This window comes from Flindersiella endophytica, assembly GCF_054779015.1.
In genome coordinates this window covers 159706-216175 of record NZ_BAAGYY010000015.1, presented here as the reverse complement: position 1 = coordinate 216175, position 56470 = coordinate 159706, and the positions used below count along the sequence as shown (strand labels likewise).

At 69.6% G+C, this 56470-nt stretch carries 55 protein-coding genes and 1 pseudogene (2 of these 56 running past the window's edge); 38 read left to right on the top strand and 18 right to left on the bottom strand.

Annotated features, from left to right (window positions below):
* Positions 1 to 960: the 3' portion of a serine hydrolase domain-containing protein gene (locus ACYVF6_RS16620; RefSeq protein ID WP_460522116.1), read on the top strand. 414 nt of this gene lie to the left of the window's left edge; only the last 960 of its 1374 coding nucleotides appear in the window; its start codon lies off the left edge, out of view; its stop codon occupies positions 958 to 960.
* A 95-nt stretch (positions 961 to 1055) separates the two neighbouring features.
* Here the strand turns inward: ACYVF6_RS16620 and ACYVF6_RS16615 are convergent, their stop codons facing one another.
* A complete protein-coding gene (locus ACYVF6_RS16615; protein ID WP_460522114.1) occupies positions 1056 to 1598 on the bottom strand; it encodes an MOSC domain-containing protein in 543 nt (180 codons plus the stop codon).
* Between the two features lie 93 nt (positions 1599 to 1691).
* Complete coding sequence (locus ACYVF6_RS16610) at positions 1692 to 1910, bottom strand: hypothetical protein (RefSeq protein WP_460522112.1); 219 nt, start codon at positions 1908 to 1910, stop codon at positions 1692 to 1694.
* Positions 1911 to 2170: 260 nt separating this feature from the next.
* Between ACYVF6_RS16610 and ACYVF6_RS16605 the strand changes: the two genes are divergently transcribed.
* Entirely contained in the window at positions 2171 to 3184 is a 1014-nt protein-coding gene (locus tag ACYVF6_RS16605; protein ID WP_460522110.1) for a zinc-dependent alcohol dehydrogenase, read from the top strand.
* 7 nt (positions 3185 to 3191) lie between these two features.
* Here the strand turns inward: ACYVF6_RS16605 and ACYVF6_RS16600 are convergent, their stop codons facing one another.
* Complete coding sequence (locus ACYVF6_RS16600) at positions 3192 to 4436, bottom strand: hypothetical protein (protein ID WP_460522108.1); 1245 nt, start codon at positions 4434 to 4436, stop codon at positions 3192 to 3194.
* Complete coding sequence (locus ACYVF6_RS16595) at positions 4433 to 4954, bottom strand: SigE family RNA polymerase sigma factor (RefSeq protein WP_460522106.1); 522 nt, start codon at positions 4952 to 4954, stop codon at positions 4433 to 4435. Before ACYVF6_RS16595 ends, ACYVF6_RS16600 begins: the two co-directional genes overlap by 4 nt.
* Before the next feature lie 181 nt (positions 4955 to 5135).
* Between ACYVF6_RS16595 and ACYVF6_RS16590 the strand changes: the two genes are divergently transcribed.
* From ACYVF6_RS16590 to ACYVF6_RS16565, 6 genes are all read left to right on the top strand, one after another.
* Positions 5136 to 7208, top strand: a complete 2073-nt coding sequence (locus ACYVF6_RS16590; RefSeq protein WP_460522104.1) for a cellulose binding domain-containing protein — start codon at positions 5136 to 5138, stop codon at positions 7206 to 7208.
* Between the two features lie 19 nt (positions 7209 to 7227).
* Positions 7228 to 7557: a hypothetical protein gene (locus ACYVF6_RS16585; RefSeq protein ID WP_460522102.1), complete on the top strand. Its 330-nt coding sequence runs from the start codon at positions 7228 to 7230 to the stop codon at positions 7555 to 7557.
* Positions 7558 to 7579: 22 nt separating this feature from the next.
* Positions 7580 to 8257, top strand: coding sequence for a hypothetical protein (locus tag ACYVF6_RS16580; protein WP_460522100.1), 678 nt, complete (start codon positions 7580 to 7582; stop codon positions 8255 to 8257).
* A gap of 119 nt (positions 8258 to 8376) precedes the next feature.
* Positions 8377 to 9912 carry a molybdopterin-binding protein gene (locus ACYVF6_RS16575; RefSeq protein WP_460522098.1) on the top strand — a complete coding sequence of 512 codons (1536 nt, stop codon included), beginning with the start codon at positions 8377 to 8379 and terminating at the stop codon, positions 9910 to 9912.
* Between the two features lie 56 nt (positions 9913 to 9968).
* A complete protein-coding gene (locus ACYVF6_RS16570) occupies positions 9969 to 10634 on the top strand; it encodes a fasciclin domain-containing protein (protein WP_460522096.1) in 666 nt (221 codons plus the stop codon).
* Positions 10635 to 11070: 436 nt separating this feature from the next.
* Complete coding sequence (locus ACYVF6_RS16565) at positions 11071 to 12030, top strand: hypothetical protein (protein WP_460522094.1); 960 nt, start codon at positions 11071 to 11073, stop codon at positions 12028 to 12030.
* Here ACYVF6_RS16565 and ACYVF6_RS16560 read toward each other — a convergent pair.
* The 3 genes from ACYVF6_RS16560 to ACYVF6_RS16550 all read right to left on the bottom strand — a co-directional run bounded on the left by ACYVF6_RS16560 (position 12000) and on the right by ACYVF6_RS16550 (position 13651).
* Positions 12000 to 12410 (bottom strand): hypothetical protein, encoded by a 411-nt coding sequence (locus tag ACYVF6_RS16560; RefSeq protein WP_460522092.1) that lies wholly within the window; start codon positions 12408 to 12410, stop codon positions 12000 to 12002. The two genes, ACYVF6_RS16565 and ACYVF6_RS16560, sit on opposite strands and share 31 nt — an antisense overlap.
* Positions 12411 to 12655: 245 nt before the next feature.
* Complete coding sequence (locus ACYVF6_RS16555; protein WP_460522090.1) at positions 12656 to 13105, bottom strand: tetratricopeptide repeat protein; 450 nt, start codon at positions 13103 to 13105, stop codon at positions 12656 to 12658.
* A gap of 30 nt (positions 13106 to 13135) precedes the next feature.
* Positions 13136 to 13651 (bottom strand): DinB family protein, encoded by a 516-nt coding sequence (locus tag ACYVF6_RS16550; protein ID WP_460522088.1) that lies wholly within the window; start codon positions 13649 to 13651, stop codon positions 13136 to 13138.
* 239 nt (positions 13652 to 13890) lie between these two features.
* On the opposite strand from ACYVF6_RS16550, the gene ACYVF6_RS16545 reads away from it, so the two are divergent.
* The 3 genes from ACYVF6_RS16545 to ACYVF6_RS16535 are packed head-to-tail and all read left to right on the top strand — an operon-like array spanning position 13891 to position 16886.
* Positions 13891 to 14871: a DrrA family ABC transporter ATP-binding protein gene (locus ACYVF6_RS16545; protein ID WP_460522086.1), complete on the top strand. Its 981-nt coding sequence runs from the start codon at positions 13891 to 13893 to the stop codon at positions 14869 to 14871.
* Positions 14868 to 15659: an ABC transporter permease gene (locus tag ACYVF6_RS16540; protein ID WP_460522084.1), complete on the top strand. Its 792-nt coding sequence runs from the start codon at positions 14868 to 14870 to the stop codon at positions 15657 to 15659. The genes ACYVF6_RS16545 and ACYVF6_RS16540 overlap by 4 nt, the downstream gene beginning before the upstream one ends.
* 30 nt (positions 15660 to 15689) lie before the next feature.
* A complete protein-coding gene (locus ACYVF6_RS16535; RefSeq protein ID WP_460522082.1) occupies positions 15690 to 16886 on the top strand; it encodes a cytochrome P450 family protein in 1197 nt (398 codons plus the stop codon).
* On the opposite strand, the gene ACYVF6_RS16530 is transcribed toward ACYVF6_RS16535, so the two are convergent.
* The 3 genes from ACYVF6_RS16530 to ACYVF6_RS16520 are packed head-to-tail and all read right to left on the bottom strand — an operon-like array spanning position 16870 to position 22519.
* Entirely contained in the window at positions 16870 to 20052 is a 3183-nt protein-coding gene (locus ACYVF6_RS16530) for an ATP-binding protein (RefSeq protein ID WP_460522080.1), read from the bottom strand. The genes ACYVF6_RS16535 and ACYVF6_RS16530 overlap by 17 nt on opposite strands.
* A 23-nt stretch (positions 20053 to 20075) precedes the next feature.
* Positions 20076 to 21326: an ATP-dependent Clp protease ATP-binding subunit ClpX gene (gene clpX / locus ACYVF6_RS16525; protein WP_460522077.1), complete on the bottom strand. Its 1251-nt coding sequence runs from the start codon at positions 21324 to 21326 to the stop codon at positions 20076 to 20078.
* Entirely contained in the window at positions 21323 to 22519 is a 1197-nt protein-coding gene (locus ACYVF6_RS16520) for a cytochrome P450 family protein (protein ID WP_460522075.1), read from the bottom strand. Before ACYVF6_RS16520 ends, clpX begins: the two co-directional genes overlap by 4 nt.
* Positions 22520 to 22587: 68 nt before the next feature.
* Here ACYVF6_RS16520 and ACYVF6_RS16515 point away from each other — a divergent pair, with 68 nt between their 5' ends.
* Positions 22588 to 23649, top strand: coding sequence for a TetR/AcrR family transcriptional regulator (locus ACYVF6_RS16515; RefSeq protein WP_460522072.1), 1062 nt, complete (start codon positions 22588 to 22590; stop codon positions 23647 to 23649).
* Positions 23650 to 23764: 115 nt separating this feature from the next.
* On the opposite strand, the gene ACYVF6_RS16510 is transcribed toward ACYVF6_RS16515, so the two are convergent.
* Positions 23765 to 24883, bottom strand: coding sequence for a GTP-binding protein (locus tag ACYVF6_RS16510; protein WP_460522070.1), 1119 nt, complete (start codon positions 24881 to 24883; stop codon positions 23765 to 23767).
* A 33-nt stretch (positions 24884 to 24916) separates the two neighbouring features.
* On the opposite strand from ACYVF6_RS16510, the pseudogene ACYVF6_RS16505 reads away from it, so the two are divergent.
* From ACYVF6_RS16505 to lysA, 4 genes and pseudogenes are all read left to right on the top strand, one after another.
* Positions 24917 to 25117: pseudogene (locus ACYVF6_RS16505) on the top strand (arginine--tRNA ligase); the annotation flags it as partial.
* Positions 25118 to 25138: 21 nt separating this feature from the next.
* On the top strand, positions 25139 to 25582 hold the full coding sequence (locus ACYVF6_RS16500) for a hypothetical protein (RefSeq protein ID WP_460522383.1): 444 nt from the start codon (positions 25139 to 25141) through the stop codon (positions 25580 to 25582).
* Positions 25583 to 25624: 42 nt separating this feature from the next.
* Positions 25625 to 26644, top strand: a complete 1020-nt coding sequence (locus tag ACYVF6_RS16495) for an O-methyltransferase (RefSeq protein ID WP_460522068.1) — start codon at positions 25625 to 25627, stop codon at positions 26642 to 26644.
* A 28-nt stretch (positions 26645 to 26672) separates the two neighbouring features.
* Complete coding sequence (gene lysA / locus ACYVF6_RS16490; protein ID WP_460522066.1) at positions 26673 to 28076, top strand: diaminopimelate decarboxylase family protein; 1404 nt, start codon at positions 26673 to 26675, stop codon at positions 28074 to 28076.
* Here lysA and ACYVF6_RS16485 read toward each other — a convergent pair.
* The 3 genes from ACYVF6_RS16485 to ACYVF6_RS16475 all read right to left on the bottom strand — a co-directional run bounded on the left by ACYVF6_RS16485 (position 28000) and on the right by ACYVF6_RS16475 (position 32754).
* Complete coding sequence (locus ACYVF6_RS16485; protein ID WP_460522064.1) at positions 28000 to 30330, bottom strand: protein kinase family protein; 2331 nt, start codon at positions 30328 to 30330, stop codon at positions 28000 to 28002. The genes lysA and ACYVF6_RS16485 overlap by 77 nt on opposite strands.
* A complete protein-coding gene (locus tag ACYVF6_RS16480; RefSeq protein WP_460522062.1) occupies positions 30327 to 31340 on the bottom strand; it encodes a patatin-like phospholipase family protein in 1014 nt (337 codons plus the stop codon). The genes ACYVF6_RS16485 and ACYVF6_RS16480 overlap by 4 nt, the downstream gene beginning before the upstream one ends.
* A gap of 73 nt (positions 31341 to 31413) precedes the next feature.
* Entirely contained in the window at positions 31414 to 32754 is a 1341-nt protein-coding gene (locus tag ACYVF6_RS16475; protein ID WP_460522060.1) for a pectate lyase family protein, read from the bottom strand.
* Positions 32755 to 32957: 203 nt separating this feature from the next.
* On the opposite strand from ACYVF6_RS16475, the gene ACYVF6_RS16470 reads away from it, so the two are divergent.
* The 21 genes from ACYVF6_RS16470 to ACYVF6_RS16370 all read left to right on the top strand — a co-directional run bounded on the left by ACYVF6_RS16470 (position 32958) and on the right by ACYVF6_RS16370 (position 52337).
* Positions 32958 to 34271: a homoserine dehydrogenase gene (locus tag ACYVF6_RS16470; RefSeq protein ID WP_460522058.1), complete on the top strand. Its 1314-nt coding sequence runs from the start codon at positions 32958 to 32960 to the stop codon at positions 34269 to 34271.
* Positions 34272 to 34301: 30 nt separating this feature from the next.
* On the top strand, positions 34302 to 35372 hold the full coding sequence (gene thrC / locus ACYVF6_RS16465) for a threonine synthase (RefSeq protein WP_460522056.1): 1071 nt from the start codon (positions 34302 to 34304) through the stop codon (positions 35370 to 35372).
* 12 nt (positions 35373 to 35384) lie between these two features.
* A complete protein-coding gene (gene thrB / locus ACYVF6_RS16460; RefSeq protein ID WP_460522054.1) occupies positions 35385 to 36308 on the top strand; it encodes a homoserine kinase in 924 nt (307 codons plus the stop codon).
* A gap of 368 nt (positions 36309 to 36676) precedes the next feature.
* Positions 36677 to 38824: a transcription termination factor Rho gene (rho, locus tag ACYVF6_RS16455; protein ID WP_460522052.1), complete on the top strand. Its 2148-nt coding sequence runs from the start codon at positions 36677 to 36679 to the stop codon at positions 38822 to 38824.
* A 136-nt stretch (positions 38825 to 38960) separates the two neighbouring features.
* Positions 38961 to 39182, top strand: coding sequence for a 50S ribosomal protein L31 (rpmE, locus tag ACYVF6_RS16450; protein WP_460522050.1), 222 nt, complete (start codon positions 38961 to 38963; stop codon positions 39180 to 39182).
* Positions 39183 to 39286: 104 nt separating this feature from the next.
* On the top strand, positions 39287 to 40369 hold the full coding sequence (gene prfA, locus ACYVF6_RS16445) for a peptide chain release factor 1 (RefSeq protein ID WP_460522048.1): 1083 nt from the start codon (positions 39287 to 39289) through the stop codon (positions 40367 to 40369).
* A complete protein-coding gene (gene prmC / locus ACYVF6_RS16440) occupies positions 40366 to 41232 on the top strand; it encodes a N5-glutamine methyltransferase family protein (RefSeq protein WP_460522046.1) in 867 nt (288 codons plus the stop codon). Before prfA ends, prmC begins: the two co-directional genes overlap by 4 nt.
* Before the next feature lie 6 nt (positions 41233 to 41238).
* Positions 41239 to 41889 carry an L-threonylcarbamoyladenylate synthase gene (locus ACYVF6_RS16435; RefSeq protein WP_460522044.1) on the top strand — a complete coding sequence of 217 codons (651 nt, stop codon included), beginning with the start codon at positions 41239 to 41241 and terminating at the stop codon, positions 41887 to 41889.
* A complete protein-coding gene (locus ACYVF6_RS16430) occupies positions 41882 to 42478 on the top strand; it encodes a low molecular weight phosphatase family protein (RefSeq protein ID WP_460522042.1) in 597 nt (198 codons plus the stop codon). Before ACYVF6_RS16435 ends, ACYVF6_RS16430 begins: the two co-directional genes overlap by 8 nt.
* Positions 42479 to 42538: 60 nt before the next feature.
* Positions 42539 to 43651, top strand: coding sequence for an MraY family glycosyltransferase (locus ACYVF6_RS16425; protein ID WP_460522040.1), 1113 nt, complete (start codon positions 42539 to 42541; stop codon positions 43649 to 43651).
* 163 nt (positions 43652 to 43814) lie between these two features.
* Positions 43815 to 44291 carry a hypothetical protein gene (locus tag ACYVF6_RS16420; protein ID WP_460522038.1) on the top strand — a complete coding sequence of 159 codons (477 nt, stop codon included), beginning with the start codon at positions 43815 to 43817 and terminating at the stop codon, positions 44289 to 44291.
* A 42-nt stretch (positions 44292 to 44333) separates the two neighbouring features.
* Positions 44334 to 44609 carry an AtpZ/AtpI family protein gene (locus tag ACYVF6_RS16415; RefSeq protein ID WP_460522036.1) on the top strand — a complete coding sequence of 92 codons (276 nt, stop codon included), beginning with the start codon at positions 44334 to 44336 and terminating at the stop codon, positions 44607 to 44609.
* Between the two features lie 49 nt (positions 44610 to 44658).
* Positions 44659 to 45474 carry a F0F1 ATP synthase subunit A gene (gene atpB / locus ACYVF6_RS16410; RefSeq protein ID WP_460522034.1) on the top strand — a complete coding sequence of 272 codons (816 nt, stop codon included), beginning with the start codon at positions 44659 to 44661 and terminating at the stop codon, positions 45472 to 45474.
* A gap of 11 nt (positions 45475 to 45485) precedes the next feature.
* A complete protein-coding gene (locus ACYVF6_RS16405) occupies positions 45486 to 45713 on the top strand; it encodes a F0F1 ATP synthase subunit C (RefSeq protein WP_460522032.1) in 228 nt (75 codons plus the stop codon).
* 48 nt (positions 45714 to 45761) lie between these two features.
* A complete protein-coding gene (locus ACYVF6_RS16400; protein WP_460522030.1) occupies positions 45762 to 46331 on the top strand; it encodes a F0F1 ATP synthase subunit B in 570 nt (189 codons plus the stop codon).
* Positions 46328 to 47182 (top strand): F0F1 ATP synthase subunit delta, encoded by an 855-nt coding sequence (locus ACYVF6_RS16395; RefSeq protein WP_460522028.1) that lies wholly within the window; start codon positions 46328 to 46330, stop codon positions 47180 to 47182. The genes ACYVF6_RS16400 and ACYVF6_RS16395 overlap by 4 nt, the downstream gene beginning before the upstream one ends.
* Positions 47183 to 47263: 81 nt before the next feature.
* On the top strand, positions 47264 to 48904 hold the full coding sequence (gene atpA / locus ACYVF6_RS16390) for a F0F1 ATP synthase subunit alpha (RefSeq protein WP_460522026.1): 1641 nt from the start codon (positions 47264 to 47266) through the stop codon (positions 48902 to 48904).
* 5 nt (positions 48905 to 48909) lie between these two features.
* Complete coding sequence (locus tag ACYVF6_RS16385; protein ID WP_460522024.1) at positions 48910 to 49821, top strand: F0F1 ATP synthase subunit gamma; 912 nt, start codon at positions 48910 to 48912, stop codon at positions 49819 to 49821.
* 5 nt (positions 49822 to 49826) lie between these two features.
* Complete coding sequence (gene atpD / locus ACYVF6_RS16380) at positions 49827 to 51281, top strand: F0F1 ATP synthase subunit beta (RefSeq protein ID WP_460522022.1); 1455 nt, start codon at positions 49827 to 49829, stop codon at positions 51279 to 51281.
* A 174-nt stretch (positions 51282 to 51455) separates the two neighbouring features.
* The gene (locus ACYVF6_RS16375; protein ID WP_460522020.1) at positions 51456 to 51860 is read left to right on the top strand and encodes a F0F1 ATP synthase subunit epsilon; all 405 of its coding nucleotides are present in this window, start codon (positions 51456 to 51458) and stop codon (positions 51858 to 51860) included.
* A gap of 33 nt (positions 51861 to 51893) precedes the next feature.
* On the top strand, positions 51894 to 52337 hold the full coding sequence (locus tag ACYVF6_RS16370) for a DUF2550 domain-containing protein (RefSeq protein ID WP_460522018.1): 444 nt from the start codon (positions 51894 to 51896) through the stop codon (positions 52335 to 52337).
* Between the two features lie 276 nt (positions 52338 to 52613).
* Here the strand turns inward: ACYVF6_RS16370 and ACYVF6_RS16365 are convergent, their stop codons facing one another.
* Positions 52614 to 53408: a hypothetical protein gene (locus ACYVF6_RS16365; protein ID WP_460522016.1), complete on the bottom strand. Its 795-nt coding sequence runs from the start codon at positions 53406 to 53408 to the stop codon at positions 52614 to 52616.
* A 215-nt stretch (positions 53409 to 53623) separates the two neighbouring features.
* Complete coding sequence (locus ACYVF6_RS16360) at positions 53624 to 54202, bottom strand: cob(I)yrinic acid a,c-diamide adenosyltransferase (protein ID WP_460522014.1); 579 nt, start codon at positions 54200 to 54202, stop codon at positions 53624 to 53626.
* 18 nt (positions 54203 to 54220) lie between these two features.
* On the opposite strand from ACYVF6_RS16360, the gene murA (ACYVF6_RS16355) reads away from it, so the two are divergent.
* Positions 54221 to 55501, top strand: coding sequence for a UDP-N-acetylglucosamine 1-carboxyvinyltransferase (gene murA, locus ACYVF6_RS16355; protein ID WP_460522012.1), 1281 nt, complete (start codon positions 54221 to 54223; stop codon positions 55499 to 55501).
* Positions 55502 to 55513: 12 nt separating this feature from the next.
* Here the strand turns inward: murA (ACYVF6_RS16355) and ACYVF6_RS16350 are convergent, their stop codons facing one another.
* Together ACYVF6_RS16350 and murA (ACYVF6_RS16345) are read right to left on the bottom strand one after the other, a co-directional pair.
* Positions 55514 to 56161: a class I SAM-dependent methyltransferase gene (locus tag ACYVF6_RS16350; protein WP_460522010.1), complete on the bottom strand. Its 648-nt coding sequence runs from the start codon at positions 56159 to 56161 to the stop codon at positions 55514 to 55516.
* Positions 56162 to 56193: 32 nt separating this feature from the next.
* Positions 56194 to 56470, bottom strand: partial view of a UDP-N-acetylglucosamine 1-carboxyvinyltransferase gene (gene murA, locus ACYVF6_RS16345; protein ID WP_460522008.1) — the final stretch only. The gene runs 1043 nt beyond the window's last position; only the last 277 of its 1320 coding nucleotides appear in the window; its start codon lies beyond the right edge, outside the window; the stop codon is at positions 56194 to 56196.

Below are 56470 nucleotides of genomic sequence, written 5' to 3'. Positions count from 1 at the left end.
ATCGCGCCGCCAGGAACCCGCGCCTCGTACAGCCAGTCCGGCTACAACCTGCTCGGCCGGCTGATCGAGAAGGTCACCGGCCAGACCTACGAGCAGGCGATCGCCGAGCTCGTCACGAAGCCGGTCGGCCTCGCCAGCACGTTCTTCAACCGCGACGACGTGATGACCCGGAGGTTCTCCGTTGGCCACAACGCCGACCAGGACGGCAACCTCGAGGTCGCCCGCCCGTGGCGACACTGGCGCGCCCACAATCCGGGCGGCGGCATCGCGGCGAGCGCGGCCGACGCACTGCGCTGGGCGCGGTTCCACCTCGGCGACGGTCGTAACCCAGAAGGTGTTACAGACGGTACGCGGGTCGTGCCCGCCGAGATCCTGCACCGGATGCGCGTGCCGACCGTCGAGCTGAAAGGCAGCAGTCTCGGCGACGCGATCGGCATCTGCTGGTTCCTGCGCGAGGTCGACGGCGTGCGCGCGATCGGCCACGGCGGCTCGTCCAACGGCCAGTTCGCCGAGCTGCTGATCGTGCCGGAGCGCGACTTCGCGGTGATCTCACTGTCGAACACCAGCCCCACCGGCACGACGTTCAACCAGGCCGCGGTCCGCTTCGCGCTGCAGCACTTCGCCGGCCTCGACGACCGCGACCCGGAGCCGATGCCGTACGACGATGCCCGCGCTCGCGAGGTCGCCGGCGGGTACGAGAACGACGCGATGACGCTCACGATCGAAGCCGACGGCTCCAAGCTGGTGATGGAATGCCTGCTGCGGCCCGAGCTGCGCGAGAACGCCGAGATGGAGCTGCCGCCGGACTACCCGCCGGCGGAGTTCGGCCTGCTGCCCGGCGACGAGTACATCGTCACCGAGGGCGGCCTGTCGGGGCTGCGCGGCTTCTTCACCCGCGGCGCGGACGGCTCGGTGGCGGGCATCGACCTGGCGGGCCGGCTGTTCACCCGGACGCCGTAGCTATGAGCCGTACGCCAGCCTGGTCGCGGTGACCGATCAGCGGTGCCTGCTGGCGTTCGGGCTCGCTGCCGGCGGCTGATCCGGGCCGACGCCGGCTACACGGGCTGGAGCGGATGGTGCGGCGCGTCCGGGTAATCCGCGACGATCGGGTCGCCGGGACGGACGACGCCACCCGTTCGTACGACGCTCATGATGCCGGCCCTGCGTACCAGCTCGCCGTCGTCGCCCTTGAAGACAACCTGTTTCAGCAAGCCGGGCTGGAAGTTGTCGATCTGCACGCACGGGTTGCGCAGGCCGGTGACCTCGACCACCGCCTCGTCGCCGATCCGCAGCAGCGTGCCGGTGGGCAGCCCCAGCAGGTCGATGCCACTGGTGGTGATGTTTTCGCCGAGGTTGCCGGGCAGCACGGTGAAGCCGGCCCGGCCCACCTCGTCGAACAGCTCCTGGTGCATCAGGTGCACCTGCCGCAGGTTCGGCTGCGACGGATCGCGCGCGACTCGCGAGCGGTGCTTCACGGTCACGCCGGCGTGCACGTCGCCGTCGACACCCAGCCCGGCGAGCAGCATGATGCTGTCGCGGTTGGGTTTGGTGAAGGTGTAGGTGCCGTTGCGGTTGACCGCGATCACGCTCGCGGTCACGGGCTCACCTCGTAGGTCATGCCTTGGAGATTAACGTCCGTCGGCAACGTGGGCCCGTTTCACCGGCTCGACCCGGCTCGGTGCCTCGTGCGCTCAGTGCTTGGCGGAGCCGTTCGCGTCGCCGTGCAGGGTTTGGTCGATGTAGGCGTCGAGGTCGACCAGGCTCTGGTCGAACGCCTCGCTGCGCTGGGTGGGATCGCCGAGTTCCCGGCATAAGGCGTCGTAGATCGGTGTGCCTACGTCGGACGTCTGCGGACCTGCGCTGGCAGGGGCGGTGCCCCTCCCAGCTGCGGGAGGATCAGTTGCGACCATGGCCAGTTCACCTCGCTTAGTGCCGGCGGCGCCCCTACCCGGTTCCGAACCGCTCAAAACCACGCGTATCGAATCCGCGGCCACAAGCAGCGGTGCGGCCTGGACGGAGGGAACGGGCCGCACCGCAGCAAGGGGGTAGCTGGTACCAGGTCTCCAAAGTGCGGGAAGACGCGGCACCAATGTTCATCGCCCTACCCCCGCCGGTGGCGGGCATGCGCAAGGCTTGGCTGGATGTCAGCAGCGCAGGGGAGGGCCGAACGATGAGAGCAGTCGTGATCACCGCGTGTGGGCAGCCCGTGGAGACCAGGGACGTTCCCGTACCTGAACCTGGCCCTGGCCGGCTGCTGGTGCGGATCGAGACCTCCGGGCTCTGCCACACCGACCTGCACGCCGCGTCGGGAGACTGGCCGGTGCTGCCCAAGCTGCCGCTGGTACCCGGCCACGAGGGCATCGGCGTGGTGGAGGCGGTCGGCCCGGACACGCCGAGCCCGCTGCAGGGCAGGCGGGTCGCCGTTCCGTGGCTGGCCACCGCGTGCGGGCGCTGCCGCTACTGCCTCACGGGCTGGGAGACGCTGTGCCGGCGCCAGCTCAACACTGGGTACACCGTCGACGGCACGCACGCGGAGTACGCCCTGGCCTACGCCAACGGCGTCGTCGAGGTGCCGGAAGGCGTCTCGTCGCTCGACGCGGCACCGCTGACCTGCGCCGGCGTGACGACGTACAAGGCGATCAAGGTCGCCCGCGTCACGCCGGCCGAACGGGTGGCGGTGTTCGGCGTCGGCGGGCTCGGCCACCTGGCGGTGCAGTACGCCCGGATCGTCGGCGGCCTGGTCAGCGCCGTCGACATCGATCAGGCCAAGCTGGATTTGGCGGCGGAGCTCGGTGCCGACCAGCTGGTCGACGCACGTACGGCCGACCCGGCCGAGGCCCTGCGCCAGGTCGGAGGCGCCGACGTCGCTGTGGTGCTGGCCGCCTCGGCGCGGGTGTACGAGCAGGCGTTGCGGTCGTTGCGCCGGGGTGGGCGGCTGGTGATGGTGGCGCTTCCCGGTGGTGACGCGACGGTGGAGCTGCCGATCTTCCGTTCGGTGCTGGAGGGGATCTCGGTGCTGGGCTCGGTGGTCGGCACGCGGCAGGACCTCACGGAGGTGTTCGCGCTGCACGCGGCCGGCCGGACGAGGGTGGTCGCCGAGCCGCGGGCGCTGGCCGATGCCGGCGCGTGCTTCGAGGAGCTCCTGGCAGGCCGGGTGCCGGCCCGGTTGGTGTTCCAGCTCTGAGCGCGACCTACTCGGCGAGGCGCGTCACGCGGTCGCCGGTCGCGGTGGGGACGCGTTCGCAGGCGGGACGGTCGGCCGCGCAGCGGAGCAGGTCGGCGATCTCTCCGTCGAGGTCGCCCGGAGTGCCGTAGGTCAGCAGCAGTTCCCCGGACGACTCCCAGGCCAGCTGACTGAACCGCAGCTCCGAAACGGTTCGCTGCAGCTTCCGGTCCTCGGACACGCGTGGGCCGAGGTCGTCCATCCACTGCAGTTGTCCGGTGGCGAGCTCGCGCACCCAGATCCTGCCGCTGTCGGGTTGGAGGCCCGCGAACCACCGTCCGTCGGGGCTGATCCGCACGTCGGTCAGCGGCTCCGGCGAGAGCCCGCACTCCTTCCAGCGTTCGACCGGCCGCGGGTCGGCGGGACGCAGGTTGTGCACGCAGCCCTTGGCGTCCCGCAACAGGACGGTGTCCGGTGCCCGGGCGGCCACGAGTTGACCCTGCTTGCCCGCGTAGGACGTGCCGAGCAGCGGCTCGATCCGGTTGCTCGCCGGATCCCAGGCGTACGGCGACTGCACGCTCTCGTACATCAGCACGACCCGATCGCCGAAGAACGCCGCGACGCGGGGCGTACCTTGCTTCGGCAGGGCGGACACCGCGACCGGCGTCGACCGGATGATCCGTCCGCTGGGCAGCTCGGCAAGCCTGAGATAGCCGAGCCGGTCGCCGTCGTCGCGAGAGTCCATCCAGGCCACCCGCTTGCCGTCGGCCGAGACCGCGACCCCGACCGCGTTCGCCGGTGACTGCAGGACCTTCTCCGAACCGTCCGAACGGTGGTAGACCAGCTTTTCCTCGTCCCACCTCAGCCCCACCACAACGCCGTCGCCGGCCGGGAGCAGTGTGCCGACTCGCTCCCTTGCCGTCCACGTGGTGTCGCCGGCGACGACCGTCGACGGGCCTTCGAACTTCCCCGTCGCGTAGAGCCGCTCGGTCGGCGCGCCCTGCGGCAGCCGGTCCGGGTTGATCCTCGTGCTGCCGGTATCCGACGGCCGGGCCGGATCGAAGCCACGCAACGCCTGCGGCAGGGACGTACCGGAGGCCAGGACCACCAGAGCCACGGCGATCGCGACCCCGCCGATCGCTCCGGCCCGCCGCCGGACCCGGCGTCGCCGGCCCGCCGACACGACTCGTTCCTCCCAGTCGGCCGGCGGCGACACCTCAGCGGTCCGGTCGGCGAGGAGGTCACGTACACGGTCCTCGATCGGCGTGTTCACGATTCCTCCCGGATCAGAGTGGTCGGCTGTTCGTCGAGCGCCTGGCGCATCCGCTTGAGCGCCTGATGCGTGTGCGCCTTGACCGTCCCCGGCGCGCAGCCGAGGACGGCCGCCGTCTGGGCTTCGCTGAGGTCCTCGTAGAAGCGCAGCGCCAGCACAGCCCGCTGGCGCGCTGGCAGCCGGAGCAGTGCGGACCACAGCCGATCGCGTTCGTCCACCTCGTCCGTGCGAGGAGAGACACCGATGTCGGGCACGTCGTCGCCCGCCGGCCGCTCCGGCCGGCGGGCCCGCATCCGCCACCAGGACGTCGCCGTCGTGACCAGCGCCTGCCGGACGTATGCCTCGACCGCCTGCGGCTCGCGGATCCGGCCCCACGACGCGTAGACCTTGGCCAGCACGGTCTGCAGCAGGTCCTCCGCATGGCCGCGATCCCCGGTGAGGAGATACGCGGTACGCAGCAGAGTGGCGGAGCGAGCCCGGACGAACTCACTGAAGTCGGCATCGGAAAGCCTCGGCATCCCGCTCCTCCCGATCGCCTGCCGGAAAACTCACTCTCACTAGCCCAAGACGCCGGCGCTCCCAGATCGGTTTAGTGCCGTTCGACGCTCTCGTTGACGACCACGGCCGGGCGTCCTACGCTCCGCTTGGGAGCGCTCCCATCCCACCGTCGCCGCACCATGCCCCGATCCAGGAGCTCACATGCCCACCGCACGTCTGCGCCGCGCCGCGTTCGCGACCACCGTCGTCGCGACCCTGATCCCGCTGACCGCCGGCCTGTCCACGCTGCCGGCGGCCCAGGCGGAGCCCGCGCCGGACACCACCGTGGCCGTGAACGCGCGTGCGGGCCTGGCCACGATGCCCACCACCGGCCTCGGCATCAACCACGCGGTCTGGGACGCCAACCTCGGCACCACGCAGACGACCGGCCTGCTCGGCGCGGCCGGAGTGAAAATGATGCGCTACCCCGGTGGCTCGTACGGCGACATCTACCACTGGGAGACCCACACCGCACCAGGCGGCTACGTCGCGCCGGACACCGACTTCGACACGTTCATGGCCGGCGTGCGCGGAGCCGGCGCGCAGGCCATGGTGATCGCCAACTACGGCACCGGTTCGCCGGAAGAGGCCGCCGGCTGGGTCCGCCAGGCCAACGTGGTCAAGGGCTACGGCGTGAAGTACTGGGAGATCGGCAACGAGCTCTACGGGAACGGCCACTACGGCGCGGAGTGGGAGGCCGACAACCACGCCGACAAGAGCCCGACCGGGTACGCCAGCGAGGTCGTCAACTTCTCCCGGGCGATGAAGGCCGTCGACCCCACGATCAAGATCGGCGCGGTGCTCACCACGCCCGCCAACTGGCCGGACGGCGTGGTCGCGGGCGGCGATCCCGCGACCTGGAACCAGACGGTGCTCTCGATCGCCGGCCCGTACGTCGACTTCGTGATCCTGCACTGGTACCCCGGCGGCGCCACCGCGGCCGAGACGTTCGCCAAGCCCCAGCAGGTCAAGGACATGATCTACCTGGTGCGCAAGCAGATCGCGCAGTACGCCGGAGCGAACGCCGGCCGGCTCGGCATCGCGCTCACCGAGATGAACACCTCCGTCGGCCGCACCACCCAGCCCGGCGCGCTGTTCGCCGCCGAGTCGTACGCCGGCCTGTTGGAGCAGGGTGTGTTCACCGTGCAGTGGTGGAACACCCACAACGGCATCGGCACGGTGTCGGAGGTCGCCGGCCACACCGACTACGACGACTTCGGCCTGCTGTCCAGCGGCGTCTGCGACGCGGACAACGTGTGCGAGCCGGAGCTGAACACGCCGTTCGCGCCCTACTACGCGCTCGGAATGCTCAACCTGTACGCGCGTCCCGGTGACCAGTTCATCGGCGCCGGCAGCGACCGCGGCACGGTCACCGCCCACGCCGCCCGCCGGCCGAACGGCGACCTGGCCGTCCTGCTGGTGAACCAGGACCCCGACAACGCGCACACCGTGGCCATCGACTACGCCGGCTACACACCGGCCACCTCGGCGCCGACCGTGCACACGTTCGTCAACGGCGACACGGCGGTCACCACGGCCAGTACGGGCACCGCGACCAGCCAGACCCTGCCGCCGTACTCGCTGACCACGCTGGTGATGCACCCCGCCAAGGCCACCACCGGCGCTCCGGGCGCACCCGGCCAGCCGGGCGTCAGCGCGGTCACCGACACCAGCGCGACGCTGACCTGGCCGGCGGCCAAGGCCGGCGCCAAGCCGATCGCGAAGTACGAGATCCACCTGCACAACACCACGACCAGCGAGCAGTGGGGCGAGACGCCCGGGACGTCGTTCACGGTCTACAACCTCAACCCCGGCAGCCGGTACACGGTCAACGTGATCGCCCGCGACACCGGAGGCGCGGTCTCGTGGGCGTCGCCTCCGCTGACCATCACCACGGGCACTCCCGCCGAGAGCGCCTGCGCCGTCCACCTCACCGACACGTCCAACTGGGGCAGCGGGTTCGTCGCCAACCTCGACATCACCAACCACGACACCCAGGCCGTCAACGGCTGGACGCTGACGTTCCGCTGGCCGACGGCGCTGCAGCGGGTCGACTCCGGGTGGAACGGCACGTGGACACAGTCCGGCACCACCGTGACCGTCACCAACGCCGACTTCAACGCCGTGATCGAGCCTGGCGGCAGCGCAGGCGTCGGTTTCGTCGGCGCGTACAGCGGTCCGAACATCCTGCCGCTGTCGTACACGCTGAACGGAAACGTCTGCACCACGAGCTGACCGGTCCTACATTGGGAAGATGCCCGGCCTCGCAAGGAACGTCGCCGGCACGGCAGCACTGGTAAGGCTGGCGCACGGCGTGCGAACCGACGACCTCGCGGGCGCGTTCGAACGCGCCGTCGGCGCCGCTTTCGTCCAGATCCCGGCGACCTGGGTGCTGGTGGGCATCGTCGCCGCGCTGTTCGGGCTCAACCAGGTGGTGCTCGACATCTCGCCGTACGCCCACGTGCCGAAGCTGCCGGGCGGCGCGCTCACGGTGACGCCGCTCGTGTGGTTGACGGTGGTCGCGGCCGCACCGACCGCTGCCGGGCTGGTGGGCTTCCGCCGGCGGGACACCCAGCCGGCCTGATCGCCCGCCAGGAAGGGGACCCATGGTCATCGGTTTGCTGCTGATGCTGATCGCGGCGACGGGTGTGGTCCTGGGACTGGCGGTGAGCATCTACCTGGTTGTCAGCCGGATGGAGGGGCGGCGCGTCGCGGCTGACAGCGCGGCTGACGACGCGCCCGGCATCGGCTCCGACTCCGGCTCCGGCGAACGCGACGAGGCCATCGTGCTGTTCGAGGTGCAGGTCATCGAGGCCAGGCCGCGCGCGGAGTCGTCGTTCTACATCGTGCTGAGCCGGCAGTCCGTCCTGCCGCCTGCCGGCAGCTCCGACGCCGCGTTACGCGACCTGGCCAGCGCCTACGCGGCGGACGCCCCGGACGTACCTGCGGGTTTCGCCGACCTCCGGGAGGCCGCCGAGAGCGTCGACGACCTGGTCCGGGCGGCGCTGATCGGCTCGCCGGCCGAGGGCGTCATCGCGATCATCAACGTTCCGGCGAAGCTGATCGACCCGGTGAGCGACCTGCTCGAGGAGACCGTGCCGCTGCGTACGGACGGGCTGGTGAAGCGAACGGCCACGATCCTGCGCGCCGCGGGCGTCGTGCGCGGCCTGGCGAGCGGCGAGCTCAGGCTCGACAGCGCGGCGGCCGGAATCCTCGCCCGGCGAGAGCTGTCGGCGGTGATCAGCGACATCGTCGCCAACGAGCTCAACCCGGCGCCGCGCTGACGGCGCTTCCGGGCTGAGGGTGCGTGCGAACGTGTCCGTCCGGCCATCCCGCGCCCGGCTGCTGCGGCCCGCTGCGAAAACAGACCAATCCGGACGTGCCACGGTGACGAATCCCGGTTATGGAGATCACCAAACGTCGCCGGCTGCTGGGCGGGGGTGCGGGGATCCTGGCGGTGGCCGCCGGGCTGGGCGTGTCGTACGGGCTGGCGAGCGCGCTGTCCGTACCCTCGCCGATCGAGTCCGTCGGCACGTGGGCCATCGATCTCGCGCCGGCCGCGGTCAAGGACTACGCGGTCTCGACGTTCGGCACCGCTGACAAGCCGCTGTTGCTCGTCGGCCTGCTGGTCGGGATCGCCTGCCTGGCGGCGGTTGCCGGAGCGATCGGAGTGCGCCGGCCGCGCGCCGGAGCGGCGATCGCCGGCGGGTTCGGGGTGGTCGGTCTGGCCGCCGCCGCGTTCCGGCCGGCTTCGGGCGGCTTCGTCGTACGTATGGTGCCGGCGCTCACGGCCGCGGTGATCGTGGTCGGAGCGCTCGCCGTTCTGCTCCACCTCCTGCGCGAGGAACCGCGCACAGAAGCCCCGCAACCCGGCGGCTTCGATCGGAGACGGTTCCTGGTGACCGCACTGGCGGTTGGTGCCGCCGGTGCCGCGGGCGGCCTGGCCGGCCGGACGATCGCGGGGACAGCGAAAACCCCAGCGACCTTGCGCATACCGGCCCCGGCCGGCCGGGCTCCAGCGGTGGACGAAGCGGCGGTCGGCGTCGAGGAGCTGCGCCGAGTCACGCCGTTCTTCACCCGAAACGCGGACTTCTACCGCGTCGACGTCAACCTGTCGGTGCCTCGCGTAGACCCGGCGACCTGGCGGCTGCGTATCCACGGCATGGTCGAACGTGAGCTGGAGCTGGACTTCGCGCAGCTCGTCGACCGCCGCCTGGTCGAGCGCGACATCACGTTGACCTGTGTCTCGAACGAGGTCGGCGGGCCGTACGTCGGCAATGCGCGCTGGACCGGTGTGCCGCTCGCGGAGCTGCTTTCCGAAGCCGGCTTGAAAGATGGCGCGGACGCGGTGAGGTCGACGGCGGTCGACGGCTTCACGATCGGTACGCCGCTGCAGGCGCTCACTGACGGCCGCGACGCGCTGGTGGCGGTCGCGATGAACGGGCGGCCGCTGCCCGCCGAGCACGGGTTCCCGGCACGCATGGTGGTTCCCGGCCTGTACGGCTACGTGTCGGCCACCAAGTGGCTCGTCGACCTCGAGGTGACGCGGTTCGAGGACTTCGAGGCGTACTGGACGAAACGTGGCTGGGCCGCGCGGGCGCCGATCAAGACCTCGTCCCGTATCGACACGCCGCGGCCGTTGGCCAACCTGCGTTCCGGAAAGGTCGCCGTCGCGGGCGTCGCCTGGGCGCAGCACCGCGGTGTCGCCAAGGTCGAGGTACGCGTCGACGGCGGCGCATGGAACCCCGCACGACTCGCTGCGCAGGACACGCTTGACACCTGGCGGCAATGGGTCTGGCAGTGGGACGCCACGCCCGGCAACCACACCTTGGAAGTCCGCGCGACCGACCGGACGGGCGCGGTCCAGGTCGAACGTCGCGTGCCGCCGAGGCCGAACGGATCGAGCGGCTGGCACAACGTCACCGTCCTCGTCGCGTGAGGGACAAGGCTTTCCTGGCCTGCCGGTCAGGGAAAATCGAAAAGGAGCAACACGTCATGAGAAGAGTTCGACAGGTCGGCCTCACTGTGGCGATCCTGGCCGTCTCACTGCTCGGCGCGGGCTGCAGTGGTGGTGGCGAGGAGGCAACCGCCAACCAGAGTTCGGAAACCCAGTCCGCCACCCCGTCGGAAACTCCGTCCAAGTCCACGCCGTCCGCCGACGACACGAGCGGCGGCGGCATGGTCGGGGCGGGCTGTGCGGCGTACGCCAAGCAGGTTCCCACCGGCGACGGCTCGGTGGAAGGCATGGCGAAGGATCCGGTCGCTGTGGCGGCGTCCAACAACCCGTTGCTGAAGACGCTCGTGCAGGCGGTGTCCGGCAAGCTCAACCCGAAGGTGAACCTGGTCGACACACTGAACGGCGGCGAGTTCACGGTGTTCGCGCCGGTGGACGACGCGTTCGGCAAGATCCCGGCGTCGACGATCGAGGGCCTGAAGACCGACGACAAGACGCTGACGTCGATCCTGACCTACCACGTGGTCGCCGGCCAGATCGCGCCCGGCCAGATCGTCGGTGAGCACAAGACGGTCCAGGGCGGCACGGTGACCGTCACCGGCTCCGGCGACAACCTGAAGGTGAACGACGCCAACGTGATCTGCGGCGGCGTCAAGACCGCGAACGCGACTGTCTATCTGATCGACAGCGTGCTGATGCCGAGCTGACCTCTCGGCGGCAATTGGCGCCGGTGTCCCCGCGTTTGCCGGGCACCGGCGCCTGCCACGTGGCCGGCTCCCGTACACCAGAAATACTTCCTCTCCCTTCCTCACCCGTCGTGAATCCACAGCCGACGTAGGTGCTCCAAGGGCTGCGGCGTCGGACCGTTGCGTCCTGGATCGCGCAGCCCCACCCGTCCGCTGAATCGGGCGAACGAGCCGTCTTGCGCGCCCGAACGGGCCTGCTGCCGGACCGAAAGGTCCGTCGCGCCCGGGCGTGACCTGGCTCACGGACCGTTCGGTCCCTCTTCTGCCGACCCACGGTCGGTCAGCTGGTCCCCGTTCGACCGGCGAATTGAACGCCCCCCTCCTTCAGGCTGAAGGTGTCGCTGAATGCGGCGCGTATTCCCGCCCCCCATTCCCCAGTGCAAGGCTCCGAAGATCCATGACTCGCATCCTGACCCTGGCCGCCGCATGCCTGGCCACCGCCGCCGTCGCGGCGTTCGTACCGTCGACCGGAGAGGCGCAGGCCGCCACCAGCGCGACCACCACCACGACCGCCCTCCTCACCACGACGCTGCGGGCGTCCAACCCCAGCTACAGCAACGTTCTGCGGCTGCCGGCCATGACCCTTCGCGCGGGTCAGGCGAGGTTCATCGACGGCCGGATCGCCGCGACGTCCAATGTCACCCGCGGCCCCATGATCGGCGCCCGCATCATCTGCCTCGGCGGAGGCGGCGGTTCGACCTACTCGACCACCAACCACGGCGGCAAGGCCGCCGGCACCGGGCTGGTCGTGGTCCGCTGGCTCTTCGTCGCTCCGCAGGACAGCACCTACACTTGCGAGCTCCGCGGCATCGCCCACGACCAGCTCGACCCGGACCACGCCGCGCTGACCCTCGTCCGCAGCAGCACGGTCATGACCAGCCGCCCCACCAACCCCGCGTCGGCCCAGTGGGGTGACGAAGCCAACTCCTGCGTCGGGATCAAGGCGATCCAGAACATCCTGCAGTGCTCGACCGCCAGGAGCACCCAAGCCGTGCTGCGCCGCACGATCTCGACCAGCACAGCGAAAACGGCGACCGTCCTGGCCGACGTCGAGCTGAGCCGGGAGTACGGCGCCTACCCCGGCGGTGACAGCGCCGTCCAACTCACGTTGCGCGCCACCCCGGTCGACACCTCGGGCAGGGCCTGCGCATCGACCAAGCAACTGTCGACGACGCCGACGATCTCCGGCAACCTGCACCACTACAAGCCCCGGCTCACGCTCTCCAACCTGCCGGTCAACCAGTCGGCCACCTGCGGCAAGCGGCTCACCGTCGACGTCTACGTCAAGTGGGTCAAGGGCAATCCGGTGACGATGCACAACCGCGTCTACTCCAACGCGATCGTCCTGCTGCCCTGACGGGGCTCGGGCCGCAGCTCGGCGGCGACCTCGCCGGCTTCGGGTGCGCCGTAGGCCTCGAACAGCCGCCAGGCCGAACGCAGTCGCCCGGCCCGGTCCTCACCGGCGAGCTCGCTCAGCAGGCGCAGCGCACGGGCATGGCCGAGCACGTGCCCGGCGGCCTGGAACATGTCGTGAGCCTGCGTCGCGCGCCGGCGTCCGGCGTCCAGCCGCCCGGCACCCAGCTCAGCTCTGGCGAGTACGAGCGTCGACTCGGCATCCTTGACGCGTTCGTGGCTCTTGGCCAGCTCGAGCGCCTGCCGGGCCAGCGACTCGACGACCGGCCACCGGCCGCGGTCGCACTCGGCGGCCGCGAGGCCGCACAACGCGTCGGCCTGCACGTCGACGTCGCGCGTTGCCTTCGTGGCCGCGACCGCGCGTTCGAGCCTGGCGATCGCTGCCCCCGAGCCCCCGTACGCAGGTGGGCACCGCCGAAGACGACGTGGATCTGGGCGACGAGCCGCGGCTGGCCGACCTGCTCGGCCAGCGGAAGCAGGGAGGTGAGGAGGTCGATCGCCTCGTCGTGCCGGCCGAGGTCGAGCAGGAGCTGTGCCCGGCTCCGCCTGATCCGGCACACGAATCCCGGCTAGTCGAGATCGGCGGCCTGGCGTTCGGCGTGGCCGAACAGGCCTTCGATGCCGTCGAGGTCGCCGACCATCGGCTTGATCTCCAGCAGGTTGCCCCACGTTCCCAGCGACTCGCGAGGGGGCGCGTCGCGGCGCAGCTCGAGCACCTCCTCCCACCGCTGGATGGCCGCGCGGAGGTCGCCGCGCTGGCAGGCGAGCCTGCCGAGGTTGGCCGGCGTGGGGGCTTGCAGGCGCACGTGCTCGCCCGTCGCGCGCTTGATCGCGAGCGCGCGGGTCAGGCAGGCCTCGGCTGCGTCCAGGTCGCCGAGGTCCTGCTGTCTGACGCCGAGACTGTTCCGGCAGTACGCCTGGAGGGGAAGCTCGCCGAGGCGTTCGGCCAGCCGGAGCGCCTCGGAGAGCGTCGCGGCCCCTTGCCTCACGTCCACGCGGCTCTGGACTTCGAACCGCACGAGTTACCCCCATCACTGTCAGCCGTGAACTCAGACGCCGGTTCCGCCGTCGATACGTTCGCGGATGAGGTCGGCGTGGCCGTTGTGCCGGGCGTACTCGGCGATCATGTGGGTGTAGATCCACCGCAGCGTGACCTCGCCGCCGCCCAGGAACGGGCTGGTCTGGTCGAGTGCGCGATCGGCGCAGTTCGCCCGTGCCAGGGCAACTTCGCGTTGCCAGTTCTCGTACGCCGTCTCGAACGAGATGTCGTCGTGCAGGTCGAAACCGCCGTCGTGGCCGTGCGGGTTGGGCGTGGAGTCGTAGATCGCGGGCACGTCCTCGCCGATCAGGACCCGCCGGAACCAGTTGCGCTCGACCTCCGCGAGGTGCTGGATCAGGCCGAGCAGCGTCAACGGCGACGGCGGCACGGAGGCGTTGCGGAGCTGTTCGTCGTCGAGGCCCTCGCACTTGATCGCGAGAGTCGAGCGGTAGAAGTCGAGCCAGCCGGCCAGGGTCGCGCGTTCGTCGGCGTTCGGCGGAGGCATCGGGCGGTCGGTCTCGGGCATCCGGCCAGCATTCCACAACGGCGCCCGGTGCCCTGGCGGACAAGGGTCACCGCGGGGTCTCGGTGTACGTCGCACTGCGGGCCGCGGATCCACCACCGCCGAGGGCTGGCGCTGAGCGCGGTTTCAGCACCATCCCGCTGCTCTGAAACCGCGCTGAAACCGCCGTAAATCTCGTCCGGCGCACTCTCGTCGCCATAGCCGGTTCGAAAGCGCACCAACCAGACGAGAAAGAGATGACCATGACGACCGTCCCAAGCAGAGCGGCCGGTGAGGCGATCAGCGCCATCGGGCTGCGCAAGTCGTTCGGCGACCAGGTGGTGCTGGACGGCATCGACCTGCACGTCCCGGCCGGAACGATCTTCGGCCTGCTCGGCCCGAACGGCGCCGGAAAGACCACGACCGTGCACATCCTGTCGACGCTGATCACGCCGGACGCGGGCCGGATCCGCGTCGGCGGCCACGACCTGGCGACCGATCCCGACGGCGTACGCGACTCCATCGGCGTCACGGGTCAGTTCTCCGCCGTCGACCACCTGCTCACCGGCGAGGAGAACCTCCTGCTGATGGCGCGCCTGAACCGGCTCGGGCGAGCCGAGGGCAGGCGGCGCGCCACCGAGCTGCTGGAGTACTTCGACCTGCGGGACGCGGCCAGGAAGCCGGCTCAGACGTACTCCGGCGGCATGCAGCGCCGCCTCGACCTCGCGATGACGTTGGTCGGCAACCCGCGGATCATCTTCCTCGACGAGCCGACCACCGGCCTCGACCCGCGCAGCCGGCGGTCGATGTGGCAGATCATCCGCGGGCTCGTCGCCGACGGCGTGACGATCCTCCTCACGACGCAGTACCTCGAGGAGGCCGACGAGCTCGCCGACCGGATCGCCCTGCTGGATCACGGCAACCTGGTCGCCGAGGGCACGCCCGCGGAGCTGAAGCGGATGATCCCGGGCGGCCATGTCAGCTTGCGGTTCGCCGACGCCCGCGGCCTCGCGTCGGCCGCCCAGCTGCTGCCGGCGTCCAAGCGCGACGACGATGCGCTCGCGCTGCAGGTGCCGAGCGACGGCAGCCTGCGTTCGCTCAAGACCATCCTGGACCGCCTCTACGACGAGTCGATCGAGGTCGACGAGCTGTCGGTCCACACGCCCGACCTCGACGACGTCTTCCTCTCGCTGACCGGGCAGCCCACATCCACGCAGAACAAGGAAATGGAGCCGTCCCGATGAGCTCGCTCGCCTACGCGTTCAGCGACTCGGCCACCATGCTGGGCCGCAATCTCAAGCACATGATCCGCTACGCCTCGGTGACGTTGATGCTCATCGGCATGCCGATCATCTTCCTGCTGCTGTTCGTCTACGTCTTCGGCGGCACTCTCGGCGCCGGGCTCGGCGGCGTCGACGCCGGACGCGCGGAATACCTGAACTACGTCACGCCGGGAATCCTCATGATGGCGATCGCCAGCACCGCGCAGGGCACCGCGATCTCGGTGGCGATGGACATGACCCAGGGGATCATCGCCCGGTTCCGCACGATGGCGATCACCCGCGGAGCCGTCCTCACCGGACATGCCGTCGGCAGCGTGCTGCAAACCCTGCTGGGGCTGGCGGCCGTGCTCGCGGTCGCGTTCCTGATCGGCTTCCGGCCCAACGCGGGACCGCTCGACTACCTTGCCCTGCTGGGAATCCTGACGTCGATCGCGGTGGCGCTCACCTGGCTCTCGACCGCACTCGGCATGGCGAGCAAGACCGTCGAGTCAGCGAGCAACATCCCGATGCCGCTGATGTTGCTGCCGTTCCTCGGCAGCGGCTTCGTTCCGACCGACTCGATGCCGACGGTGATCCGGTGGTTCGCGGAGTACCAGCCGTTCACGCCGTTCATCGAGACGATCCGCGGCCTCCTGCTCGGCACGCCGATCGGCAGCAGCGCGGTCCAGACCATCGTGTGGTGCGCCGGCCTCTCGGTGCTCTGCTACGTCTGGGCGGTGCGCCTCTACAACCGCGATCCCAACCGCTGAAGGGCTCTACTGAGGAAAGGAAGGCCCCGCATGACAACGTTCGCGGAACAGTGGAATGTCCACCCGGCCCAGTTCTGGTTGCGCGGTCGGGCGCCGGAGCAGCTGGTCCGGCTCGACGAGAACAGTGGCATCTGGCACGTCTACGGCCACCCGGAGGCGTTGCGGATCATCACCGATCCGGAGACGTTCTCCTCCGACACCTCGCGGTTGATGCCCGACACCATCGACACGTCGTTCAACGACGGCAACCTGATCCAGATGGACGCGCCGGACCATCGCAAGCTACGGAGGCTGGTCAGCAGCGCGTTCACGCCGAAAGTCGTTGCCGGACTGGAACCGCGGATCCGCACGATCACCAACGAGCTGCTCGATGCCGTCGCGGGCAAGGAGGAGATCGAGCTGGTCGGCGACCTCGCGTACCCACTGCCGGTGATCGTGATCGCCGAGCTGCTCGGCGTGCCGCCCGGCGACCGGGATCTGTTCCGGGAGTGGGTGGGAAACCTGTTCGAGAAGCGGCCGGACCTGTCGATGGGCAAGGACAGCGCGGAGCTGGAACGCGAGCTCCAGCAGCACCTGGGCGGCCTGCAGGCGATGTACGACTATCTCCACCAGCACGCCGCCGAGCGGAGACGGCAGCCGCGGGAGGACCTGCTCACCGGGCTGGTCCGGGCCGAGGTCGACGGCGAACGGCTCAGCGACACCGAGGTCGTGAACTTCGCCGGCCTGCTGCTGGTGGCCGGCCACATCACCACGACCATGCTGCTCGGCAACACGGTGCTCGCCCTGGATCTCAACCCCGAGGCGGGTGCCCTGGTCAGATCCGATCCTTCGCTGGTGCCGCCGGCGATCGAGGAGTCGATCCGGTACCTCAGCCCGTTCGCCCTGCTCGGCCGGTCGACTCGAGCCGACGTGGAGGTCGCGGGCCGGCGGATCCCGGCGGACCAGGTGCTGATGGTGTGGATCGGCGCGGCCAACCGTGACCCGCGGGCGTTCGCGGACCCGGACGTGTTCGATCCGATCCGGGATCCCAATCCCCACCTGGGGTTTGGCCGCGGTGTGCACTTCTGCCTGGGCGCGCCGCTGGCCAGGCTGGAGGGGAGGATCGCACTGAACATCCTCTTCGACCGGTTCCCGGCGTTGCGCACGATCCCGGAGCGTCCACCGGCGTTCATGGAGACGACCGAGATGACCGGCGTGACGACGCTGCCGCTCAGGACAGTGCTGTAGCACCGAGAAGGTCGAGAGCTGCCAACCGCAACCCCTCGCGGTCCAGGCCGGCGTAGGAGGACACGGCTTCCTCGTACGCCGGCCGGGCTGTGTCGAGCGCGAGTTGCCGGATCCGGCGCGGCTCCATCGTCGGCCGGAAGTAGCGGAGGTAGCGCAGTCGTTCGGCCAGCGCGATCATTCGTACGCCCGCGGCCGTGACGGCCGGGTCGTCTGTACGCGAGCCGCGGTCGAGCGCGACGATCGCCGTCGCCAGCAGCAGCGTGCCCCAGATCGGGCCCTGCATCAGGTGTGGCGGCGGGTTGGACACCGGATCGGCGAGCATCTCGGTCAGCCGGCCGGGTAGCTCGGCGACGACGGACTCGACCAGCTCGAGCCGGTCGTGCTGCCCGTGCGCGACGACCGTGACCGCCGCGGCCTCCAGCGCCCACGGGTCCACACCGATCGCCTGGACATAGGGCTCCTGGTTCGTCGACCAGCTCAACCGGTCGACGACCCGGCGCCACAATCGCAGCCCGGCCTCGACCTCGCCGCGGGCGAGCAGGAGCTGGGCCCGGACGGCGAGGTCGTAGTCATAGGTGCCGAACGCCTCTTCCGGCATCGCGCAGCTCGGGTCGTCGACCCGGGTGTGGAACGCCCGCGCCATCCAGCGTTCGGCCTCGTCGAACGCTCCGAGCTGGATGTTCGCGAGCACGAGCCACCACTTGATGCCCTCGGCGTCCGCCACGGCGCCGAGCTTCTCCAGCACCGGCAGCGCCGTCACAAGGTGGTAGCGCACGTCCACGCTGGTCTCGGTCTGCAGTGCGAGCTCGCTGATCCGGGTGTGAGCCATCGCTTCCAGCCACGGCATCTGCTGGCTGCGCAGGGCATGGAGCAAACGCTGGGCGGCCACCAGCGCCTGGTCCAGATCGCCCTTGCCCTCCCAGAAGTAGCTGAGGAGTGCGGCCGCGCCGGCGGCGAGCAACGGGGCGTCACCGGTGCTGAGCCGGTCCAGCTCGGCCAGGTCGTCCGGCGAGACGTCGAGCAGGACGCCGGCCGCCGCGGCCATCGTGCCGGGTTCCGCGGGCGGCAGCCGCCGCAGTGCGACCTGCGCGCGCGTGGCGCGCGGGCCGAGCAGCAGCAGGGTGAACACGGTGGTGAACGTCAGCAGCGACCGCGTGGGCTCGACGTAGTCCGGCTCCGGGCGGTAGTGCGAGAGCAGCCACGAGCACTCCTCGTAGAGCGCGCCCATCCTGACGTAGTTGCCCTCGGCCGTGATGACCGTGATGAGGGCCGCGGCGCTCGCGGCCGTCGAGGCGCCGTCGCCGCGGGCAAGCGCCAGGCGGAGGGCCAGGTTGAGGTTGTCCTGCTCGGCCCGGACGCGGCTGATGGCGGCGTACGGCTCGGGCTGGTAGAGCGTGTCGTGATGCGCGCGGCCGAACGCACGCGCCCAGGCAAGCAGTCCGCCGACCGCCTGCTCGACCTCGCCGGCGGCCTCCAGCTGGACGGCACCGAACTCGCGGACGGTCTCCAGCATCCGGAACCGCAGGCCGGTGTCGGTGTCGGCGGCCTTGAGCAGCGACTGGTCGACCAGCTGCTCGAGCAGGGGCAGGACGTCGTGGCCCGGCAGGAGATACTCCGCGGCCTCGGCGGTGAAGCCGGCGGTGAAGAGCGACAGCGCCCGCATCGCCGTCCGCCCGTCGGGCTCCAGGAGGTTCCAGCTCCAGTCGACGACCGCGCGCAGGGTCTGGTGCCGTTCCGGTACGTCACGCCCGCCGCCGCGCAGCAACGCGAACCGGTCGGAGAGCCGGCGCGCGATCTCCGCGACCGACAGCACCCGGACCCGGGCGGCCGCGAGCTCGACCGCGAGCGGAAGGCCGTCGAGGTGCTCGCACAGGTCCCGGACCGCGGCTCGCGGCAGCTCGACGCCGGGCCGGGCCGCGCGGGCCCGCTGTTCGAACAGCTCGACCGACGTCGACAGGTCGAGCTCCGGCAGCAGGTAGACCGATTCCGACGACAGCCCCAGCGGCGTGCGGCTGGTGGTCAGCACGCATACGTTCGCGGTCATCGAGACCAGCGCCTGGACCAGTTCGGCGACGCCATCGACGACCTGCTCGCAGTTGTCGAGCACCAGCAGGACGCTGGCGTGGCCGAGCACGTCGACGATCCCGCGTACGGCGTCCACACTGAAGCGATAGCCGCGCCAGGCGTCGCCGGCACCGAGCGCGGAGCCGACCTCACCGGTCACGTCCTCGTCGCTGGTCACGCCCGCCAGCGCCACCAGGTAGACGACTCGCTGCGGGGCCTCGCGGGCGACGACGTTGGCCAGCCGGGTCTTTCCGAGCCCGCCGGGGCCGACGATCGAGGTGACCCGCGAGGTGCGTATGAGCCTCGCCACGGCCGCGATGTCGTCGGTTCGGCCCAGCAGGCGGTTCGGTTCGTGCGGGACGCCCTGCCGAATCTCGGGCGACTCGCCGCGCAACAACTCCTGCTGCAGCGCCTGCAGGGCCGGACCGGGATCGGTGCCGAGGTCGTCGCGCAGCGAGCGGCGGTAGTCCTCGTAGCCGGCGAGCGCCTCCGACGGGCCGGCGGTCGCTGCTTCGGAGCGCAGCAGCTCCAGCCGGATCTCCTCATCGCGCGGATGCTCGCCGGCGAGCGCGGTGAGCGACTCCATGGCCTCGGCGTGCCTGCCGAGCCGGGACAGCGCGAGGGCGCGGGCACGTACCAGCGCACGGTGGGTGGAGACTCGCTCGGCACGCAGCTCGGAGACGGGGTCGTCGAGAGTTGGTTCGTCGCCGACCTTGCCGTCCCACAGCTCCAGGCCGCGTTCGGCGGCCGCGAGCGCGGCGGAGGCGTCCCCGCCACGAGCGGAGCGGGCGCTGGCGGTGGCGTGCAGGCCGATGGCCGAACTGTCGACCTGCTCTTCGCCGAGGCCGAGCCGGTAGCCGGCGGGCGCACTGACGATCAGGTCGGCGCCGAACTGCGAACGCAGCCGGGAGACCAGCACCTGCAGCGCCTTGGTCGGGTTGGCGGGCTGCTCGTCCGGCCAGAGCTCGTCGACCAGCCTGCCCGTGCTGCAGCCGGTACGCAGGTCGGCGGCGAGCAGCGCCAGGAGGCCACGCAGCCGGGGACCGGTGATCTCCTGGCCACGGCAGGCCACGCCGGACAGCAGGGCCAGCTCGATGGTCACAACGACCAGAGTATTCGGGTTCGTCAGGCCGAACGTTCACCGTGGTCACGACGGCGGCTCGGCGACGCCGGCGGTTCACGCGGCACGAGCGTGGGGTTCACGTTGTCGAGGACGACCTCGCGGGTGATCACGACCCGGGCCACGTCGTCGCGGCTCGGGACCTCGTACATCGCGGAGAGCAGTACCTCCTCGACGACCGCGCGGGTCGCCCGCGCGCCGGTGCGGCGGAGCAGGGCCTGCTCGGCGATCGCCTCGACGACTCCGCCGGTGAACTCGAGCTCGATGCCGTCGAGCTCGAACAGCCGCTGGTACTGCTTGAGCAGCGCGTTGCGTGGCTCGACGAGGATGCGTGCGAGCGTCTCCCGGTCCAGCTCGCGGAACGTCGCGACGACCGGCAGGCGGCCGACCAGCTCGGGGATCAGGCCGTACTGCTGCAGGTCGTCGGGCAGCACGCCGCTCTCGGGCTGCCGGCCGCGGAGAGTCGCCCCGAAGCCGAGGCCGCGCCTGCCGGTGCGTTGCTCAGTGATGGCGTCCAGGCCGTCGAACGCGCCGCCCGCGATGAACAGCACGTTGGTGGTGTCGATCCGGCTGAACTCCTGATGCGGATGCTTGCGACCGCCGTTCGGTGGCACGGATGCGACGGTGCCCTCGAGGAGCTTCAGCAGGGCCTGCTGGACGCCCTCGCCGGAGACGTCGCGGGTGATCGACGGGCTTTCGCGTTTGCATGCGAGCTTGTCGACCTCGTCGAGGTAGACGATGCCGGTCTCGGCGCGCCGGACATCGTAGTCGGCAGCCTGCAGCAGCTTCAGCAGGATGTTCTCGACGTCCTCGCCGACGTACCCGGCCTGCGTCAGCGCGGTCGCGTCGGCGATCGCGAACGGGACGTCGAGCCGGCGTGCGAGCGTCTGCGCCAGGTGGGTCTTGCCGGAGCCGGTCGGGCCGACCAGGAGGATGTTGGACTTGCCGAGCTCGCCCGCACCTTCCAGGCCGATCCGCTTGTAGTGGTTGTAGACCGCGACCGCGAGGCAGCGTTTGGCGTAGTCCTGGCCGACGACGTACTGGTCGAGGAAGTCGTAGAGCTCGCGCGGCTTCGGCGGCGGGACCGGGATCGGCGTGGGCTCGTCGTCGAGCAGGTCGGTGCAGTCCTGGACGCAGCCGGCGCAGATGAAGTAGCCGGCCGGGCCGGCGACCAGCTTCCTGCTCTTCCCGGCCCAGCCGTGGTGCTGGTCCTTGCCGCAGAACGAGCACGCGACTCGCTTGGGGTCTCGGCTCATACGGCGACCGTCAACGACTCCAGCCGCCAGGTGCCGGGGTCCATGGCACGGCGGACGTCGGCGAGGGGGAGGGCTGGGCCGGAAGGAGCAGCGAGGCGGCGCAGCAACCCGGTCAGGGCAACGCCGGTCTGGACGCGGGCCAGCTGGGCGCCGACACAGAAGTGCGGGCCGTGCGCGAAGCCGAGGTGGGCCTGCGTACCGGATGGACGGTCGAGGTCGAACCGGTCGGGATCTGTGTAGGCGCGCGGGTCGCGGTGGGCTGCGGCGATCGAGCCGATGATCGCCTCACCCTTTCCGACGGTGGTGCCGTGCAGCTCGGCGTCCTCGTTGGCGAACCGGGGGATCGTGAGCAGGAACGGGCCGCACCAGCGGATCAGCTCCTCGACCGCGCGCGGCATCCGGGCGGGGTCGGCTCGGAGAGCCTCGGCCTGTCCGGGGTGCTCGTACAGGGCGGCGATCGCGTTGGCGATCAGGTTGGCGGGGGTCTGGCCGGCCAGGACGAGCTGCCAGACCAGCATGACCAGCTCGGTCTCGGTGAGCTTGTCGCCATCCTCGTCGCGGGCCCGGATCAGGTCGGAGATCAGATCGTCCGCAGGGTCGTCCCGGCGGCTCGCGACCGCATCCTTGGCGCCGGCGATGATCGCGGGTACGGCTTCCGCGAACGCCGGACCGACGTTGGTGGCGACCGTGATGCCGTAGTCGCGCCAGGCCGGGCGATCCGGCTCGGGGATACCGGTCAGCTCGCAGATCACCTCCATCGGCAGCGGACGGGTGAAGTGCTTCTGCAGGTCGACCGTGCCGTTCTCGGCGTACTGGGGGAGCTCGTCGAGGAGCCGCTCGACGATCCGCTCGATCCGCGGGCGGAACTCCGCAGCCCGGCGGGCCGCGAACGCGGGCGCTACGAGCCGGCGCAGCCGCAGGTGCTCGGGTCCGTTCGTCTCGGACATCGTGCGGAGGTAGGGCAGGCAGTCGTCGGGCACGTCGGGGCGCATGAAGCTGTCCGAGCGCGGTTCGAAGCGCTGGTCGCCGAGCATCGCGCGGATGTCGGCGAACCGGGTGAGCACGTGGAGCGGGCCGAAGCCCGGACCTTGCAGCGTGGCGAGCGGTGCCTGCTCGCGGACCCTGCCGTACGCGGTGAACGGGTCGGTCAGCACCTCGGCATCGGTCAGGTCGATCACGGGGACGTCGTTCACGCTTCACTCCGTTCGGATGGCAAGCCCAGATGGTCCCATCATATCGATGGTCAGAGTATCTTGGCGCGATGAGCCGACTCAGCCGGGCGGAGGCGCAGGAGCGCAACCGCGCGAAGGTCCTGGTCGCGGCCCGTGCGGAGTTCGCCGAACGGGGATACCGGGACGCGAAGATCGACGCGATCGCCGAGCGGGCGGAGCTGACCAGGGGAGCGGTCTACTCGAACTTCCCGGGCAAGCGGGCGTTGTACTTCGCGGTCCTGGCCGATGCCGTGGGCGCCGAAGCCGGTGCCGAGGCTGGTGCGGCGCCGCCGGGCGGGACGGCCGAGGAGTCGCTGGCCGCGTTCGCCCGTTCGTGGGTGGCCCGGCTCCCGCTGGCCGGCGACGAGCCCGACAGCGACGCCCGGCTGGGCATGCACGTCCTGCCCGAGATCCTGGCCGACGAGTTCACCCGGGTGCCGTTCGCCCAGCTGATGCGGCTGAACGCACTCTTGCTGGGGCTGGCGCTGGAGCGCCTGTCGTCGGGCGGCGAGCGGCGGGTTCGGGTCGCCGAGACGGCGCTGACGATGCTGCACGGAGCCGGCCAGCTGGCGGCGGCCGCGCCGGGCTTCGTCGACCCGTTCAACGTTGTCCGCGCCTGCGCGGAGCTGGCCGCCGTCGACTTCGGCGACAGCTGGCTGGCCGCGCCGTGGCAGGCGCCCGTACGTGCGGTGGACGCGCCCTGGGCACCGCCCGCGGCTGTCGACGCGCTGACCGGCGAACCGGCCAAGCCGGCGGCGGACGCCGTCGTGGCGGTGCTGGGCCTGCATCGCCTGGAAGCGATCGAGCAGGCGATCCGAGCGGTTCCGCCGGGCAGGTCCGTGACGGCGGTGCTGGTGACTGGCGAGCCGGGGGAGTTGGGTCCACTGGCTCGGCTGGTGGTGGGCGAGGCCTGCGTCCACCTGCGCCAGGCCTTCCCGCGAACGGCCTGGCCGAAGCTGAGCGTCGTGTTCGACGAGCCCGGAGCTGTGGCGGCCGCCGCGGGCGTCCGCGCCGTGAGCGACGAGACGGAAGTGGCGATCCGCGTGTCGAACGGCCGCATCCTGGCCCGCGCCGAAGGCTACGGCGCCTGCCACCTCGCCGCGACCACCTGACCGTCGTGGAGCTTGCGAATGACCACGTTAACCACGCAATTAGCGGGTTAACCACGCCCCGGGACGTGGCGGAGCACCTACTGGCGTGGCGAACCTGATCATTCGCGCACACGACCTAGCCGGCGCTCATCCGGTGCACGGGTCTGGGGTAGCCGGGCTGGAACGCGGGCTCTCCGCCGGCGGGCTCGGCTGTCACGCCGGCCTGCCGCGAGGCGGCCGCGACGGCGTGGGCGGCTACCGCGTCCAGGTCTGCCGGAGTGCAGGCCACCCGCGCGTTCAGCACGGCTCGCGCTCGTTCCGTCCGTACCCCTGCCGCGACGTCCAGATACGGCTCCGCTCCGGCCGCGGTCAGGCTGGCCTTCGCGAGGCTGCTGTGACCGCCGGCCGGCTGCACCGTGACCTTCGCGTGGCCGACGACGAAGCGGGCTTCCGCGCACTGCTCCGACAGCTCGGCCAGGACGCGCATCGCCCACGTGTCGGGCTCGACCGGGGTTCCGGCGACCCCGGTCAGGTCGTAGACGCGATTCAGCCAGGCCAGCCCCGCCTCCGCCGCGGCGTAGCGGTCGTAGTCGATGTCCACGTCGCGGTCCGTGCGGGTCCGGCTGGCCCACGCCTCCATAAGGAGGCCGAGCCCTTCGCCGGTCAGCGCGGAGTACGGCACGATCGTCGCGTTCGGGTAGCGCTGCGACAGGTCGGCGGCGACGCCGGCAACCAGCCCGGGCGGTGCGACGTCGACCTTGTTCAGCGCGAGTACGTCTGCCTCGGCCAGCTGGTGGTCGAAGAGGTACGCGAGGTCGGAGTCTCCGCCCGGCGACAACGTCTGGTAGCGCAGCGGGTCCACCACGGTCGTGAGCGGGGTGACGGTGAACCGCTCGCCGTAGAGCGTGCGTAGCGGCCGGACCACCGTCGCCCGCAGGTCGGTGCAGCTGCCGACCGCTTCGGCGATCACCGTGTCCGCGCCGTGCTGCTCGATCAGCGTGGTGACCGTTTGCATCAGATCATCGAACCTGCAACAGAAACAGCCACCGGTGATCTCGCCCACCAGGTCGGCCACGCGCAATGCCGAGCCGGCCAGCGAGGAGCGGACCAGTGTCGTGTCGACGAGCTCGGTTCCCTGGTCGTTGGTGACCACCGACACCCGCCGGCCGTCGCTTTCCAGCGCTCGAGCCGCGGCGATCATCGTCGTGGTCTTGCCTGCACCGAGGAATCCGGACAGCGGGATGAACGTGATCACGCTGGCGATGCTGCCACACCGTACGCTGGCGCGGTGTTCCCCGACGTCCTGGCAGACCGGATCCGGTCCGTCCTTTCCGTGGCCGGGTTGCCCTGCCCCGACGACGCCCTCCGGGTCGCGCGGCCACTGCGAAGCGAGCACGGTGACTACTCCACGCCGGTCGCCCTCCGCCTGGCCGGTCTCGTCGGACGCGACCCCGTAGAGCTGGCCGGACAGGTCGCCGCCGGCCTGCGCGAGGTCGACGGCATCGAGTCGGTGTCCGTCGCGGCCGGAGGCCACGTCAACGTCCGCTTTACGCCGCTCGACCTGGCGGAAACCGCCCGCGAACTGAGCCGGCAACCGGCGAGCGTGAGCCCACCCCAGGACGGAACCGCCGAGACCAGTGCAGAGCTCGCCCGCCTGCTGCGTGGCGCCACCGCCCTCGGCGTACAGGCGGAACCCGTGGACACGGCCGACCTGTCCGCCCCCGTCCAGCGTCAGCTGATCTGCCTGCTGGCCGAAACCGCCGGACTCACGAAGCGGAAACCCGAGCGATTGCCGTCGCATTTCGCTGAAATCGTGCTTTTGTGGCAACGCGTCGAAATGGTGCAACCGATTCTTCCGGTAGGGGACGAAAACCCAACAATCCGGCACAGCTCAGGCCGCCTCCTGGCTGCCGCGACACGCGCGGCACTGGCCGGTGCCGGGCCGTTACCTTGACCCTCTATTGTTCGCGCAGGCACGAGAGACAGGTCACATGAAATGAACCTGAAGTTCGGTCGGCGTACGGCCCTGGTGGCCACAATCGGCTGGGTCTGCGTGGTCGCCGTCCTGGCCGTCGCGCGTGTTGTCGACGTGAGCAGCGCGATCGTGCTGCTCGCGCTTGCCCCGTTGCTGGTCGGTCTGATCCTCACCAATCGCTGGCACCAGACCAACCTCCGCCGGTTCGCGCAGCTCAACGAGACGCTGGCGCACAAGTTCGAGGTCACGACGAAGGCCCTCGAGCAGGTCAGCGGCCGGCTGGCGGCTGCTGAGCACGCGCTGGAGGAGGTCGTCTCCACGTACGCCCTCGAGCCCGACGCCATCGACACGTCGGTGAAGAACGCCGCCAACGACACGGTGAAGCGGGTCCGGCAGGGCGTGCAGACCGACCTGATGCAGACCTACCGGCAGCTGGAGGCCCTGCAGAACCTCTACGCCATCGGCAACCTCGAGCGGCCGATCCCCGCTTCCAGGGTGTGGGCGGCCTCGCCCGACCTGCTGCTGTTCCTGGTCGGCCTGGTCGAACGCGAGCGGCCGAAGCTGATCGTGGAGTGCGGCAGCGGCCTGTCGAGCCTGTGGTTCGGCGTCGCGCTGCGCAAGTTCGGCATCGAGGGCCGGGTGGTCGCTCTCGAGCACGACGAGCAGTTCGGCGATCAGACCCGCGGCCAGCTGCACCGGCACGGCCTCGCGGATCTGGTCGAGGTGCGTTCGGCCGAACTGGAGTCGTACGACCTGGGCGACACGACGTTCCAGTGGTACGCCCGCAAGACGTGGGACGACCTGGCCGACATCGACGTGCTCTTCGTCGACGGGCCACCGACCGACACCGGCGAGCACGCGCGCTACCCCGCGTACCCCTTGCTCGGTGAGCGGATGTCGGAGAGCGGTGTCGTGGTGCTCGACGACATGGTGCGCAAGGACGAGCAGCAGGTGCTCGCGCGCTGGCTGGAGGAGCACCCCGACCTCACCGACGAGCGGGTCCGGCTGGAGAAGCACGCGGCGATGGTCCGGCGCAAGTAGCCTGGCCGGCCGGTCATAGGCTTGGCGCGTGAGCAGAGCGCATGAGGCAGGAGCACTGCACGCCGACGTCGGGCACCGAGGGCCCGAGTGGCTGCGTCCGCCTGCCGACGTCAATTCCCTGTTGCCGACGCTGTGGCCGCGGAACGTCCGCAGGGACGAGTCCGGCGTCCTGACCGTCGCTGGTGTCGACGTCGTCAAGCTGGCAAAGGAATTCGGCACGCCCGCCTACATCGTCGACGAGGGCGACTTCCGCGAGCGGTGCCGTGAGTTCCGCGACGGTTTCGCAGGGTGGAGTGTCTACTACGCCGCCAAGGCCTTCGTCTCCACGCAGGTGGCGGGCTGGGTTCGCGACGAGGGGCTCAACCTCGACGTGTGCTCGGGCGGTGAGCTGGCCGTCGCGTTGCGCGCCGGCTTCCCCGCCGAGCGGATCAAGCTCCACGGCAACAACAAGTCCGTGTCCGAGCTGGAGCGGGCGCTCGACGCCGGGCTCGGCGCGATCGTGATCGACTCGCACCAGGAGATCGCCCGGCTGGCGAAGCTCGCGGGCGAACGCGGCGTCGTCGCGCCCGTCTACGTCCGGGTCAAGGTGGGTGTCGAGGCGCACACGCACGAATACATCGCGACCGCCCACGAGGACCAGAAGTTCGGCTTCTCCATAGCCGGCGGCGAAGCGGCCGAGGTCGTGGCGCGCGTGCTCGCCGAGCCGGGACTCGAGCTGCGTGGGCTGCACTCCCACATCGGCTCGCAGATCTTCGACACCTCGGCGTTCGAGGTCGCGGCCCGGCGGGTGATCGGCCTGCACGCCGCGATCCGCGACGCACACGGCGTCGAGCTGCCGAATCTCTGCCTGGGTGGCGGATTCGGCATCGCCTACACGACGGAGGACGACCCCGAGCCGCCGGAGCAGCTGGCCAAGGAGCTCAACGCGATCGTCGAGCACGAGTGCGCGGGCTACGCCGTCGCCGCGCCGAAGCTGTCGATCGAGCCCGGCCGGGCGATCGCGGGCCCGGCGGTCTTCACGCTGTACGAGGTCGGCACCGTCAAGCTTGTGGAGCTCGACGCCGGAGCGTCGCGCACCTACATCTCCGTCGACGGCGGGATGAGCGACAACATCCGTACCGCGCTGTACGACGCGGAATACTCCTGCACGCTGGCCTCCCGCGGCTCGGCCGCCGAGCCGGTGCTGGCTCGTGTGGTCGGCAAGCACTGCGAGGCCGGCGACATCGTCGTCAAGAACGAGTTCCTGCCCGGCGACGTCCAGCCCGGAGACCTGCTCGCGGTGCCGTCGACGGGTGCCTACTGCCGCTCGATGGCCAGCAACTACAACCACGCGCCGCGCCCGCCGGTGGTGGCGGTCAGGAACGGTCAGGCGCGGCTGCTGATTCGTCGTGAGACCGAAGAGGATCTGCTCCGGCTCGACGTGGCGGAATGATCACAGGTTCCGCTGCCTCCGCGAGCCGGAGGTGGCGGATCCGCTCGGCGGCGATGCAGGCCCGCCCGAGCCCCGCGCGGATGTCCGGTCCTTCGACGCTGCACTTGACGACGTAGAGCTGCACGACGTTGACCAGGCAGATCATCGAGACGTAGACGATGGCGTCCCGGGCGACGCCGAGCTGAAGCAGGATCGCGATCATCCACAGCAGCACGGCGTAGAGCGTGTTTCCAGGGATCCACGACCGGTAGCGGCTGATCCCCGTGATGCGTTCGGGGACGGTCGACAGCTCCAGCTTGCGGCCCTCCTTGACGACCGCCTGACCGAACGAGGCCGCCAGCCAGTTGCAGATCGTCACGATCGTCATGCCGGCGGCCGCGAACACCGCCCACCACAGCGGCTGGACGAGCAGCGGCGGCAGGACCATCAGCACCGGCGCGATCGTCCAGAAGCGCATGGCGATCTCCGCGACCAGCGCGCGAACGCCGAGCCGGCCGGCGCCGCGGCCCAGGGCCATCGGCGTCACGCTGGCGAACAGGCTCTGGTAGTACTTCACGCCGATCAACGTGAACGTCAGCGCCAGCACGCCGAACGCCACCTTGGGAGCCCCGACCGGGAACTTGTAGTGCGGCGACTTCAGCTGGTCGATCAGCGGGAACTCGTCCGGCTGCGCGCCGAACAGCCGCTGGAGCGCGACGATGACGTCGTTGTCCCAGTCCCACCCCACGATCCGCCGGATCCAGATGCTGATCAGGACCGACGTCAGCGTGGCGAAGACCGCCGAAGCCACCGACCACGCGAACAGCCGCCCTGGAGCACGCTCGCGGTCCGGACCCTGCTTGCGCCGTTCCCGCCACAGCCGCCCGAGCCGCCAGACCGTGCCGAAGAACGGGTCGGCCAGTGCCGCGATGTCGGACCACCACCGCCGATCCGAGACGCTGGTCCGGGCGGCCGCGAGCTCGTCGACGAGGTTCGTCCACAGCCGGTCGTACGGCAGCCCGTCCGGGGCGTGCCGCGCGTGGAACAGCAGCAACCGGCGCCGCGGATCGGCGTCGATCAGGTCCTCGATGAAGCGGGCGATCGGCGGCGCCTGGGCGTAGAAGGCCGTGGGTACGTGACCGTCCGGCGCCGGCGCTCCGGACCCGAGCAGGACGATCAGCTGCCCCAGCGAGTACAGGTCGCTCCTGGCGAACCCGGTCTCGGCCTGGTCGTCGATGTCGCGGATCTCCGGCGCGACGTACGGCGCGTCGACGCCGCCGTGGCCGGGCATGTTGCGCAGGTAGAGGTAGTTGACGCCGAGGTCGATGAGATGCACCTTCAGCTGACCGTCGGGCGTCTCCGTCACCATGATGTTCGACGGCGTGAGGTCGCCGTGCTGCTTGCCGAGCCGCTCCAGCTCCGCGAGCGCGCGAAACAGTTCCCGGCCGAGCTGCTCGATCAGGTCGAGCCGGATCGCCGACGTCGCGTCGCCCCGGCCGGCGCGGCGCCCGGTCGCGAACTCCGCCTCGATCCGTTCGGCGAGCGTCTGCCCGGGCACGAAGTCCATCAGGATCCAGCTCCCGGAGCTCGCCCAGACGCCGACCAGGTGCTCCGGCTCGCCGGCCGGCGGATCGAACTCCGCGGCGTACCCACGGGTGGCCCGCGCGATCGTCGGGATCCGCAGGAACGGATAGATGATGAGCTTCAGCGCGAACGTCGGCAGCCGCCCGTGCGTGGCGGTGGTGAGCCTGCCGGTGACGATGAACGACGTGGTGCCGTGCCGGTGGAACCGCAGCGTGCCGAAGTCGATGCTCTCCCACTCGCGCACGACCGCCGCGCTGTCGGCGTCGGTCATGCGCGGTGCGTAGAGCTCGGACAGCGCGGCTTGCACAGCGGGGTTCTCGACCAGCCGCTGACAGCTGTCGGCGCAGTCGTTGTGCCCGTCCTCGCGACGTGCCTCGCCCCACGGCGCCCGGCGAAGCTCGGAGTAGCGCAGCGAGAGCAGCGTGATCAGCAGGACGCCGGTGTAGCCGAGCACGCGCTCGTCGCGCGGCGCCGCGAACCGCCGGGTCCAGCCCGCAAGCGTCGAGATCGAGACGTCCCAGGAGATCTCCAGCTGCGAGGCGAACGTGCTGCTGTCGATCGGGAGGTCGAGCAGGACGTCGCGCCAGTCGTAGACCGACCAGCCGGCGACGGCCTCGTCCAGGCCGGTGTCCTCCCCGTCCCGGTGAATGGTCTGGATCGCGTCGAAAAGCCTTCTGGTGTTGTAGTTCAACGCCCCGTTTCCCCCTCGGACCACGTGAGCCGTACGGCGGTGCGAAGCACCTCGGGATCCTCGTCTTCGATGGCGGCCGCCATCACGTTGTACGCCCAGCGCGCGGCGGTGATCAGCCGCTCGGCGCGCCGCTCGAACGGTGTGACACCCGGCATGCCTCGCAGCGGCGCGATGTCGAGCACGTACGGCGGTTCGCCCGGCGTCCTGCTCCAGTTCTCCAGCGCCTGCCGGTCCTCGCGGTAGTCGCGCTTGGCGCGGACGTTGGCCTTGGCCAGGCCCGGCTGGAGCTGGTTCAGCCTCCAGTGCCAGAACGCCCGGGTCAGCGGGAGCTCGCGGCCGCGCCCGCCGACCGGCCGGGAGCTCAGCGACAGCACGTGCGTGCACCCGTCGGCGAGCGCCAGGCGGTAAGGATGGATGGTGAGCATCGACCCGTCGATCGCCCGCCTGCCGCGGAAGCCGGCCGTTCCACGGATCGCGATCGGAAGCCAGGTGGTCGCCCGGAGCGCGTCGATGAGGTCCTGCTTGGAGCGGAACTCCGAGACGACCTCGGTGCGCAGCTCGTCGACCAGCGTCACCGCGACGTGCAACGGCACCTTGGAGTCGAGAACGCTGTCGTAGTCGAGCGGCTCGAGCTCGCCGAGCACGTTGTCGAAGGCGTAGTCGAGGTTGAGCACGTCGCCGGTGAACAGCCGGCGCGGGTCGACGAACCGCGGCGTGGACAGGTGGTTCCAGTAGATCTGCAGCGGACGCCAGGTCTGCCCGCCGAGGAAGTACGCGGCGTTCAGCGCCCCGGACGAGGTGGCGTAGATCGCGTCGAACGCGCGGTGCAGGCCCAGCTCCTCCAGTGCGGTGAGCATCGCGCCGGTGACCACACCGCGCATGCCGCCGCCCTGGATCGCCAGGCCGACTCGATAGGGGTCGCCGCGGGCCGCCTCCTGATCGCCTCGGCGGCGCCGGTCACGGAGCACCTCGAGGACGGGATGCTGGGGAGACCAGTATCGACCGCTCATCTGCGCCCCCACAGCGTTGTCGCGTGTCGTGCTCTGGGCACAGGGTAACGGAAATCCGGCTCCGCGCGCGGATTCAGCCGATTCGCCCGGCTCCCGCCCAGGCCCGCACGACGCTCGGCACCGCCCACACCGAGTCGACTCGCGTCCGCAGCTCCGGCGTCCAGGTGTCATCGAGGACGAGATCCGGATCGTTCGCCGCGTTGTACGCCGCCAGCAGGTCGGCCGGCCGCCCGTTCACGACGTTCCCCGCGGTGTACACCTGCGTGCCGTCGAAGTCCGTGATCAGATCAGCTGCGGGGAGATTGGGCGAGATCCGGAAGTAGTTCTTCTCCGCGTAGATGTGGGAGAAGACGCCGACGCCCAGGCTGTAGGAGTACTCCTCCGGCCGGTCCACGATGTAGTAGTTGTTGTAGACGTCGTTCTTCCCCCACCGCAGCCTCGGCGCTCGCTGCCCGACGTTCCTGAACTCGTTGTGGTGAACCGTGACCCGCAGATGGTTGCCGTCGTCGTGCGTCGCCGCGTTGGTCGAGCCGATCAGCATCGTCTTGTCGTGGTCGGTGTACCGGTTCCAGGAAACGGTGATGAAGTCCGACGCGTTCGTGATGTCGGAGGCACCGTCGTGCCGCTGATAGAGCCGCCCGAACAGCACCGGCGCGTCCCGGTCGAGGTTCGGAGCGTCGGTGAACGTGTTGTGGTCGAGCCAGATGTGCTCGGCGCCGTTGATCACCTGGATCGAGTCGTGCGCGGCGTTCCAGTTGCCGAGCTCGCCGTCGGTCGGATCCCAGGCCGGGAAGCAGTCGTAGGTGTTCCGCAATGTCAGGTTGCGAACGATGATGTTGCTCGCCCGGCCGGCCTTCTCGCCGTTCAGCCGGAGGCTCGCGCCGTCGATCGTCGGGTTGCGGCCCTCGCCGACGATCGTGGTGTTGGACGGCACCCGGATCGCGACCCGTGCGCTCTGGTTCGCCGCCGCGACCCGGCGGGCGTCCTCCAGCGGTCCGCTGGGCGCCATCCGTCCCCAGGTGGCCGGGTCGTACGCCGCCAGGAACGCCGGCAGGGAGTAGCCGGTGCCCGCGGCATAGTCGTCGCAGGTCAGGGGAGCGCCGGAGGCGTCGACGTTGGCGTCGATCGTGCCCCTGACCTTGATGATCTTCGGCGTCGCGTTGGTGGCGTCGCCGAGCGCCGCGACCAGCTCCGCCCGGTTGCGCACCGTGTAGACATGAGCGCGGTCGGCGGCCGAGCCGCCGGTCGTCACGTCACCGTAGGATCCCCAGCCGTCGCCGGCCGGCAGTACCTGCCGCCCCAGCTCGGCACGACTCGCCAGGGCCTGGGAAACGACACTGCCAGGCATCGCGGCCAGCATGAGAGCCGCGGCGACGCCGCCCGCGAGCACACGCGGGGCTGCTCCAAGTCTCACCACGTCTACGGTGTAGGGGAAAGCGCTTGCACCGTCAACTCACGTAGTCGAACGCCTCCGTAAGATCTCTTCAGCCCACACCGTATGGTGAGACTTTGTCTCGGAGTGCGGATGCGGTGAGCAAGAATCTGCGCCGTCCAAGAGACTTTGTTGATCGCGAGAGCGAGCAAGAGAAGCAGGCAAGACGGAAGGGTGCGGGCTGGATGAGCGGGGAGGCGTCAAAGCAGGTCCTCAAGGTGGCGCTGCTGGGCTGCGGAAACGTGGGCAGCGAGGTCGCCCGGCTGCTGACCGAGCAGGCCGAGGACCTGGAGGCCAGGGTTGGCGTCCGGCTCGAGCTGGCCGGCATCGCCGTGCGCCGGCTCGACAAGCCGCGCCCGCCTGCCGTGGACCCGGGCCTGTTCACCACCGACGCGGCCGGACTGGCTCGGCGGGCCGACGTCGACATCGTGATCGAGCTGATCGGCGGCATCGAGCCGGCCCGTGAGCTCGTGCTGGCAGCGATGGAGAACGGCGCGTCGGTCGTCACCGGCAACAAGGCACTGCTGGCCGAGGACGGCGCGAGCGTGTTCGCGGCCGCGGAGAAGCACGGCGTCGACGTCTACTACGAAGCGGCCGTCGGCGGTGCGATCCCGCTGGTCCGTCCGCTGCGGGAGTCGCTGGCCGGCGACCGAGTGCGCCGGGTGCTGGGCATCGTCAACGGCACCACCAACTACATCCTCGACAAGATGGACACCGAGGGCACCAGCTTCTCCGAGGCGCTGGAGGACGCCCAGGCGCTCGGATACGCCGAGCCCGACCCCACCGCCGACGTCGAGGGCTTCGACGCCGCCGCGAAGGCCGCGATCCTTGCGGGGCTGGCGTTCCACACCCGCGTCACCGCGTCCGACGTCCACCGCGAGGGCATCACCGAGGTCACCGGCTCCGACATCCAGAGCGCCCGCGCGATGGGTTGTGTGGTGAAGCTGCTGGCGATCGCCGAGCTCGACGAGGCCGGCCAGGGCGTCGGAGTCCGCGTCCACCCGGCGATGATCCCGCGCAGCCATCCGCTGGCCAGCGTGCGCGAGGCCTACAACGCCGTGTTCGTCGAGGCCGAGAGCGCGGGCCGGCTGATGTTCTACGGCGCCGGTGCCGGCGGTGCGCCGACCGCCGCGGCCGTGCTCGGCGACCTGGTGACCGTCGCGCGCAACCGCGTCGCGGGCCAGCGCGGCCCGGGGGAGTCGACGTACGCCCAGGTCGAGGTGCTGCCGATGGGCGCCACCCGCACCCGCTACCACATCTCGCTCGACGTCTGGGACCGCGCGGGCGTGCTGGCGCAGGTCGCGACCGTGTTCTCCCGTCACGACGTCTCGATCCAGACCGTCCGCCAGGAAGGCCGCGGCGACGACGCGCAGTTGGTTGTCGTCACACACCAGGCGAACGATTCGGCGCTGGCCGCTACCGTTGACGCGTTGGTCGACCTGCCGGTCGTACGCGAGGTCGCGAGCGTCATGCGTGTCGAAGGCTCACCTGGTGAGTGACTGAGTCTGAGAGAGTTGAGAGAGGCAGCCATGCCGATGGGAAGGCCCTGGCGCGGGGTCATCGAGGAGTATCGCGACCGCTTGCCGGTCAGTGACCAGACTCCGGTCATCACGCTCGGTGAGGGCGGCACTCCGCTCGTCGAGTCCAACTGGCTCTCCGAGACGACCGGCTGCCGCGTGCTGGTCAAGGTCGAGGGACAGAACCCGACCGGCTCGTTCAAGGACCGCGGCATGACGGTCGCGGTCTCCAAGGCCGCCGAGGCGGGCGTGAAGCTCGTCGTGTGCGCCTCCACCGGCAACACCAGCGCGTCCGCCGCGGCGTACGCCATCCGGGGCGGCATGACGCCGGTCGTGCTCGTGCCCGAGGGCCGGATCGCCGCCGGCAAGCTGGCGCAGGCGATCGTCTTCGGCGCCAAGCTGCTGCAGGTGCAGGGCAACTTCGACGACTGCCTGACGGTTGCCCGCGGCCTGGCCGACGCCTACCCCGTCGTACTGGTCAACTCCGCCAACCAGGACGGCTATCGGCTGGCCGGCCAGATGACCGCGCCCTACGAAATCGTCGACGCGCTCGGTGATGCGCCCGACCTCCACGTGCTGCCCGTCGGCAACGCCGGCAACATCACGGCCTACTGGGCCGGCTACCAGGCCTATCGCGACAACACCACCAAACTGCCCCGCATGTGGGGATTCCAGGCCGAGGGTGCGGCTCCGATCGTGCGCGGTGAGCCGGTCGTCCAGCCCGAGACCGTCGCTACCGCGATCCGGGTCGGCAACCCCGCCCGCTGGAAGGACGCCGAGGCGGCTCGCGATGAGTCCGGCGGCCTGATCGACCTCGTTCCCGACGCCGAGATCCTGGCCGCGCAGGCCGCTCTGGCCGCAAGGGACGGCATCTTCGTCGAGCCTGCGTCGGCGATCGGCGCGGCCGGCCTGCTGCGCGCGCACGCCGCCGGCAAGCTCGACGCCGGACAGACGATCGCGGTCACCGTGACGGGCCACGGGCTGAAGGACGTCGACACCGCGCTGTCCGCGGTGGGCGAGATCGGCCGGCTGGTCGTGGCCCCCGACCCGGACGCCGCCGCCCGCGCACTCGGCCTCGTGTAACTCAGAGCGCTTATGTCCACACACATCTGCCGGGTCGTCGTGCCCGCGACGAGCGCCAACCTCGGGCCCGGATTCGACGCCTTCGGGCTGGCGCTCGGGCTCTACGACGAGATCACCGTCGAGCTGATTCCCGCCGGCCTCTCGATCGACGTCGAGGGGGAGGGTGCGGCTTCCGTGCCGCGAGACAAGCGGCATCTGGTCGTACGCGCGATGCAGGCGACGTTCGACCGGCTGGGGGAGCAGCCGTCCGGGCTGGCACTCACCTGTCACAACCGGATTCCGCACGGTCGCGGGCTCGGCTCCTCCGCGGCCGCGATCGTCGCCGGCGTACTGGCGGCGCGCACGCTCGCCCGCGACGGAGAGGCTCAGCTGGACGACGCGGCCACGCTCGACCTCGCCGCCGGACTCGAGGGCCATCCCGACAATGTCGCGGCTTGCCTGCGAGGGGGGCTCACGGTCGCGTGGACGGCGGGCGGGCGATTTCACGGCAAACGGGTCGAGGTGGGCGCGTTCGACGTCGTGGCCTACGTTCCGTCGACGCCGGTCGCGACCGAGCTGGCTCGCGGCCTGTTGCCGGCCGACATCCCGCACCAGGACGCCGCGCTCAACGCCGGCCGGGCCGGCCTGCTGGTCGCGGCGCTCGCCGGCGATCCGTCCGGAGAGGTCGATCTCGGCCTGCTCTTCGCCGCCACCGAGGACCGCCTGCACCAGCGTTACCGGGCACCGGCGATGCCGGGCTCGTTCGCGCTGGTCGAGGAGCTGCGCGAACGGGGCATACCCGCCGTGATCTCCGGCGCCGGGCCCACCGTGCTGGCGTTCGCGGAGAACGGGCAGGGGGAGCGGCTGGCCGCCTCCGCGCCGGCCGGCTTTGTTTCGACCGTGTTACCTGTGGACCGGCGGGGTGCCCATGCCACGTCAGGCACTGCCCGGGAATAGGCAACACGCCGGAGAATGTTGTCAGGGGGTAGAGACCGAGCCCAGCACACTCTGTTAAGCTCGGGACCGAGCCGGTGCCTCGATGTGGCCCGGCGGAGTCTCGCCACGAATCCGGGGACGTCTCGCTTTCACTAGATGTCGTGTGGCTTCCTCACTGTGTTCGTCAATTGCGGTCGGTCCGCAGGAGAAGGCACAGGATTAGCCCTCGGTTTCGCCGGTCGAGATATGACGAAATCCCGTGCACGTAGCGCTGAACCGCTCCATCAGGGAGGAGCCCCGGCAGGACCCGCCGGACTCAAGCAGTTGGAGCTTCGAGACCCATCACAGCGCAGTCGACACGGCCGAACCCACGCGTGGGAGGACCTCACGTGACCGAGACCACTGATACCACCGCCAGCCCGCAGGCCGCCGACTCTGGCGCCGACCAGGGTGCTGCCGAAACGGGCGCGTCGCGCTCCCGTAGCCGTACGAAGGGCCTCTCGAGCCTCGTACTCCCGCAGTTGCAGCAGGTCGCGCAGCAGCTTGGCATCACTGGCATCGCGCGTATGCGCAAGAGCCAGCTGATCGAGGCCATCGAGGCCAGCCAGGCGGGTGGTGCGGTGCCACGCTCGGCGCAGGCACGACCCGCTGCCAAGCGGGCCAGCCGGACCCAGGTGACGGTTAACCGTGCCGACGAGTCCGACAACGGCGCTGCCACCAAGGAGAACGGCGCCGAGCAGCCGAAGGCCAAGGCCGAACCGGCTGCGAAGGCTGAGCCGACCGCGAAGGCCGAGAAGCCGGAGAAGGCCGACAAGGCAGAGAAGGCGGACAGAGCCGACAAGATCGAGCAGCCGGAGAAGGCCGAGCAGCCTGGGAAGGGCGATCAGGGCGACCGGTCCGACTCCGATTCCGCAGCGGCCAAGGCCGGCGGCGACCAGGACCGGGGCGAGCAGCGCTCGCGCCGCGAAGGTGGCCGCGACAACAACCGCGACCGCGACAACGGCCGCAACCGTGACGGAAACCGGGATGGCAACCGCGACGGTGGCCGTGATGGTGGCCGTGATGGTGGCCGTGACAGCAACCGCGACGGAGGCCGTGACAGCAACCGCGACGGAGGCCGCGACCGCAACGCCGGCCGACAGGACCTTGGAGAGGGCCGGGGAGGTGGGCGGGGGGACGACCGCGACGACGACGGCGAGGGCGGTGGCCGCAGGCGCCGCCGGCGTGGCCGCGACCGCTTCGGAGACCGCGACGATCGTGGCGGCGACCGGGGTGACCGTGGTGGCCGTGGTGACCGTGGCGACCGGGGCGGCCGCAACGAGCGCGGCAACCGCCGCGACCGTTACGACCCCGAGCCCGCGCTCACCGACGATGACGTCCTGATTCCGGTCGCCGGCATCCTCGACGTGCTCGACAACTACGCCTTCGTCCGCACCAGCGGCTTCCTGCCCGGGCCCAACGACGTCTACGTCTCGCTGGCCATGGTGAAGAAGTACGGCCTGCGCAAGGGCGACGCGGTTTCCGGCGTGATCCGGCAGCCGAAGGAAGGCGAGCGGCGCGAGAAGTTCAACCCGCTGGTTCGCGTCGACACGGTCAACGGTGCCGACCCGGAGCTGTCCAAGCAGCGTCCCGACTTCGGCAAGCTGACGCCGCTCTACCCCCAGGACCGGCTCCGCCTGGAGTCCGAGGCGTCCAACCTCACCACGCGGATCATCGATCTGATCGCGCCGATCGGCAAGGGTCAGCGCGCGCTGATCGTTTCGCCTGCCAAGGCCGGTAAGACCCTGATCATGCAGGCGATCGCCAACGCGATCACGCAGAACAACCCCGAGGCCCACCTGATGGTCGTGCTCGTCGACGAGCGCCCGGAAGAGGTCACGGACATGCAGCGCGCGGTCAAGGGCGAGGTCATCTCGTCCACGTTCGACCGCCCGGCCGACGACCACACCACGGTCGCCGAGCTGGCGATCGAGCGGGCCAAGCGGCTGGTCGAGCTCGGCCACGACGTGGTTGTGCTGCTCGACTCGATCACCCGGCTGGGGCGTGCCTACAACATCGCGGCACCCGCCAGTGGCCGGATCCTCTCCGGTGGTGTCGACTCCTCGGCGCTCTACCCCCCGAAGCGCTTCTTCGGTGCCGCACGCAACATCGAAAACGGCGGCTCGCTGACGATCATCGCCACGGCGCTGATCGAGACCGGCTCGAAGGCCGACGAGGTGATCTTCGAGGAGTTCAAGGGCACCGGCAACATGGAGCTGCGCCTGCGCCGGGAGTACGCCGACAAGCGCATCTTCCCGGCGATCGACGTCGACCAGTCCAGCACCCGCCGCGAAGAGCTGCTGATGACCCGCGAAGAGCTCGCGATCGTCTGGAAGCTGCGCCGCGTGCTGTCCGGCCTGGACGGCCAGCAGGCCCTCGAGCTGCTGCTCAACCGCCTGAAGGACACCCGTAGCAACGTCGAGTTCCTGATGCAGATCAACAAGACGATGCCACTGACCGGTGGCAGCTCCGGTCGCAGCAACGGCGACAACGACTAGTGCGAACGAGGGCCCGCTCCGGCAGCGCCCGGAACGGGCCCTCGCCACGCCTGGCATACTTGTACGGCTGGTTCCGGTTCACGTCCCGCCACACCGGCGATGACGACCCGGCGACCGAAGAGACCAAGGAGCACTTGTGAAGGCTGAGATCCACCCCGAGTACGGTGAGACGAGCGTGACCTGCACGTGCGGTAACACGTTCACCACGCGGAGCACCGCAAAGAGCGGTTCGATCCACACCGACGTCTGCTCGAACTGCCACCCCTTCTACACCGGCAAGCAGAAGATTCTCGACACCGGTGGTCGCGTCGCCCGCTTCGAGAAGCGGTACGCCCAGAAGGGCAAGACCAAGAAGTAGCGCTTCCACGGCGCCGGCCCGCGGTCTCCTGGTGTTTACCGGAGACCCCGCGGGGCCGGCGCCGTTTGGCGTCTCATGAGGTGATTCCAGCGAAGGAGTAAGCCGTGTTCGAAGCCGTTGAGGCATTGCTGAAGGAGCATGCCGACCTCGAGCGCCGGCTTGCCGACCCCTCGATCCATGCCGACCAGCGCGAGGCCAGGCGGGTCGGTCGCCGGTACGCCGAGCTTGGCCGGGTCGTGGCTGCCTACGAGGCCTGGAAGTCCACCAGCGACGACCTGACGGCCGCCCGCGAGCTCGCCGGCGAGGACGAGAGCTTCGCGGCCGAGGCCGAACGCCTCGCCACCGATGCCGAGTCGCAGGCTGACAAGCTGCGCTTGCTGCTGCTGCCGACCGACCCGCACGAGGACAAGAACGTCATCCTCGAGGTGAAGGCCGGCGAGGGGGGCGAGGAGTCGGCGCTGTTCGCCGGCGACCTGCTGCGTATGTACCACCGTTACGCCGAGCGCCACGGCTGGCGCGCCGAAACACTCGACATCGCCGAGTCCGATCTCGGCGGCATCAAGAGCGTGACGCTCGCGGTGAAGGGCAAGAACGGCGCCGTGCCCGGCGAGACGCCGTACTCCCGGCTGAAGTTCGAGGGCGGCGTCCACCGCGTTCAGCGTGTGCCCGTCACCGAGTCGCAGGGCCGCATCCACACTTCGGCGGCAGGTGTGCTGGTGATGCCGGAGGCCGAGGAGATCGATATCGAGATCGCCGAGAAGGACCTGCGGATCGACGTCTTCCGTTCCTCCGGGCCGGGTGGGCAGAGCGTCAACACCACCGACTCGGCGGTCCGGATCACGCACCTTCCGACCGGCGTCGTGGTCTCCTGCCAGAACGAGAAGAGCCAGCTGCAGAACCGCGAGCAGGCGATGCGCATCCTGCGGGCTCGCCTGCTGCAGATCGCGCAGGAGGAGGCCGACCGCGAGCAGGCCGCCAGCCGGCGCAGCCAGGTCCGCACCGTCGACCGGTCGGAACGCATCCGGACCTACAACTTCCCGCAGAACCGCATCACCGACCACCGCGTCGGCTTCACGGCCTACAACCTCGACCATGTCATCGACGGCGACCTCGATGCCGTGATCGACGCGCTGGTCACGGCCGATCAGCAGGAACGCCTTGCCTCCTTGGACGGTGCGCCCTCGTGACCAGTGCCCGCCACCTGGTCGAGCGGGCGAGCAGCACGCTGGCGGACGCGGGCGTCGCGTCGCCTGCGTACGACGCGGAAGAGCTGCTCTCACACGTGATCGGCGTGCCGCGGTTGCGGCTCCGGTTCCTCGACTCCGTTCCGGACGGCGCCGCGCGGACGTTCGACGAGCTCGTGCTCCGGCGGGCGAAACGTGAGCCGTTGCAGCATTTGACCGGTGAGGCGCCGTTCCGGCACGTGATGGTGAAGGTGGGGCCCGGCGTTTTCGTACCGCGCCCGGAGACCGAGATCGTCGCGGGGTGGGTAATCGAAACCGCACAAGACGTGAACGACCATCCCGTCGTCGTCGACCTTTGTACGGGTTCGGGTGCGATCGCACTGTCGATTGCGACCGAGCTGCCCGCCGCGCGGGTCTACGCCTGCGAGCTCGACCCCGCCGCGCACGCCTGGGCCGAGCGCAATCTCGCGGGCAGCTCCGTGACGCTCGCGCTCGGTGACGCCGCCGAGGCGTTCGGGGAGCTTTCCGGAACGGTCGACGTGATCGTCTCCAACCCGCCGTACATCCCGATGGCCGCCTACGAGTCGGTCGAGCCGGAGGTACGCGACCACGATCCGGCGCTGGCGCTGTGGTCCGGCCCCGACGGCCTGGACGCGATCCGGGTGATCGAACGTTCGGCAGCCCGTCTGCTCAAGCCCGGTGGCTGGGCCGTCGTCGAGCACGCCGACGTCCAGAGGGACACCGCACCAGCCGTGTTCGCGGCCACCGGTGCCTGGACGAACGTACGCGACAACCCCGACCTGAGCGGCAAGTCCCGGTTCGTGACGGCACGGCGGCTCGCATCCGTGGAAGGTATGGCACGATGAGCGGCTGTGAGCGAGCGGTACGACTGCGCTGATTCCAACGAGCGCGCGATCGGATTGATCAACGCCGAGAAGGCCATCCAGCGTGGCGAGCTGGTCGTGATGCCGACCGACACGGTCTACGGCGTCGCCGCCGACGCGTTCGACGTCGAGGCGGTCGCCGGGCTGGTCGCGGCCAAGGGCCGTGGCCGTGACATGCCACCTCCCGTCCTCATCGGTGCGGCGACGACACTCGACGGCATCGCGGCCGACATCTCCGATGCCGGCCGCAAGCTCGTCGAGGAGTTCTGGCCGGGCCCGTTGACGGTCATCTGCCAGGAGCAGCCGAGCCTGGTCTGGGACCTCGGCGACACCGGCGGCACGGTGGCGGTCCGGATGCCGGACCACAAGCTGGCGCTGGACCTGCTGCTGGAGACCGGACCGCTCGCGGTGACGAGCGCGAACCTCACCGGCCGCCTGTCGCCGATGACGATGGCCGAGGCGGAGGACCAGCTCGGCGAGAAGGTCGGCGTCTATCTCGACGACGGGCCCACACCTGGCTCGGTCGCGTCCACGATCATCGACCTGACCCGCGAGGTGCCGAAGCTGCTACGCGCCGGTGCACTGACGCTGGAGCGGCTGCGCACGATCGTGCCCGAGATCGAGGGCCTTGATGAGTGATGGGGTGCCGGAAGCGTTCGGGATCATGTTCGTCTGTACGGCGAACCAGTGCCGATCGCCGATGGCCGAACGCATCGCACGGTCCGCGATCGCCCGCCGGTTGGGGACGGGGTCGCCGTTCCAGGTCTACTCCGCCGGCACCAGGGCGGTCGACGGCATCCCCATGACGCCGACGGCGGTCGAGACCCTGACCGAGCGCGACGTGCCGGCGGACGGGTTCCTGTCCAGCGAGCTACGGATCGAACGGCTCGAGGCGGCCGGCGTGATCCTGACCCTCGAGCGGCGGCATCGCAGCCGGGTCGTCGACGTCGCTCCCAGCGTGCTGAAGCGGGCGTTCACCGTACGTGAGTTCGCCCGGGTGGCGACCAACCTGGCCGAGTCGAGAAAACTGCCGGCAGACCCGGTCGAACGGGCCAGGGCGCTGGTGCCGGAGGCGGCCAGACAGCGCGGCATGTGGCGGGCCGCCCAGCCGGAGGACGACGACATCGCCGACCCCATCGGCCAGCCGATCGAGGTCTACCGGGTCGCGGCCGACCTGATCACCGAGGCCGTCGAGGCTTCGTTGACAGCTTTGACCGGCGTGCGCTGACCGCACACCGGGTGTGCCAACAGGAAACCATCCGATCTAGGCACTAAGCTGAGGCGCGCTGTGCGTGAATATCTTCTAGTCGTCGTCGTCGCGGCCGCCATGACCTACTTTCTGGGCGGCGTCGTGCGTAGGTTCGCGGCCAGAATCGGCGCGATCACGCCGATTCGCGACCGCGACGTTCACAACGTCCCCATTCCGCGCCTGGGTGGGATGGCGATCGTCTTCGGCGTGGCCGCGGCGTTCGTCGTCGCCACTCATCTGCCGTTCCTCGGGCTGATTCCCGAGGTCGGACGCGACGCGTGGGTGATCCTCGCGGCCGGTGTGATCATCGCGCTCGTCGGTGCCATCGACGACGTTGTGCAGCTCGACCAGATCACCAAGCTGGCCGGCCAGGTGCTGGCCGCGGGCGTGGTCGTGGTCTCCGGCATCCAGCTCAACTGGATCCCGCTGCCCAACGGCGAAATCCTGTCGCTGTCGCCGTCGCTCGGCGCGGTGTTCTCGGCGATCCTGATCATGGCCGTGGCGAACGCCGTCAACTTCGTCGACGGGCTGGACGGGCTGGCCGCCGGCATCACCTGCATCGGCGCGTCGGCGTTCTGCGCGTACACCTACACGATCGCCTACATGAACAGCAACCTGAACCGCGCCACGACGCCGACCCTGCTCACCGCGGCCGCCGCGGGCGCCTGCATCGGGTTCCTGCCGCACAACTTCTATCCGGCGCGGGTCTTCATGGGTGACTCCGGCGCCTACTTCCTCGGCCTGGTGCTGGCCTCCTCGACGATCAGCCTGACCGGCTGGCTGGACCCGAGCGTGAGCGGCACCCAGTCCAACCTGCTGCCGGCGCTGCTGCCGCTCGTCCTGCCGATCGCCGTGCTGGCGCTGCCGTTCCTCGACCTGGCGTTCGCGATCGTACGAAGAACGCTCGCCGGGAAGTCGTTCCTGGACGCCGACGACCAGCACCTGCATCACCGGCTGAAACGGATGGGGCACTCCCACCCACGTGCGGTGATCCTGCTGTACGGCTGGGCCGGCCTGGCCGCTTTCGGCGTGGTCGTGATTGGCGTGTGGACCACCTGGATAAGCTTCCTCGTCGTCGGGCTCGCTGTCGTACTCGCCATCTTTTTCACCGGTTTGCTACCGGGTCGGAAACCGGAAGCGCACCCACGGTGAGTAGGGCTTCGCAAGTCAGCCAAGGTAAAGGGCTGGTCAAGCCGCTGGACTTTGTGCTAACTTTCACAAACACGCTTCACGACCCTCAACGGCATCGGTCATTGCCGCCCGGTGCAGGCCCCGACGACTGTACGTTCGCCGAGACCACGGACGGCCACCGATCATGAGTTCGTTGTCTGCATCTTCAGCCGCCAACCAGGCAAAGCGCCCTGACTTGGTGCTGCCGCTGCTGCGCGGCGCGCTGCTGCCGGCGCTGGTAGCCGGCGCTCTGGTCACGCTCGGCGCCGGCATCCTGTCCGGTACACGCGGGGTGGCCGGCGCACTGATCGGTTTCGCGGTCGTCGTGCTGTTCTCCGGAACCGGACTGCTGATCATGCGCGCCGTGCGCAACACGGACGCGATGATCACCATGATGGTCGGCCTGTTCAGCTACACCGTCCGGATCATCCTGTTCGGTGCAGCGATCATGGTACTGGGCGCGTTCGATACCGACTCCTGGCTGCAGCGCGGATCGTTCGTGATCAGCGTGCTGGTGTGCGTCGCCGCCTGGATCGGTGGCGAGGTGCGGGCCTATACCCGGCTGCGCATCCCGGTCTACGACATCGAGGAGCCCGCTCGCGACAAAGAGGAGGGCCAATGAGTACTTTGCCCTCCCTTTACCCCGTGAACGCGGGTGTCCAAGGTGGCTGCTACAGTCCGGTTCGCGATGGGTCGGAGTCAACAATCTCCCGAGCCGTCTCCCTCCGAGGGCGGGAAGCCTCCGGACACGGGCGGCGGCTATACCGCATTGGCCTACCTGATTGCGGGAATCGGCCTCTACGGCGGGCTGGGTTGGCTGCTCGACGCATGGCTCGGCACCAAGTTCCTGTTGCCCATCGGAATCATTCTGGGCGCTGGACTCGGCATCTTCCTGGTCATTCGCCGCTTTGGGCGGATGGCGTCCGGGAAAGACGACTGACCGCAGCCCTGCACCCGTCGTATTCACCCACGCATCGAAAGGAGATCTGGTGAGCAACGCTGTTGTCTACAGCGCCTCCAGCATCGCCGCCGCGGGCGGTGGTGAAGGCTTCACGCCGCCGGACCCCTCGCTCTTCGAGTTGCCCCCGATCTTCCATTCGATCGGCTGGCTGACCAAGCCGATGCTGATGGCGATGATCTCCGTGATCCTGGTTGCCGGCTTCTTCCTGATCACCTCCCGCAAGGCCGCGGTGGTGCCGGGCAAGGGCCAGTTCACCGGAGAGCTCGCCTACAGCTTCGTACGCAACACGTTCGGCCGCGACATGATCGGCCCGGAGTTCATGAAGTACGTGCCCTACCTCGTGGCACTGTTCTTCTTCATCCTGGTCAACAACGTCTTCGGCGTGATCCCGTTCATCCAGTTCCCGACGTTCAGCCACATCGGCTGGGCGATGGCTCTGACCGTGGTGAGCTGGGTCGTCTACAACTCGGTCGGCATCAGACGGCACGGTTTCCTCGGCTATCTGAAGCACAGCACGCTGCCGGCCGGTGTGCCGATGTGGCTGTGGCCGCTGATCATCCCGCTGGAGTTCGCCTCCAACATCCTCGTCCGGCCGCTCACGTTGTGCCTGCGGCTGTTCGCGAACATGTTCGCCGGCCACCTCGTGCTGGCAGTCTTCGCACTCGGCGGCAGCTACCTGCTGGTCAACTCCGACGTGTGGGCCTACAAGCCGGTTGGCGTGCTCGCCTTCGCGATGGGCATCGCCCTGATGTTCCTGGAGCTCCTGGTGCAGGTGCTGCAGGCGTACATTTTCACGATTCTGACCGCTTCGTACATCTCCGGCGCCCTCGCCGAAGAGCACTGAAAGGAAAACCGATGAACGGTCTCATTTCCGGCAACCTGAACATGATCGGCTACGGCCTCTCGGCCATCGGCCCGGGTGTCGGCGTTGGTCTGATCTTCGCGGCGGTCATCAACGGCACCGCGCGTCAGCCGGAGGCTCAGTCCAGGCTGATGGGTGTCGCTTGGATCGGCTTCGCAGTCGTCGAGGCGCTGGCCGTTATCGGTATCGCGCTCGCGTTCGCGCTGCAGCCGCAGGGCTGAGCGCCAAAGCAACCCTTTAGCCGAACCCAAGAGAACTGAGGCCAGATCATGCAGCTGCTGATACTCGCCGCCGAGGGCGGCGAAGAGCACAGCCCGCTGATGCCCGCGTGGCCTGAGGTCATCGCTGCCCTCATCTTCCTCGGCATCCTCGTGTTCATCATGCAGAAGTACGTGGTGCCGAGATTCGAGCAGGCCTTCAAGGAACGCACCGAGGCCATCGAAGGCGGGATGAAGAAGGCCGAGGAGGCCCAGGCCGAGGCCAAGGCCGCCCTCGAGGAGTACCAGGCCAAGCTCTCCGAGGCCCGGCACGAGGCGTCCCGGATCACCGAGCACGCTCGGGAGCAGGGCGCGTCGATCGTCGCCGAGATGCGGGAGCAGGCTCAGGCCGAGTCGCAGCGCATCGTCGCGCAGGCACAGGCCACGATCGAGGCCGAGCGCCAAGCGGCGGTCACCGCACTGCGCGCGGAGCTCGGCGACCTGGCCACGCAGCTGGCCGGCCGGATCGTCGGCGAGGCGCTCGACGACGACGCCAGGCAGCGTCGCGTGGTCGACCGGTTCCTTTCGGAGCTGGAGCAGGCTGACCCGAGCCAGGCAGCCGGAGACCGGAGCCGGGCATGAGCGGGCTCACTGTCGATGCGAAGGCAGGGTTCCGGGGTGCGTCCCGGGACGCGCTGGCCGAGCTGCGGCAGGCGCTGACGGCCCGGGCCGACTCCGCCGGTAACGGCGCCGACGCGGTTGCGCTGGGCGAAGAGCTGTTCGCGGTCGCGAACCTGCTGGACGCCCAGCCGGCACTGCGCCGGGCGCTCACCGACCGGTCTCGGACCCCCGAGGAGCGGTCGGAGTTCGTCCAGGGCCTGCTCAGCGGTCAGGTGTCGTCGGCCGCGGCGGAGCTCACTGCCGGCGCGGTCACCTCTACCTGGTCGCGGGTGCGCGACCTGGCCGACGCGCTGGAGTACGCCGGCGTGCTGGCCGTGGTCATCGGTGCCGAGCGGTCCAGCCGGCTGGAGGAGCTGGAGGACGAGCTGTTCCGGTTCAGCCGGATCGTCGAAGGCGACTCCGAGCTGCTGCGGGCGATCACCGACCGCGGCACCGACCCGGGACCCCGGGCCGAGCTGGCGGCCGGTCTGCTCGAGGGCAAGGCCACCGACGCCACCGTACGCTTGGTACGACACGCGGTCACAGCGCCGCGTGCCCGCACCTTCGACGAGGCGCTGGCGGCATACATCTCGATCGCGGCCGAGCGCAAGAACCAGCTGGTCGCCGTCGTGCACAGTGCGGTGCCACTGTCGGACCAGCAGCGGTCCCGGTTGGTTGCCGCTCTGAACAGGCAGTACGGCCACGAGGTCGACCTGCAGGTGATCGTCGACCCGAACGTCGTCGGTGGCTTGCGGGTACAGATCGGCGACGAGCTGATCGACGGCACGCTCGCCGGCCGGCTCGACGAGGCTCGCCGGCGGTTGACCGGCTGAGTCCGATCAGGCCGCCCGGGCAGCGGGACCACAGATTTCGGGACGTTATCGAGTCTTTTGAAGAGTAAGGACTTTAGGACAATGGCGGAGCTCACGATTCGCCCGGAGGAGATCCGGGAAGCGCTGGACCGATTCGTGTCGAGCTACCAGCCGGAGGCGGCCGAGCGCGAGGAGGTCGGAACCGTCGTCGACGCCGGTGACGGTATCGCGCACGTCGAAGGCCTGCCCTCGGCGATGGCGAACGAGTTGCTGGAGTTCGAGGACGGAACCCTCGGCATCGCGCTGAACCTCGACGTCCGCGAGATCGGTGTGGTCATCCTTGGCGAGTTCGGCGGTATCGCCGAAGGCCAGCGGGTCCGCCGTACCGGCGAGATCCTCTCGGTGCCGGTAGGCGACGGCTACCTCGGCCGCGTCGTCGACGCGATGGGCAACCCGGTCGACGGGATGGGCGAGATCGAAGGCCTGACCGAGCGGCGCGCGCTGGAAGCCCAGGCCCCCGGCGTGATGATGCGTAAAGAGGTCAAGGAGCCCATGCAGACGGGCATCAAGTCGATCGACTCGATGTTCCAGATCGGCAAGGGCCAGCGCGAGCTGATCATCGGCGACCGCAAGACCGGCAAGACCCAGATCGGCATCGACGCGATCCTCAACCAGAGAAAGAACTGGGAGAGCGGCGACCCGAAGAAGCAGATGCGCTGCATCTACGTCGCGATCGGCCAGAAGGGCTCCACCGTCGCCTCGGTGAAGCAGCAGCTGGAAGACGCCGGCGCGATGGAGTACACCACGATCGTCACCTCGCCGGCATCCGACCCGGCGGGCTTCAAGTACATCGCTCCGTACACCGGCTCGTCGATCGGCCAGCACTGGATGTACGGCGGCAAGCACGTCCTGATCATCTTCGACGACCTGTCGAAGCAGGCCGAGGCCTACCGCGCGATGTCGCTGCTGCTGCGCCGGCCTCCGGGCCGTGAGGCTTATCCCGGCGACGTCTTCTACCTCCACTCGCGGCTGCTCGAGCGTTGCGCGAAGCTGTCCGACGAGCTCGGCGGTGGTTCGATGACCGGTCTTCCGATCATTGAGACCAAGGCCGGCGACATCTCGGCCTACATCCCGACCAACGTCATCTCGATCACCGACGGCCAGATCTTCCTGGTCGCCGACCTGTTCAACGCCAACCAGCGCCCGGCGGTCGACGTCGGCCAGTCGGTGTCCCGGGTCTCCGGTGCGAAGTCCAAGGCGATGAAGGCGGTCTCCGGCCAGCTCAAGCTGGACCTGGCGCAGTACGACGAGATGAAGGCGTTCTCGATGTTCGCCGCCGACCTCGACCCCGCGTCGCTTCGGCAGCTGAACCGCGGCCAGCGCCTCACCGAGCTGCTCCGGCAGCCGCAGGCCTCGCCGTTCCCCGACGAGGAGCAGGTCGTCTCGATCTGGATCGGCACGACCGGCAAGCTCGACAACGTACCCGTCGAGGACGTGCTGCGGTTCGAGTCCGAGCTGCACGACTTCCTGCGCCGCGAGCGCCCGCAGATCCTGGAGACGATCCGGGAGAGCGGTGACTTCCCCGACGAGACCGAGAAGGCCCTCGAGGAAGCCGTCGCCGACTTCATGCAGACCTTCGAGACTTCCGACGGGCGGCTGCTCGCAGCCGGTGTCGAGGAGTACGAAGCCATGGAGGAGGAGAGCGTCGAGCAGGAGACGATCACCAGGCAGAAGCGGGGCTGATCGAGTTGGCGGGCAAGCTTCGCGAGCTACGACAGCGGATCAACGCCGTCGGCACGATCCGGAAGACCACGCGAGCCATGGAGCTCGTCGCGTCGTCCCGGATCCGGCAGGCTCAGGAACGGTCGCGAGCAGCGGTTCCGTACGCTCGCGAGCTCACCCGTGCCGTGTCGGCGCTGGTCACGTACTCCAACGTCGACCATCCACTGGCCACCGAACGGGAGCAGCCGACCCGGGCGGCCGTGCTGCTGGTCACCTCCGACCGCGGTCTGGCCGGCGCGTACTCCTCCAACGTCCTGCGCCAGGGCGAGCAGCTCGCCGAGCTGCTGCGCGGCGAGGGCAAGGAGGTCGTGCCGTACCTCACCGGTCGCAAGGCGATCGCCTACTACAAGTTCCGCAACCGCGAGATCGCGCGGGAGTGGAGCGGCTTCTCCGACCACCCGCGTCCGTCGGACGCCAAGGAGGTCGGGCAGGCGCTGATGGAGGCGTTCGAGCTCGGCGGTGACAACGGCGGCGTCGACGAGATCCACGTCGTCTACACGCGGTTCGTCTCGATGATGACGCAGTCGCCGGAGGTGATCCGTCTGCTCCCGCTCGAGATCGTCGAGGGCGAGGAGCCACCGGAGGCGAGCGAGGTGCTGCCGCTGTACGAGTTCGAGCCGTCCCCCGAGGACGTGCTCAACGTACTGCTGCCGCGCTACGTCGAGAACCGGATCTACTACTGCATGCTGCAGGCGGCGGCGAGTGAGCTGGCCTCGCGGCAACGTGCGATGAAGTCCGCGACCGACAACGCGGACGAGTTGATCAGGACGCTCACCCGTGAGCGCAACTCGGCCCGTCAGGCCGAGATCACCCAGGAAATCAGCGAGATCATCGGTGGTGCTTCCGCGCTGGCCGATGCGAACGCCGGGAGCGAGTGAGGACAATGACAGCCACGGTTACGGAAAACAGCGCCGAGGCGGCGGCTGGTGGCGTGGGCCGCGTCGCACGGGTGATCGGCCCGACCGTCGACGTCGAGTTCCCCGCAGGTCAGCTGCCGGACATCTACAACGCTCTGCACGTCGACGTGGTCTTCGAGGGCGAGCAGAAGACGCTGACACTCGAGGTCGAGCAGCACCTCGGCGACAACATGATCAAGGCGATCGCCCTGGAGCCGACCGACGGTCTGGTGCGGGGCACCGAGGTGCGCGACACCGGGCAGCCGATCACGGTGCCCGTGGGTGACGTCACCAAGGGCCACGTGTGGAACGTCATCGGCGAGTGCCTGAACGCCGAGGAAGGCGAGAAGCTCGAGATCACTGAGCGCTGGCCGATCCACCGGCAGGCGCCTTCGTTTGACCAGCTCGAGCCGAAGACCGAGATGATGGTCACCGGCATCAAGGTCATCGACCTGCTCACCCCGTACGTCCAGGGCGGCAAGATCGGCCTGCTCGGCGGTGCGGGCGTCGGCAAGACCGTTCTGATCCAGGAGATGATCATCCGGGTCGCCCGGAACTTCGGCGGTACCTCCGTGTTCGCCGGTGTCGGCGAGCGCACCCGTGAGGGCACCGACCTGATCGTCGAGATGGACGAGTCCAACGTGCTGAAGGACACCGCGCTGGTGTTCGGTCAGATGGACGAGCCGCCGGGCACGCGGCTGCGCGTCGCGCTGTCGGCGCTGACGATGGCGGAGTACTTCCGCGACGTCAAGAACCAGGACGTGCTGCTGTTCATCGACAACATCTTCCGGTTCACCCAGGCGGGTTCCGAGGTGTCGTCGCTGCTCGGCCGGATGCCGTCGGCCGTGGGTTACCAGCCCAACCTCGCCGACGAGATGGGCATCCTGCAGGAGCGGATCACCTCGACCCGAGGCCGTTCGATCACCTCGATGCAGGCGATCTACGTGCCCGCGGACGACTACACCGACCCGGCTCCGGCGACCACGTTCGCCCACCTGGACGCCACGACGAACCTCGACCGTGGTCTGTTCTCGCAGGCGATCTACCCCGCGATTCACCCGCTGCAGTCGACCAGCCGGATCCTCGACCCGCAGTACGTCGGCCAGGAGCACTACGAGGTCGCCAACCGCGTCAAGGGGATCCTGCAGCGCAACGCGGAATTGCAGGACATCATCGCGATTCTCGGTATCGACGAGCTGCCGGAAGAGGACAAGATCACCGTTGCCCGGGCCCGCCGGATCCAGCGGTTCCTGTCGCAGAACACCTACGCCGCCACGCAGTTCACCGGCATCGAGGGTTCGACCGTTCCGCTTGAGGAGACGATCGACTCGTTCAAGCGCATTTGTGAAGGCGAGTTCGACAGCTACCCCGAGCAGGCGTTCTACATGTGCGGTGGTCTGGAAGACGTCGAGAAGAAGGCGGCTGAGCTCCGCAAGGGCTGAGGCCTTCAGACGACCATAAGAGGATCAGCGTAAAGAACACCGCCGTTCGAAGCAGCTTGATAAGGCCGGGGACGCACAGCCTCGGCAAGAAATGTCCGCACATCCGGGGGCCGGTAGCAACGGCTCCCGGGTGCGGGTATTCTCCACACAGCTATACGGCAGCGAAGGAGTGACGTGGCAGAGTCTGGTTCTGGCGCACTACACGTCGAGCTGGTCGCCGCGGACCGCGAAGTCTGGTCCGGTGACGCGACGATCGTCGTCGCGCGAACCCTGGACGGGGACGTCGGCATCCTGCCCGGCCACGCGCCGCTGCTCGGCTTGCTGGCCGATGGCGTCGTAGAGATCCGAACACCTGACAACGAAGAGTGGGTCGCCGCCGTCCATGGTGGCTTCCTCTCGGTCGCTCAGGATCGCGTCTCGATTCTGGCCGAGGTCGCCGAGATGGCCCATGAGATCGACCTCGAGAAGGCACGCCGCGACCTGGAGCAGGCGCAGGCGGCCGGGGCTAACGACGAGGAGGCCCAAGCGCACTTGCGGGCCGCGGAGACGCGGATCCGTGCGGTCGAGCTGGCCCGCTAGCCAGGGCCCGGGCAGAGGACGGCGGAGGAGGATATGGTCCTGCAAGCCGTCCTCTATGCCGCTCTGGGGACCTTTGTCGTCGTGGTGCTGAGCATGGTCACGCTGGCTGCCCGGAGGTGGTGGTTACAGCGCGGCGGCGGCACGTTCGACTGCAGTCTCCGGCTGGAGAAGGACCGCTCGACGGAGCCTTCCTGGGTGCTGGGGGTCGCACGTTACTTCGGCGACGAGATCCAGTGGTTCCGGGTGTTCTCGTTCTCACCGCGGCCCTATCGCGTCTTCGTACGAAGTGAGCTCGAGGTCGTCGACAAGCGCGACCCGCTGGCCTCGGAGGCCCTGGGCCTCTATGACGGCCACGTGATCGTCGAAGTCGTCGAGATCGGCCGCAAAGTCGAGTTCGCCATGGGGGAAGACGCGCTTACGGGCTTCATGGCCTGGTTGGAGGCCGCGCCTCCCGGCAAGGCCCGCTCGCCTCTCTGAGGCTGGTTTGCCGGCTGGGGCGGCGGAGGTGCCTGAAGATGGCGCGCCGACGGCCGCCGCGGTTCTCTTTGCTCTGGTTGCGATTGCTCGCGGCGGCTTTACTGTCGGCGCACCATCTTCACGCACCTCCGCCGCCGCCGCTGGGCCGTGCCTCTCTCGGCGCGAGCGCAGGGGCGTCGGCGCGGCTTCCAACCAGGCCATGCATCCCGTTAGCTCATGGCGAATAGGAAGAGGGGCGGCCCGCTGCGCGGGCCGCCCCTCTTCTTTCGCTTGGTCTCAGCTGAGGCTTTGCCAGACGAAGAAGGTCCAGGTGGCCAGGTCGGCGACGTTGACGTTGACGCTCGTGTGCTTGCCGGTGCCGGGGACGGCGCCGGGGATGCCGGTTTCGACCAGGCTGTTGGTGCCGGTCTTGGAGGCTTCGGGGCCAGGGGCGGCTACGAGGGGGAGCGGCAGGGGCAGATCGATGTCGATGTCGATGATGCCGCCGTCCTCGTCGTCGTCACCGTCGTCGCTCGGGCCCGGGTCTTCGGTGGGCTGCGACGTGGGGCGTTCGGTGACCGTCGGCTGGGGCTCCGGGTCGTCACTCGGGGGAGTGGTCGGCTCGGTCGTCGGCGCCGGAACCTTCGAGTGTGTGGGTTCCGGCTGCTGGGGCGATGGGTCGTCGGTGTCGTCCGACCGGGATCCGCCGTTGTCGTCGGAGGGCTGCGTCGGATCGGCCGTCACGGGTACGCGGTTGCGCGCCTCCGTGGTCTCCTTGGTGTCGTCGGAGTTCTGCTTCCCGGCCGTCTCGGAGTCGTCCTCGGTGGACGTGGTCTCCGGGGCGTCGGTCGGAGTCTCTTTGGCCGGAGCGACGGCGACCTTGTAGCCATCGGGAAACCAGGAGTGCGTCGCCTCCCGGATCGGGGTGTTGAAGCTGACTGCCGCCCAGGAAGCCGAGGCGATGGCCAGGGGAACAAGTACGGCCACGTGAAGTGCGCGGCGGCGATGGGGTCTCGCCTTGCGCCGGCCGCGGTGCTGCCGGCTTAACTCGCCGGTGTCGTCCGCGCCGGTCGGACGTGTCCTGTCGTCCATCCCTCCCCCTCGTTCGTCCTGTCAACGCGCCCCGGAATAGGACACGCGTGTGCCCGCGGTAGGGGAACCGCTTCGCCCCGGCACAAGTGCCATAACTGTAGTGGTTGACGCATGGGCTTTGCGGGCGGTTGCAGGGAAAAATGATCTTCTGTCCGACTTGCTGAGTAGAGATCCGATCCAGGCCCAAAGTCCTTGTACAGAAAGAGATCAATCAGCTACGTGGACGGACCGCGTCCCGGTTCCCAGAGCACGTCACCGGCCTCGGCGTTGGCTACTCGGGCGAGGATGAACAGCAGGTCGGACAGCCGGTTCAGGTACGTGATCGCGACGACATTCATCGTGTCGCCGTGTTCGGCATGGGCGGCCCAGGCCGACCGTTCGGCGCGCCTTGCGACCGTACGCGCCACGTGCAGCAGGGCGGCTCCGGACGTGCCGCCAGGCAGGACGAACGAGCGCAGCGGCTCGATCCGCTCGTTGTATTCGTCACACCAGCCTTCGAGCCGGTCGACGTAGGGCTTCGTCACTCGCAGCGGAGGATATTTCGGGTCCGGCTCGATCGGATTGCCCAGGTCGGCGCCGGCGTCGAACAGGTCGTTCTGTACCGAGAGCAGGACCTCGACGATGTCGGCCGGCAGCTCGCCGAGGGCGAGAGCCGTTCCCACACAGGCGTTCGCCTCGTCGACGTCCGCGTAGGCCACCAGCCGGAGGTCGGTCTTGGCGACCTCGCTGTTGTCGACGAGCCGGGTCGTGCCCGCGTCGCCGGTTCGGGTGTAGATCCGGGTCAGGTTCACCATGACCACTAGGATGCCCCGATGGAACGCTTGCGCATCCAGGGCGGTACCCGCCTCGCCGGACAGGTGAGGGTCGGAGGCGCCAAGAACAGTGTGCTGAAGCTGATGGCGGCGGCGTTGCTCACCTCGGGCCGGACGGTCCTGCGCGACGTCCCCGGCATCCTCGACGTCAGCTACATGGGCGAGCTGCTGGAACGGCTCGGTTGTGGCCTCTCGAGGGACGGCGACACGCTGACCATCGACGTACCCGAGGAGATCGAGTACGAGGCCGACTACGAACTGGTCCGCCGCCTGCGCGCGTCGATCACCGTGCTCGGCCCGCTGCTGGCGCGCTGCGGCCGGGCGAAGGTCGCGCTGCCAGGTGGTGACAGCATCGGCTCCCGCGGCCTCGACATGCACGTCGCCGGACTGGCCAGGCTGGGCGCGCAGGTGCACGTCGAGCACGGCTATGTCGTCGCGGAGGCGCCGCAGGGCCTGCGCGGCGCTGCGATCTTCCTGGACTTCCCCAGCGTCGGCGCCACCGAGAACCTCCTGCTGGCCGCCGTCCTGGCGCACGGCTCCACGATCATCGAGAACGCCGCCCGCGAGCCCGAAGTCGTCGACATCGCGAACCTCCTGTCCGCGATGGGCGCCAAGATCGGCGGCATCGGCACCTCGACACTGGAGATCGAAGGGCCGGCCCAGCTGTCACCGGTGACGCACACCGTCGTACCCGACCGGATCGTGGCCGGCACCTGGGCGATCGGCGCCGCCCTGACAGGCGGCGACGTGGTGATCGACAACGCGCGCGCCGAGCACCTCGACATCGTGCTCGACAAGCTGACCGACACCGGTGCCCAGGTCGATGCGGACGCGGGTGCGGGCCAGATCCGCGTGACGATGGACATCCGGCCGCGCGCGGTCGACGTGATCACGCTGCCGTACCCCGGTTTTCCGACCGACCTGCAGGCGATGATGGTCGCGCTGGCCGCCGTCGGCGAGGGCACGTCGATGGTCACCGAGAACCTCTTCGACGGGCGCTTCCGGTTCGTGCAGGAGCTGGCCCGGCTCGGCGCCGACATCCGCACCGACGGCCACCACGCGGTGATCCGGGGCGTACCGAAGCTGTCGGGGGCACCGGTGGTGTCGTTCGACATCCGCGCGGGCGCGGCGCTGGTGCTGGCGGGCCTGGTGGCCGAGGGCGAGACCCTGGTCTCCGGCGTCCACCACGTCGACCGCGGCTACCCCCACCTGGTCGAGTCGCTGGCGTCCCTGGGCGCGGTAGTCCAGCGCGAGCCCGACCCGATGCCCCCCGACGCCTAGGCGGGGCACACCCTAGGCCGCGCTCCGGCGGGCCAGCAGGTAGGCCTGCGGGCTCCGCTCAGGCTCGACCGGTTCTCTGACCAGCCGTGCGTAGACCGTCAGTCCGGCGTCCGCCAGCTGCTGTTCGATCCGCGCGGGTTGCAGGCGGTAGGCGTTCAGCTCGATCCGGTGGCCGTAACCCTCGGTGAGGTGCCGCACCTCGTCGCCGACCTGGAAGGCGATCAGCAGTTGCCCGCCGGGCGCCAGGACGCGCGCGAACTCCGCGAACACGCCGGGCTGCGACGCCGGGGGCACGTGAATCACGGAGTACCACGCGACGACGCCCGCCAGGCTGCCGGCTGCGAGGTTGTCGAGCGCTGTCATCGAGCCGACCTCGAACCGCAGGCCGGGATAGCGCCTGCGGGCTTCCTCGACCATCCCCGGCGACAAGTCGATGCCGTAGGCGTCGACGCCGAGCCCGTGCAGATAACCCGTCACCCGGCCGGGTCCGCACCCGATGTCGGCCACCAGCGCACCGGGCCCCACGCGTTCGGCGAAGGCTCCCAGCATCGCGCGGTCCAGCGGCTTGCCGGCGAGCTCGGCCTCCAGCAGCTTGGCGTACGAGACGGCCACCGTGTCGTAGGCGGCCCTGGTCGTTGTGAGAAACGCTGTTTCGCTCATCGGCGAAGCAGCCTAGCCGTGCCCGCCGACAGTCAGTCGGTGTCGAACTTGGCGCCGAGGCGGTCGAGCTTGGTGAGGAAGTTCTCGTAGCCGCGCTCGAAGATGCCGATCCCGCGGACGGTCGAGCGGCCGTGCGCCGCCAGGGCGGCGATGATGTAGGAGAAGCCGCCCCGCAGGTCGGGGATCTCCAGGTCCGCACCGTGCAGGGGCGACGGTCCCGACACCACGGCCGAGTGCTGGAAGTTGCGGCGCCCGAAGCGGCAGGGCGTGGCACCCAGGCATTCGTTGTAGACCTGGATGTGTGCGCCG

Excerpts from the sequence above, each read along its gene's own strand:
- ACYVF6_RS16610 (WP_460522112.1), bottom strand. The coding sequence starts at position 1,910 with ATGGTCGCAACTGATCCTCCCGCAGCTGGGAGGGGCACCGCCCCTGCC.
- ACYVF6_RS16605 (WP_460522110.1), top strand. The coding sequence starts at position 2,171 with ATGAGAGCAGTCGTGATCACCGCGTGTGGGCAGCCCGTGGAGACCAGG.
- ACYVF6_RS16595 (WP_460522106.1), bottom strand. The coding sequence starts at position 4,954 with ATGCCGAGGCTTTCCGATGCCGACTTCAGTGAGTTCGTCCGGGCTCGC.
- ACYVF6_RS16590 (WP_460522104.1), top strand. The coding sequence starts at position 5,136 with ATGCCCACCGCACGTCTGCGCCGCGCCGCGTTCGCGACCACCGTCGTC.
- ACYVF6_RS16585 (WP_460522102.1), top strand. The coding sequence starts at position 7,228 with ATGCCCGGCCTCGCAAGGAACGTCGCCGGCACGGCAGCACTGGTAAGG.
- ACYVF6_RS16580 (WP_460522100.1), top strand. The coding sequence starts at position 7,580 with ATGGTCATCGGTTTGCTGCTGATGCTGATCGCGGCGACGGGTGTGGTC.
- ACYVF6_RS16575 (WP_460522098.1), top strand. The coding sequence starts at position 8,377 with ATGGAGATCACCAAACGTCGCCGGCTGCTGGGCGGGGGTGCGGGGATC.
- ACYVF6_RS16570 (WP_460522096.1), top strand. The coding sequence starts at position 9,969 with ATGAGAAGAGTTCGACAGGTCGGCCTCACTGTGGCGATCCTGGCCGTC.
- ACYVF6_RS16565 (WP_460522094.1), top strand. The coding sequence starts at position 11,071 with ATGACTCGCATCCTGACCCTGGCCGCCGCATGCCTGGCCACCGCCGCC.
- ACYVF6_RS16550 (WP_460522088.1), bottom strand. The coding sequence starts at position 13,651 with ATGCCCGAGACCGACCGCCCGATGCCTCCGCCGAACGCCGACGAACGC.
- ACYVF6_RS16545 (WP_460522086.1), top strand. The coding sequence starts at position 13,891 with ATGACGACCGTCCCAAGCAGAGCGGCCGGTGAGGCGATCAGCGCCATC.
- ACYVF6_RS16540 (WP_460522084.1), top strand. The coding sequence starts at position 14,868 with ATGAGCTCGCTCGCCTACGCGTTCAGCGACTCGGCCACCATGCTGGGC.
- ACYVF6_RS16535 (WP_460522082.1), top strand. The coding sequence starts at position 15,690 with ATGACAACGTTCGCGGAACAGTGGAATGTCCACCCGGCCCAGTTCTGG.
- clpX (WP_460522077.1), bottom strand. The coding sequence starts at position 21,326 with ATGAGCCGAGACCCCAAGCGAGTCGCGTGCTCGTTCTGCGGCAAGGAC.
- ACYVF6_RS16515 (WP_460522072.1), top strand. The coding sequence starts at position 22,588 with ATGAGCCGACTCAGCCGGGCGGAGGCGCAGGAGCGCAACCGCGCGAAG.
- ACYVF6_RS16495 (WP_460522068.1), top strand. The coding sequence starts at position 25,625 with ATGAACCTGAAGTTCGGTCGGCGTACGGCCCTGGTGGCCACAATCGGC.
- ACYVF6_RS16480 (WP_460522062.1), bottom strand. The coding sequence starts at position 31,340 with ATGAGCGGTCGATACTGGTCTCCCCAGCATCCCGTCCTCGAGGTGCTC.
- ACYVF6_RS16470 (WP_460522058.1), top strand. The coding sequence starts at position 32,958 with ATGAGCGGGGAGGCGTCAAAGCAGGTCCTCAAGGTGGCGCTGCTGGGC.
- thrC (WP_460522056.1), top strand. The coding sequence starts at position 34,302 with ATGCCGATGGGAAGGCCCTGGCGCGGGGTCATCGAGGAGTATCGCGAC.
- thrB (WP_460522054.1), top strand. The coding sequence starts at position 35,385 with ATGTCCACACACATCTGCCGGGTCGTCGTGCCCGCGACGAGCGCCAAC.
- ACYVF6_RS16430 (WP_460522042.1), top strand. The coding sequence starts at position 41,882 with ATGAGTGATGGGGTGCCGGAAGCGTTCGGGATCATGTTCGTCTGTACG.
- ACYVF6_RS16420 (WP_460522038.1), top strand. The coding sequence starts at position 43,815 with ATGAGTTCGTTGTCTGCATCTTCAGCCGCCAACCAGGCAAAGCGCCCT.
- ACYVF6_RS16405 (WP_460522032.1), top strand. The coding sequence starts at position 45,486 with ATGAACGGTCTCATTTCCGGCAACCTGAACATGATCGGCTACGGCCTC.
- ACYVF6_RS16400 (WP_460522030.1), top strand. The coding sequence starts at position 45,762 with ATGCAGCTGCTGATACTCGCCGCCGAGGGCGGCGAAGAGCACAGCCCG.
- ACYVF6_RS16395 (WP_460522028.1), top strand. The coding sequence starts at position 46,328 with ATGAGCGGGCTCACTGTCGATGCGAAGGCAGGGTTCCGGGGTGCGTCC.
- atpA (WP_460522026.1), top strand. The coding sequence starts at position 47,264 with ATGGCGGAGCTCACGATTCGCCCGGAGGAGATCCGGGAAGCGCTGGAC.
- atpD (WP_460522022.1), top strand. The coding sequence starts at position 49,827 with ATGACAGCCACGGTTACGGAAAACAGCGCCGAGGCGGCGGCTGGTGGC.
- ACYVF6_RS16370 (WP_460522018.1), top strand. The coding sequence starts at position 51,894 with ATGGTCCTGCAAGCCGTCCTCTATGCCGCTCTGGGGACCTTTGTCGTC.
- ACYVF6_RS16365 (WP_460522016.1), bottom strand. The coding sequence starts at position 53,408 with ATGGACGACAGGACACGTCCGACCGGCGCGGACGACACCGGCGAGTTA.
- ACYVF6_RS16360 (WP_460522014.1), bottom strand. The coding sequence starts at position 54,202 with ATGGTGAACCTGACCCGGATCTACACCCGAACCGGCGACGCGGGCACG.
- murA (WP_460522012.1), top strand. The coding sequence starts at position 54,221 with ATGGAACGCTTGCGCATCCAGGGCGGTACCCGCCTCGCCGGACAGGTG.
- ACYVF6_RS16350 (WP_460522010.1), bottom strand. The coding sequence starts at position 56,161 with ATGAGCGAAACAGCGTTTCTCACAACGACCAGGGCCGCCTACGACACG.